The sequence below is a fragment of the Pseudomonas sp. LBUM1640 genome (assembly GCF_059716225.1).
This window is the reverse complement of sequence record NZ_CP166816.1, coordinates 5567239-5624909: the sequence shown is the minus strand read 5'-3', so window position 1 is coordinate 5624909 and position 57671 is coordinate 5567239. Positions and strand designations below refer to the sequence as shown.

The following is a 57671-nucleotide window of genomic DNA, read 5'->3' as shown; positions in this document are numbered from 1 at the left end:
CCTTGGCCTGATGCTTCACGATGATATCCACCAGCCGCTGTGCCAGCGCCGGGTAGTTTTCATCGAAGTGATGCCCGCCAGGCAGCTTCACAGCCTCGCCCACAGCGGTCTTGTCAGTGCAGCCGCTCTCGTCGACTTCTTCGGCACCGTAGATGCACACCACTTTGTCAGCCGGCAGCTTGGCCATTTCCGGGCCGGTCGCGGCTTCTTTGCCGGCGTTGCCCAGCCAACCTTCCACTTCGATCTCAAAGCTGCCGGTACGTGCGAACGCCAGCAAGATGATCGCGTCCACACGTTGCTGTTCGTTTTCCGGCATGCGGTTGTAGATCGCCGGCAGTACGTCAGCGCCGAATGAGTAGCCGGTCAGCACGAAGCGCTTGGTGCCCCATTTCTGCCGGTAGTGCTGCATCAGCTCGGTGAGGTCTTTGGCGCTCTGTTCCGGGGTCTTGTGCTGCCAGTAGTAGCGCAGGGTGTCGATGCCCACCACCGGGTAACCGATCTTGGCCATTTCACCGGCTACGTCGCGGTCCAGGTCGCGCCAGCCGCCGTCGCCGGAGAGGAACAGGGTGACGGTGTCCTTGGCCTGCCCGGCAGGCACTTCGACCACCGGGATCGCCAGGCCGCCATTGTCCGAACCCACCAGTTGCTTGCGCAGTTCATTGTTCAGCACTTGCGGGTAGTGAATGTCGTAGTCGCTGATGCTGGTAGTCGCGCGCGGTGTATCGCGTACGAAACTGGCACTTTCATCGTCAGGGTTGTCGTTCCACGCCACCAGCCAATTGCCGTGGGCGGCGGTTTTCGGCAGCGGGTCCTTGCAGCCTTCCTGCACCAGGGCGAAGCCGACGGAGATGGCGTTGGCTTTGTCATCGTTCTGTGTGGCCAGCCAGCGCCAGGCGAGGGCTGCGCCAGGGCCGATGCCGCTGACCAGGGTCGCCGGGCCTTTAAGCTGGCCCAATGCGCTTTGCAGGGCTTGTTCCTGCAACTTGCAGTCATCCTTTGGCAGGATCACTTGGACGATTTGCGCGGAGCCGCCCTGGCTCAAGGCAATCAATTGGCTGTCGGTCAGGGTTTCATCGGCCATTACGGCCACGGCCACTCGGGCTTTGGCCGAGCCGTTAGGCGTCACGCGGGTCATCACCGAACCGTCGGCCTGGGGCAGTTGTTCCAGGGTCGGTTGCGGGGCAGGGCGGTTCCAGTACCAAAAGCCACCCGCCGCGATCAGCGCGAGCAGCACTACAAAGGCCAATACATACCGCCAGGAGCGTCGAATCATCAGCGTTTCACCAATCCAGTCAAGCCGCCCGCAATCAGGGCGGCGGTATCGGCCAGTGCCACCAGCGGATCAAGTCCTGCGGGCACGGCCATATAACGGGGTTCCCAGTCAGGCTGGAACTTATCTTTGAAGCGGCGCAAACCTTGGAAGTTATACAGTTGCTCCCCACGGCGGAACACCATCGAGCCCAGGCGTTGGGTCAGCGGGGCGCCACGGCGTGGTTGCAAGCCCGACAATGGCACCATGCCGAGGCTGAAGCGGGCGTAGTCGTGGTTCTTATAATGTTGAATCAGGCCAACCATCATGAATTCCATGGTCAGCTTCGGCGCGTCCGGGTGCGCACGCATCAGGTCGAGACTGGCCAGGTCGTGGTTGTAAGTCTCGAGCAGGTTGGCGAAGGCCACCGGGCGCCCTTCGAAGCGAATGATTGCGATACGAAAGTGCTTGAGGTAGTCGTCGCTGAAACGGCCCAGGGAGAAGCCCTTTTCCCGTACGTTCTTGCCGGTCAGCCAGGCATCGGAGATGACTTTGAGTTCATCCATCGGCGCCTGGCCCGGGTCGAAGATCTCCAGGGACAGGCCGTCCCGGGTGCCACGGTTCCAGGTGTAGCGCAAATCCTTCATCTCTTTGCCCTTGGCTTCCAGGTCAAAGCGTTTCAGGTCGACGCGGGCTTCTTCGCCCAGCTTGATCGCGGTGAGGCCGATGTCCATGTAGTACGGCAGGTTCTCGGCGCGTACCTGGTAGAACACCGGCCGGGCGTGGTGGATGTCGCACAGGTCACGGAACTGCCAGATCATCTCGGCGCGCGGTTGGGTCGGGCCGATCGGGTCGTACAAGGCCACCAGGCTGCGACCGCGACGGGCGTACATCAAGAAGGCTTCATCGTTGGGGTGAAACAGCAGCGCCTTGTCGCCAGTCAGCGCCAGGCCGCCGTCGGGTTGGGACGAGGCCATCAGGATCTTGGTGGCACGTTCCAACTCATCCGGAGTCGGCAGGTGGATCACTGGCCGTGCAGTGCGCAGCAGCCAGGTCAGCGACACGATCACCAGCAGCACCGCTGCACCCAGCAACGAGCGCAAGCCGCGTGGGGCGTTGGCGTCCAGGGTGAACTGCCACCACAGTTGATGGCTGTAAGGCACGTCTTGATAGGCGAACAGCAGCAACCAGATGGAAGCCCCCAGCACGCAGACGCTGGCCACCAGGTACAGCGGCGAGAAGGGCAGCTCGGTCAGGCGGCTGGCACGGTAGAACGAGCGCCGGAAGATCGCCAGCAGCACCGCCGTCATAGTCATCAGGCTGGCTTCTTCCCAGTCGAAGCCTTTAAGCAGCGAGAGCAGGGCGCCGGTCAGCAACAACACCATGGTCAGCATCCAGGCCGCCGACAACCGCCGACGCAGGCCCTGGGCGAGCAACAGGCACAGCACGCCGATCAGGCTGGCACCAAAGTGCGAGGCATCAATCAGGCGGTGGGGAATCAGGAAGCCGATGTTTTCCAGGCGTGAGTCGATTTCCGGCGTTGCGCCGGAAAACAGCAGGACCACGCCGGACAAAAAAACCAGTACGGCCAACACCGGTGCGGCCAGGCCTGAGGCGACCCGCAGGCTTTGCTGGGTCTGGAACAGGCGCTGAGCTTCGTTGACCAGCAGGAACACGCAGGCGATCAACAGCGGCAGCACCACATAGATCATGCGGTACAGCAGCAGGGCGGCGGCCAATGGCGCGGCACCCAGCTTGTCGGCAAAGGCGGCGAGCAGAATCGCTTCGAATACACCCACACCGCCCGGTACATGGCTGAGTACACCGGCGGCCAGGGCCAGCAGGTACACCAGCAGGAAGGGGCCGAATGGCGGTGCTTCCGGCAGCAGCATATAAAGAACGGTGGCGGCAGCGGCGACGTCCAGCGCGGTGATGATCAGTTGCAGGAACGTCAGGCGTCGGCCCGGCAAGCGCAGGGTGCGACGCCCGGCTTTGACCAGCAGGTTGTCGGGGTAGGGTTGTTCCGGCAGGCGGCGCCGATAAATACCGATGCACAGCGCGACCGACAGCAGCAACACCGCACCCGCAATGCCGCCGAGCAAACCCTGTGATAGATGCAGATAGGTCGATGCGGCCGGCAAATTGCTCAATGTGGCCAGTGCGGCCAATGGCGGCAGCGCAGTGCCCAGGGCCAGGCTGGCGAACACGGTCATGTGCGCGACTTCTGAAGCCCCAATGCCATGGCGTGCATATAAACGGTAGCGCACCGAACCGCCGGAGAGCATCGACAGGCCAATGGCGTTGCCGATGGCAAAGGCGGTGAAGCCACCCAGGGCCAAGGTTTTGGCGGGCAGTTTCACCCCGGCATAGCGCGCGCCGGAGAATTCATAACCCAGCAGAATGATGAAACCGGCCACCGCCGCCGCAAACGCACCCAGCAGGGCGGGCTTGGGCACTTCCAGGATCGAGTCGTGGAGAGCGTACAGGTCCAGTTCCAACAGCAGGTGTCGGCAGGCGATCAGGGCGATTGCGAACAGCAACAGGGTAACGGCCAACCCGATGGGCTGACGGTATTTACTCAACAGGTCCAGCCAACGCAAACGGGTGGGTGTGATCGGTTGTGTCGCTGTGACGGTGTCTTGTGGTTCAGACGAGTTGGCGCGCATCAATCACCTCGTGGATTGTGCGCGACAGGATGGAGGTATCCAGCCAAGTTACCAATCCCTATGGACAAAATAATTACAAATATTAACGCGTATCGCCGGGTGCGGCGACAGCGGCCATTGGTCGTAGAGGGAAGCGCTTGAGCATTGAGCATAGCTTGCAAAGACATGGACTCTACAAACCGTATACGGTTTCATGAAAGATGCCATGCCATTGTTTCAGAAGAACTTTTTCACCGGATACAAAAAAGGCCACTCTTTCGAGTAGCCTTTTTTGATGTTTGGTTGCGGGAGCCGGATTTGAACCGACGACCTTCGGGTTATGAGCCCGACGAGCTACCAGACTGCTCCATCCCGCGTCTGTGGGCGGCATTCTACAGCGCAACGGCGAGGTGTCAACCGTTAATGGCCAGATGGGTCAAATAAGTGTGAATTAGCCGTTATGCGCCGACCTTGTTCGGTAAGTGCGCGATGGGTAAAGATTTTTTGTCTTACGATTTTCGTACAGAGGTAAAACAGACGCGCACAAAAAAGGCCACTCTTTCGAGTAGCCTTTTTTGATGTTTGGTTGCGGGAGCCGGATTTGAACCGACGACCTTCGGGTTATGAGCCCGACGAGCTACCAGACTGCTCCATCCCGCGTCTGTGTGTCGGCATTCTACAGAGGAACGCGAGTGTGTCAACCTGTGAATAGAAGAAAAGCGCTTGTGGTTCAATCGGTTAGGTCTCCAAGAAGGCTCTTGAAGGGGCTCGGGCCCAGTCGGGCCGAGGGTTTCGGCTCTATCGGCAGCCTGATTTCGATTGAGAAAATAAATTCATCTTGGAAATTTCCTACCACTGAAGCGGAAGAATCAAACTACTGGTGCTATATACAGGGGTGAGTGCGATACTGGCCACCCGTTGGATTACACCCTCTGTTTATATGACGCAGCGCAAAATCATCCACGTCGACTGTGATTGCTTCTACGCCGCCATCGAGATGCGCGACGACCCGAGCCTGGCACAAAAGCCTCTGGCCGTCGGTGGCTCGGCGGACAGAAGAGGGGTGATTGCCACCTGCAACTATGAGGCGCGGGCGTATGGGGTGCGTTCGGCCATGTCGTCACGCCACGCGTTGAAGCTGTGCCCGGACCTGACCATCGTCAAGCCACGGATGGATGCTTATAAGGAAGCGTCAAAGGAAATCCAGACGATCTTTCGCGATTACACCGACCTGATCGAGCCGCTGTCGTTGGATGAAGCCTACCTGGATGTCTCGGACAGCCCGCATTTTGGCGGCAGTGCCACGCGTATTGCCCAGGATATTCGTCGCCGGGTCTCCAACCAGTTGCATATCACCGTGTCCGCAGGCGTCGCGCCGAACAAGTTCCTGGCCAAGATCGCCAGCGACTGGAAAAAGCCCAACGGCCTGTTTGTAATTACCCCGGATCAGATCGAAGACTTCGTCTCGCAGTTGCCGGTTAATAAGTTGCACGGCGTAGGCAAGGTCACGGCCGATAAGCTGGCGCGCCTGGGCATTGAAGACTGCCTGCAGTTACGCGACTGGAACAAGCTGGCACTGGTGCGTGAATTCGGCAGTTTTGGCGAGCGTCTGTGGAGCCTGGCCCGTGGGATTGATGACCGCGTGGTGCAGAACGACAGCCGCCGACAGTCCATCAGCGTGGAAAATACCTACGACGTAGACCTGCCTGACCTCTCAAGTTGCTTGGCGAAACTGCCCGAACTGATGGAAACCCTGGCCGGGCGCATGGCGCGTATCGACAGCAGCTATCGTGCGGGCAAGCCGTTTGTGAAAGTGAAGTTTCATGACTTTACCCAGACGACCTTGGAGCAGGCTGGGGCAGGGCGGGACCTGGAGAGTTATCAACAGCTGTTGACCCAGGCGTTCAATCGTGGGGGGAAACCGGTGCGTTTGTTGGGGATTGGGGTGCGGTTGCTTGATCTTAGCAGCGGTAATGAGCAGCTAGAATTCTCTTGGTAAAAAACCGGGAGCCAACTGTGGGAGCGGGCTTGCTCGCGAAGGCGCCGTGTCAGTCGATACATTCATCACTGATACACCGCATTCGCGAGCAAGCCCGCTCCCACATTTAGATCTTTACCTGTCTTGAGGTCCTAGCGAGCCCCAGGGTCCGCCACCAATCGCCCGGCATCCTTGGTCAATGCCTGCAGAAATTCCTGCTGCAACTCGGGATCATTGCGGGTCAGTTCGATCAGGCTTTGTTCCAGTTCGCTGGCTTCTTCTTCAAGGCCCAACTCCGACAGGCGTTTGACCCGGTGCACCCACTGGTTGACTTCATCGTCTTCCAGATCGTCGTAGATCAGGCCATGGGCCTCCAGCAACTTGCCGCGCAGGGTGTTGCTGATTGCCAGGGTCGAGTCCGAATGCACGTCGTCCTGGCCATCTTCCACACTGATCTTCAAGGTGCTGATGCGGTTCAAGTCCTGCTCGGCGAATGGGCTGTCCAGCAGGTTCAGGCGCAGTACGCCATTGCGGTCAGTGGTCAGCTCATGGGTTTGCTTGCCGGCGGTGACCTGTACCGGGCGTTCGCTCCACGGCAGGCTCGAATACTCCGTGCGCTTGTCGCGCTGGACTTCATCGATACCCGCCAGGTTCTGTTGCGCGCGGCCATGGGATTGCACGTTCATGAACGGGTTGATGCCGTCCACGCCGTAGCTCAGCCAGTCACGCGTCATGCTGGTGGGCAGGTTGCCGAGGGCGAAAATATTCGCCACGTTGGCCCCCGCGCCCGCCACCAAAGCGACCGCGCCCAAGGGCATTTCGTAGAGTTTGCGCCAGGGTTGGTAAGGGGTGTAGCGATCGTAACGGCGGGTGACTTCGTATTCGGTGACCTCAAAGGTCTTCTGCTCGTGAATGCGAACCCGGCGTTGCGGCAGCTCCAGCACTTTAGGTTCGCCTACATCGATCTGCAGGCTGTGGTCGAGCAACTTTCGCTCGACCCGCTCCTCGTGCTCACTGCGTTGCGACATCTGGTTGGCGCAGCCGCTGACCAGCAGGGCGCCGCACAAGGCGGCGCCCCCCAGGGCTCTGGTGTTTCGCTTGAACATGACTTCTCTTGATCTGGTTTTCAGCGACGAATACGCGCCTGAAGGAAAGACAGCACGTCAGCCACCGGCAACGGTTGGGCTTCGGCTTCGGTCCGGCTTTTGTATTCCAGATTGCCATCGGCCAGGCCGCGGTCACTGACCACGATCCGGTGCGGGATGCCAATCAGTTCCATGTCGGCGAACTTGATGCCCGGGCTGGTTTTCTTGTCCCGGTCATCCAGCAGCACTTCAAAACCGGCCGCCGTGAGTTCGGCATACAGTTTGTCGGTGGCTTCGCGTACTTGCTCGGTTTCATAGCGCAGCGGCACCAGGGCAACCTGGAACGGCGCCAGGGCGTCACTCCAGATGATGCCTTTTTCGTCGTTGTTCTGCTCGATGGCAGCTGCCACCACGCGGGATACGCCAATGCCATAGCAGCCCATGTCCAGGGTGATCGGCTTGCCGTTCTCGCCCAGCACTTCGCACTTCATCGCCTTGCTGTACTTGTTGCCCAACTGGAAGATGTGCCCGACTTCGATGCCGCGCTTGATTTCCAGGGTGCCCTTGCCATCCGGGCTCGGGTCGCCGGCCACCACGTTGCGCAGGTCGGCCACGGTCGGAACCGGCAGGTCACGTTCCCAGTTCACGCCGAAGTAGTGCTTGTCGTCGATGTTCGCGCCGATACCGAAGTCGCTCATCAATTCAACCGAACGGTCGATGATGATCGGCAGCGGCAGGTTCAACGGGCCGAGCGAGCCGGCACCGGCGCCAATGGCGTCGCGCAGTTCGGCATCGGTGGCCATGACCAGCGGGCTGGCCACGCCAGGTTGCTGGGCGGCTTTGATTTCGTTGAGCTCGTGGTCGCCACGGATGACCAGGGCGATCAGCTTGCCTTCTTCTTCGGCGCGCACAATCAGGGTCTTGATGGTCTTTTCAATCGGCAGATTGAATTTTTCCACCAGCGCCGCGATGGTCTTGGTTTCTGGCGTATCCACCAGGCGCAGCTCCTCAGTCGGTGCTGGACGGGAGGTTTCCCGTGGCACGGCTTCGGCTTTCTCGATGTTCGCTGCGTAGTCGGAAGCGTTGCTGAACACGATATCGTCTTCGCCGGACTCGGCCAGCACGTGGAACTCGTGGGAGCCGGCGCCGCCGATGGAACCGTTGTCCGCTTCAACCGGGCGGAATTTCAGGCCCAGGCGCGTGAACACGTTGCAGTAGGCCTTGTGCATGCGGTCGTACGTGACCTGCAAGGAAGCTTGGTCGGCGTGGAACGAATACGCGTCCTTCATGATGAACTCGCGACCGCGCATCAAACCGAAGCGTGGGCGGATTTCATCACGGAATTTGGTCTGGATCTGATACAGGTTCAGCGGCAGCTGTTTGTAGCTGCTCAGCTCGTTGCGCATCAGGTCGGTGATCACTTCTTCATGGGTCGGGCCGGCGCAGAAATCGCGGCCATGACGGTCCTTGAAGCGCAGCAATTCAGGGCCGTATTCTTCCCAGCGCCCGGATTCCTGCCACAGCTCAGCCGGTTGGGTGCTCGGCATCAACACTTCCAGAGAGCCGGCGGCGTTCATTTCTTCACGAACGATGGCTTCGACCTTGCGCATCACCTTCAAGCCCATGGGCAGCCAGGTGTACAGGCCGGAAGCCAGTTTGCGGATCATGCCGGCGCGCAGCATCAACTGATGGCTGATCACTACCGCGTCGGAAGGCGTTTCTTTCTGTGTGGCGAGCAAATATTGACTGGTGCGCATGGTAGGCCGTTGTCGGTTGCTTGGACTTGAAATGACTTGGGATTGTACGGGCGGTTGCTACTGGAGTACAGGCATCAGAATGCAGAGCTGTCTGTGAGAGCGGGTTGTGTGGGAGCTGGCTTGCCCGCGATGCAGGCACCTCGGTGTATCAGGTAGACCGAGGTGCCTGCATCGCTGCATAGGTATCTACACATCTTTTTTACGAATTTAGTTTTGTGGTGGTGGCGGGGGCCGCTGAGGGGCATATCCGTTATTTGGGTGATGGCCGCTATTGGTTCCGCTCTTACAGCGGGTCACTTTTGAAAAGAGCCCAAAAGTAACCAAAAGGCTCTTGCCCCACCACTCGGCACCTCGCCTCCGGCTCGGTGTGCCCTCACACAGGCTTTGGAGCGGGGGCCGCCGCGATGGGCCATCCTTGGCCCAGCGCGGCTAAACCGGCGTCCTGCCGGTTTACCCCCGCTCCAAAGCCTGCGTTCGGCCAGCGTGGTTGACGGGGCGCCTAAGATCAAAATCAAGATCAAGATCAAGATCTACAGCACGGCGGCCTAGTAGCCGACCTGAGTGGTTGAATCAAAAGCAAAGCCAAGGCGACCTGACAGCCGACCTGCTCTTGGAAGCTGAACTGGGTTAAATGTGGGAGGGGCTTGCTCCCGATGGCGGTGTATCAGTCAGCTTATTTGTAACTGACCCACCGCATTCGCGAGCAAGCCCGCTCCCACATTTTGAGCTCAGTACATCAGGTAGGTGTGTGTTTACTCGGTCAATGTGGGAGCTGGCTTGCCTGCGAAGGCATCAACTGGGTTTGCCTGATGTACCGAGGTGTCTGCATCGCAGGCAAGCCAGCTCCCACAGAAAAGCAGCTCTACTTCTGATCTGTTTTTGCTGTGCTGTTGCCCTGCTTTTGCTTCAACCACTCAGGTCGGCTACTAGGCCGCCGTGCTCTGCTTTTGATCTGCTTTTGATTTTGATCTGACAGGCCCCGTTAACCACGATGGCCGAACGCAGGCTTGAATCCGTGGGTAACCCGGCAGGACGCCGGGTTAGCCGCGCTGGGCCAAGGATGGCCCATCGCGGCGGCCCACGGATTCAAGCCGGAGTGAGGGCATGCCGAGCCTTAGCGAGGCACCGAGTGGTGGGGCAAAGACCTTTTGGTTACTTTTGGGGCGTTTGCCAAAAGTGACTCGCTGTAAGAGCGAAACCCTAAGCGGCCGTTACCGCAGCAACGGATATGTACTCAATCGACCTAACCCCATCACAGGCTCAGCACCACACAAAGCGTTGCGTAGATACCTATGCCTATCACAGGCAAGCCAGCTCCCACAGGGTCAGTCTTCGGCGGGTGGGTTCAACCGAATCCGTCGATTTTCCTGAAACCAGTGCAAGGCAATCAGGAACAGCGTCGGCACACCCAGCAGGCAGGTGATCAGGAAGAAGTTGTGATACCCGAACTTTTCCACCATCACCCCCGAATAGCCGCCAATCAGGCGCGGCAGCAACAGCATGATCGAGCTGAGCAACGCGTACTGGGTTGCGGAGAACTTCAGGTTGGTCAGGCTCGACAGGTAGGCGACAAACGCCGACGTGGCCAGGCCCGAGCTGAAGTTATCCAGGGAGATGGTGAAGATCAGCATCTGCAGGTCAGGGCCCATGTCGGCGAGCATCACGAACAGCAGGTTGGTGCCGGCCGAGGCGATGCCGCCGATAAACAGGATCGGCAGGATCCCGAAGCGCACGATCAACAGGCCGCCCATGCCGGCGCCGAGCAGGGTCATGATCAGGCCGAAGATCTTGCTCACCCCGGCAATCTGGTCCTTGGTGAAGCCTTGGTCGATGTAGAACACGTTGGCCATCACGCCCATCACCGTGTCGGACATGCGATAGGTCGCAATCAACCCGAGCAACAGCAACGCCTGCCAGCGGTAGCGCAGGATAAAGTCGTTGACCGGCGTCAGTACCGGCGCCAGGCCGCGACGGCCCATGGCTGAGAGGCATAGCGTGGTGAGGATGATGTACAAAATGGCGCGCAGGAAGGCGCGGTCTTCCATCAACAGCTCCCACACGCTCACCCCATGGAACAGCACGCTGGCGAAATCGGTGTTGTACAACTGGGTGAACATCGCCGGGACCGACACCAGCAGCACAATCAGCACAAATACAGAAACCAGCTGATGCGCGAAGCTGTAGCGCCCGGCCTGCAACTGGGTGCGCAGTGGCACGTTGGGCTCGCGCATGAACAGGGTGGTGAGCAGGGCGGGGATCATCAGCACGCCGAACAGCACGTACGTGCCGGTCCACGCCGAGTGCTTATAGTTGAAGCCGGTCGAGCCGAAGCCTTCGGCAAAGAACAGTGCACCGGCCGTGGCCAGCAGGGCGGCGATGCGATAGCCGGACATGTAGCTGGCAGCCAGGGCCGCCTGGCGGCTGTCGTCGGCGATTTCCAGGCGATAGGCGTCCACCGCGATGTCTTGGGTAGCCGAAGCGAAGGCGACGATTACGGCAATGGCGATCAGCCAGGACAGGTGTTTTTGCGGGTCGCAAAAGCCCATGCCGATCAACCCGAGGATCACCAGCGTTTGGGCCAGCACCAGCCAGGAACGACGACGCCCGAGTTTGCCGAGCAGCGGCAAGCGCCATTGGTCGAGCAGCGGCGACCAGACCCATTTAAAGGCGTAGGCCAAGCCGATCAGGCTCGCATAGCCGATGGTCTCGCGGGCCACACCGGCCTCGCGCAACCACACTGAAAGCGTCGAGAACACCAACATGTAAGGCAAGCCGGCGGCGAAGCCGAGCAACAACAGTACTAACGTCGAGGGGCTGGCATAGGCGGCGAGCGCGGCGCGCCAGGTTTTACGGGGCATGGGCTGGAGTCTGCCTCAGATTTGCGGAAACAAAGCGCGCACTCTAACCGCTGTGCTCTACCGGGCGCCAGCCATGACGCTGAATATCAACGCGATTGTTCAGGATACTGACGCCTTCAGTGCGTAAACGCGCACGTTGCTCGTCGCCTGAGGCACTGCCCACCGGCAGACTTATCCGACCGCCGGCACCCAACACCCGGTGCCAGGGCAACCGAGTGTCCGCAGGCAACTGGCTCAGCGTGCGCCCGACCCAGCGGGCGGCGCGGCCCAACCCGGCCAAATGGGCCAGTTCGCCGTAACTCACCACGCAGCCTTCAGGCACTTGCGCCAAGGTCAGGTACAGCGCCGTGCGGCGCATTTCGGCCGGGGTTTGAGGTGCGTCGTCGAGTGGGGGCTTTGTGGGCATCGTCGGGGGCTTTGTCGGAAACGTCTGTAATCATATGGATGAGAAGTGAACTCAACATAAATACTTGAGTCAGTCCTAGCTATCTAACACGATAACGTCCCTTTTTCGCCAACTCTGAGCCCCAAATACGCTTATGTTGTCCAGAACCCTGCTGTGCCTCGCTGTCTTCAGCGCCTCCACGCCCCTGCTCGCCGACACCGTCTGGTTGAAGAACGGTGACCGCCTGACCGGCAAGATCAAGGTCTTCGACGGTGGCAAGTTGCTGATTCAGACCGCTTACGCAGGGGCGATCCCGGTGGACTGGAAGCAGGTTAAAACCCTGGAAAGCGACCAGGAGCTGTTGGTCAAACAGGACGCCTACACCGGCGAGAAAGCTAAATCCTTGAAGGCGGCGGAGGATGGCAAGGTGGTCCTGGCCAATGGCGAAGCCCCCAAGACCGTGGAGCTGGCCAGCATCCAGCAAATCCTCAAGCCCAAGCCTGTGATCGAAGACCTGGTGTGGAAGGGCAACGTCGACCTGGCGCTCGACTACAAGCGTGCCGACAAAGACACCAACGACTACGACATCGACTTCAAGACCACCGCCCGTCACGGCCAGTGGCGTCATACCGGCCAGGGCGAGTACAACCGCGAGTTCCAGGACGACGTCACCACCACCGATAACTGGGCGTTGGAGTATGACTTGGACCGCTTCCTCACCGAGCATTGGTTCTGGCAGGGTCGCCTGACCTACAAGCGCGACAAGGTGGAAGACTTGTCCCGCCAGCGCACCGTCGGTACAGGCCCGGGCTATCAGTTCTGGGACGATGAACTGGGCGCGTTCTCCCTCGGCTCGCTGGTCAACCGCACCGATTACGAATATGCCAATGGCGGCAATTCCAACTTCTACTCCTTGGCCATGAAGTGGAACTACAACCGCTATCTGGTGGGCAAGACCGTGGAATTCTTCACCAACGGTGAGGTGGGCAAGCCTGTTGATGGGCCTTCCGAGTACAACTTGGATGCGGAAATGGGCCTGCGCTACAAAGTCACCGAATGGGCTTCGCTCAACCTCAAGGCTGAACGCGACATCATCAGTGGCGAGTCGCAAAGCAGCTTGAGCAAAACCCGTTACACCGCAGGGTTTGGCGTGGCCTGGTAAAACCTGCACAGGGCACTCTGGCAACCTGCACCGATATTGATTACCTTGTGTTGAGATCCATTCCCATATGAAATGGGCGGCTGAATACCCGAGGAGTCATACAGTGAGCGCGCAGGTTGCCAAGAACGCCCGAGAGCTGTTGCTCAAGGAATACCGTGGGGCTCTCTCCACATTGTCCAAAGCCATGCCCGGGTTTCCCTTCGGCTCGGTCGTGCCGTATTGCCTCGACGAGCAGGGCCGCCCGCTGATACTGATCAGCCGTATCGCCCAACACACCCATAACCTGCAGAAAGACCCCAAGTGTTCGCTGCTGGTGGGTGAGCGTGAGGCCGATGATGTGCAGGCCGTGGGGCGCCTGACTTACCTGGCCGAAGCCGAGAAGCTGGAAGACGCCGCGGCCATTGAAGCGGCGGCCGAGCGTTACTACCGCTATTTTCCCGACTCAGCCAACTATCACAAGGCCCACGATTTTGACTTCTGGGTGCTCAAGCCGGTGCGTCACCGTTATATCGGCGGGTTCGGCGCCATTCACTGGGTCGACCAGTTGACCTTGGCCAACCCCTTTGCGGGCAAGGCCGAGCGCAGCATGATCGAGCACATGAACAGCGATCACGCCAAGGCCATCGCGCATTACGTCGACCTGGCCGGCTTGCCGACCTTTGAGCCCGCGCAATTGGCGGGCATCGACAGTGAAGGCATGCACCTGCGTATTGGCCAATCCTTGCATTGGCTGCCTTTCGCGGCGCTTTGCAACAATCCGACACAAGTACGCGAAGCCCTGGTTTCATTGGCTCACGCAGAGGTGTGGCCGAAAAAAGAGCCTGCCAACGCTTGAATTCACGAAATGGCGACGTCATCTAAGGTGGACTGGCAAGGCATTCTTGCGTTGAGGAACCATTTGATGCGCCCTTTTTTATTGCTCTTTCTGCTATTTCCGGTGTTGGAGCTGTTTGTATTCGTTCAAGTCAGCAGCGCGATCGGGTTTTTCCCGGCCCTGTTACTGATCATTCTCGGCTCGATGCTCGGCGTTCTGGTGCTGCGCGTCGCCGGCCTAGCCACGGCGTTGCGTGCCCGTGAAAGCTTGAACCGCGGCGAACTGCCGGCCCAGACCATGCTTGAAGGCCTGATGATGGCTTTGGCGGGCGGCCTGTTGATCCTGCCGGGCTTTATCAGCGATGTGGTCGGGCTGGTCATGCTGCTGCCGTTCACCCGCAAGCTGCTGGCCGGCAAGATGCGCCAGCGCGCCGAAGAAGCCGCGATTCGTCAACGTGCGTTCGCCGATGACCTGCAACCTCGTGGCGGCCCGGCTCCGCGCCAGCCGTTGGGGCGCGAAGGTGATGTGATCGAAGGCGAGTTCGAACACCGCGACAGCAAATAACCGCTTTATTGGCACGCCACCTTCGGGTGCCGTGTTGCTTTTGGTCGCCAGCAGACACAAAAAATTTCCGCTACGGCCCCTTGTAATAAGCTTATGCGCCCTTATGTAACGGTCACCGCAAGGTTTCTGGTGGCGACACCAGACAGACTTCCGCGTCTTGCTTGGCGAGGCGCGACCGGCACAGCCGGAATACAACTCGCCGGTATCGATACCGGCCGATGAAAAACACAATTAGGAGAGATCGACAATGAGCAAGCTTCGTCCTCTGCACGACCGCGTCGTTATCCGTCGCAGCGAAGAAGAAAAGAAAACCGCTGGCGGTATCGTTCTGCCAGGTTCGGCTGCTGAAAAAGCCAACCACGGTGTGATCGTCGCTGCAGGCCCAGGCAAGACTCTGGAAAACGGTGAAGTGCGTGCGCTGGCCGTTAAAGTCGGTGACAAGGTTGTATTCGGCCCTTACTCCGGCAGCAACACTGTGAAAGTTGACGGCGAAGACCTGCTGGTCATGGCTGAGAACGAGATTCTCGCTGTACTGGAAGGCTGATTTTCCCGCTCATTTTTCCGTTACTCCAAAGAATTTAAGGAATATCGATCATGGCTGCTAAAGAAGTTAAATTCGGCGATTCCGCCCGCAAGAAAATGCTCACCGGTGTCAACGTCCTGGCTGACGCAGTAAAAGCGACCCTGGGCCCTAAAGGCCGTAACGTGATCATCGAGAAGAGCTTCGGCGCTCCGACCATCACCAAGGACGGCGTTTCGGTAGCCAAAGAAATCGAACTGGAAGACCGTTTCGAGAACATGGGCGCGCAGCTGGTCAAAGACGTTGCCTCCCGTGCCAACGATGACGCAGGCGACGGCACCACCACCGCTACCGTTCTGGCTCAAGCTATCGTCAACGAAGGCTACAAAGCCGTCGCTGCCGGCATGAACCCGATGGACCTCAAGCGCGGCATCGACAAGGCGACCATCGCTGTTGTTGCCGAGCTGAAAAACCTGTCCAAGCCATGCGCTGACACCAAGGCTATCGCTCAGGTAGGCACCATCTCCGCCAACTCCGACAGCTCCATCGGCGACATCATTGCCGAAGCCATGGAAAAAGTCGGTAAAGAAGGCGTGATCACCGTTGAAGAAGGCACTGGCCTGGAAAACGAACTGTCGGTTGTAGAAGGCATGCAGTTCGACCGTGGCTACCTGTCCCCGTACTTCGTCAACAAGCCAGAGACCATGGTTGCCGAGCTGGACAGCCCGCTGATCCTGCTGGTCGACAAAAAGATCTCCAACATCCGCGAAATGCTGCCAGTACTGGAAGCCGTTGCCAAAGCCGGCCGCCCACTGCTGATCGTTTCCGAAGACGTTGAAGGCGAAGCCCTGGCGACACTGGTTGTGAACAACATGCGTGGCATCGTTAAAGTCGCAGCCGTCAAGGCTCCAGGCTTCGGCGACCGTCGCAAGGCCATGCTGCAGGACATCGCTGTTCTGACCGGCGGTACTGTTATCTCCGAAGAGATCGGCCTGAGCCTGGAAAGCGCCACCCTGGAAAACCTGGGTAGTGCCAAGCGCGTGACCATCTCCAAAGAGAACACCATCATCGTTGACGGTGCTGGCGTAGAGCAGGACATCCAGGCGCGCATCACTCAGATCCGTGCCCAGGTTGCTGAAACTTCCTCCGACTACGACCGTGAAAAACTGCAAGAGCGTCTGGCCAAGCTGTCCGGCGGCGTTGCAGTGATCAAGGTTGGCGCCGGTTCCGAAGTTGAAATGAAAGAGAAGAAAGCTCGCGTTGAAGACGCCCTGCACGCAACCCGTGCAGCCGTCGAAGAAGGCGTAGTACCTGGCGGTGGCGTTGCGCTGATCCGTGCTCTGGAAGCGCTGGTTGACCTCAAAGGCGACAACGCCGACCAGAACGTGGGTATCGCTGTACTGCGTCGCGCTGTTGAAGCACCGCTGCGCCAGATCGCTGCCAACTCCGGCGACGAGCCAAGCGTTGTGGTCAACGAAGTCAAGAACGGCAAAGGTAACTACGGTTACAACGCTGCGACTGGCGTCTACGGCGACATGATCGAAATGGGCATCCTGGACCCTACCAAGGTGACTCGTTCGGCGCTGCAAGCAGCTGCTTCCATCGGCGGTCTGATCCTGACCACCGAAGCTGCGATTGCTGATGCACCGAAGAAAGAAGGCTCGGCTGGCGGCGGTATGCCAGACATGGGCGGCATGGGTGGCATGGGCGGCATGATGTAAGCCAGCCTTACCCGGCTACTGAAAAACCCCGCCTGCAGCGATGCAGGCGGGGTTTTTTTATGGGCTTTTTTCAACTCATCAGCCGATGGAGCGTCGCCGCAACAGCTTCTTGAAGGTCATGCCACGGGCCAACATCAATTGGGCATGCGGCATAAGTGCCAGGGGTTGCGGTGCAACAGCTTCGTTGAGTGGGCGAGAGACAGGCAGGTGCGCGAGTTTTTTAGCGCGCGCCAGCCTGGGCCGCCTCCGGTGCTCAGCTACAACGACCTGACTCATCATGCTGGGGTAGCACGCGGCCTTCCGGGTGTAGTCGGTGACGTACTGATCCACCCGTTGTGGTGGTGGGTTCGTGACCACCATGGGCAAGGCCGACGCTGTGCCGGTGCCGATGCACAACGACAGCATCAGCGTGAACAAACGCTTTTTGGGGGGACGCATGTACGGGCTCTCCAACCTGGGGTTCAGGCGCCAGAGAGTGGGCGCAAGTGTTACGCCCTTGCCCTGTGGCAGGCAAGGGCTCGAGCGGGCCGGTCAGCGGAGGCTGATGACGGGAGCATCATCCTTGGGCGCTTTCCAGCTCAGCAACTGCTGTTTGAAATCATAACTGGCGGCCTGGTAGTAGGTGATTGCGCGCTGGATCAGCGGGTCATCACTGCCCACCCGCAACTCCTGGCTCTCGGCCAAGGCTTGGTCATGGCGACGCAGGCCCAGGCGTGGGCTGAGGATCGCCAGGTCCTTGCCGTCAAACAACCCCAGGTGCTGGTAGTTGCCAACCACCACGCGCGGCGGCAGTGGGTTGTCCTGCAACAGGTTGCGGCCGAAAAAGGTCGACTCGTAGCTCAGGTTGATCAGGCCCAGCAACGTCGGCGCAAGATCGACCTGGCTGGCCAGTTGCGCGGTTTCCCGGGCGTCGATCAGCTTGGGTGCATAGATAAACAGCGGGATTTGGTAGTTGGTGATGGGCAAGTCTTCCTTGCCCGCGCTGCCGGCAGTGTGGTCGGCGACGAACACAAAGATCGTGTTATCGAACCACGGCTTCTGGCGTGCCGCGTCAAGGAACTCGCCGATGGCGTGGTCGGTGTATTTCACCGCGCCGTCACGGCCGTTGCCGGATTTGATATCGATGCGCCCGTCCGGGTAGGTGTAGGGGCGATGGTTGGAGGTGGTCATCAGTTGCAGCAAGAAGGGCTGCTCCTTGGCGTAATCGGCGTCGGCCAGTTTCAGGGTTTGCCGGTAGAGGTCTTCATCGGCCATGCCCCAGGCGTTTTTGAACGAGATATCTGTTTCCGGCACGCTGCTCTGGTCGACCACCCGATAACCGTTGCCGCTGAAAAATGCGTTCATGTTGTCGAAATAACCGCGCCCGCCGTAGACAAACACGCTGTCGTAACCGATGGCACTGAGTTGCTGGCCGAGGCTGGCGAAACCGCTTTCACGGCCGATGCGCTTGACGATTGAACGCCCAGGCGCCGGTTACCAGCAGCAAAAAGCGCACAGGCGCTGTTTTGAGAAAACCCATGTCTATGTTCCTTATATCAATGGGCGGCGATCTTCGGCCTGACGCTGTAGTCAGCTTGTGAAGCTATAGTGAAAAACTTGTTGGTTTGTGTAATGGGTTGAAAACCTTTATCGACAGGCTTTCAAGGTCTATCCCTGAGCCACACTTGGCCTTAAGCTGCGCGAGCCAACACGGCCGTTACCGCGTACGGAGACACTGCCCATGCGAATTTTATTGGTTGAAGACAACCGCGATATTCTGGCCAACCTGGCCGATTACCTGGGGCTAAAAGGCTACACCGTAGACTGTGCGCAGGACGGTTTGTCAGGCCTGCACCTGGCCGCCACCGAGCATTACGACTTGATCGTGCTCGACATCATGCTGCCCGGCATCGATGGCTACACCTTGTGCAAACGCCTGCGTGAAGACGCGCGCCGCGATACGCCGGTGATCATGCTCACCGCCCGTGACCAGTTGGATGACCGGCTGCAGGGCTTCAAGTCCGGCGCCGATGATTACTTGCTCAAACCGTTTGCCTTGTCGGAATTGGCCGCGCGCATCGAAGCTGTGCTGCGCCGTGCCCAGGGCGGCGGCCGCCGTGCCTTGCAGGTGGGTGACTTGAGCTACGACCTCGACACCCTGGAAGTCACCCGCGAAGGGCGCCTGCTCAAACTCAACCCGGTGGGCTTGAAACTGCTCGCGGTGTTGATGCAGAAGAGCCCGCATGTATTGCGCCGCGAAATTCTCGAAGAAGCCCTGTGGGGCGATGACTGCCCCGACAGCGACAGCCTGCGCAGCCACGTTCACCAATTGCGCCAAGTGATCGATAAACCCTTCGCCAAGCCGCTGCTGCAAACGGTGCACGGTGTGGGTTATCGCCTGGCCGAGGGTCGTGATGGAGTTTAAGCAAAGCCTTGCCCAGCGGATCATCATTGCCTTTGCCTTGATGAGCGCGTTGGTGGCGGGGGCGTTCGCCATGGGCATCGTTGCGACCGTGCACCTGGTGGAAGAAAAACTGATCTCGGCAGGCCTGGGCGGTGACTTGCAACGGCTCTTGTTGATGGACAGCGTCGAGGACTGGAGCCATCGGCCAGAGCCCGACCAGTTGTTCTATTTCAGCGGCGGGCGCGGGGATTTCGAGCTGCCCAAGGATTTACGCCACCTGGAACCGGGCTTTCATGAGGTGTTCCGCGAGGCGCTGTCGTACCACGCCATGGTCGAAGTGGTCGATGGCCGACGGTATGTGCTGCTGCAAGACCAAAGCGATTTCGAAGAGCGCGAGCGCGTGCTGTTTGCCGTGGTGCTGGTGGGCTTCGTGCTCAGCCTGGCGCTGGCGGTATTCCTCGGTTGGGTGCTTGCGCGCAAGGTGATGGCGCCGGTGGTGCGGCTCGCCCGCCAGGTGCGTCATCGCGACCAGTTGCTGGGCTTGGCGCCGCCGCTGGCACCGGATTACGCAGCCGATGAAGTTGGCGAACTGGCCGTGGCTTTCGACGCCACCCTAGGCCGCTTGCGCCAGGCGTTGTCCCGCGAGCAGTTGTTTACCAGCGATGTCAGCCATGAATTGCGCACGCCCTTGATGGTACTGGCCAGTTCCTGCGAACTGCTGCTGGAAAACCCGGCCATCGACCAACGGGGTCGCAAGCAGGTGGAGCGAATCGCCCGCGCCTGCGAAGAAATGCGTGAGCTGGTGCAGACCTTCCTGATGCTGGCCCGCGCCGAACACGATGAAGCCGCGATGTCACCGCAGGTGACATTGCCGCAGGTCGCTGACGATTTGCTCGGCATCTGGCGCGATCCCATCGAGCGCAAAGGGTTGGAGTTGATTTACCAACCCGGCAATCCCTTGGACGCGCGCTACAACACCACCTTTCTGCACGCGGTCATGGGCAACTTGTTGCGCAATGCCCTGCATTACACCGAACACGGCTTTATCCGCTTGACCCTCGAACCCAGCGGTTTTGTGGTGGAGGACACCGGTGTAGGTATTCCCGAAGACAAGCGTGAAGCGATGTTCGAGCCTTTCGTGCGTGGCAGCGAGAAACGTGGCGAAGGCCTTGGCCTCGGTTTATCGCTGGTGCAGCGCATCTGTGAGAACCAGGGCTGGACCGTCAGCCTCAGCACGATGGAGCCCAACGGCTGCCGTTTTCATGTCCAGTTGAGTCAGGTCAAGCCCTGACGCCTGCCCCTGCCGTTATCCTGCCAGAAATCGCCGTAATTCGGCGAAGATGGCCCCATGCTATTGCTTGTATCTGTAAAGTCTTGAAATGTATGAGATTGGACAGGACAAGTTTTTCACAACGGGTTGACCTGTTGATCACAGTGCGGTGCTTAAGGTTGTAGGCATCAGCTACTGGAGATCCGTCGATGTCTACCCCGATCAAGCTCGATTTTTCCGAAAAGTACGACGATCAGCACGCGCAGAATTATTTGCTCAAGCATCAGGATAATTTGGCTCGCCGGTTGTCCCACAAACGCGACGAGCAATTGGCGCGCGGTGCGTTGGCCATGGCCGGCGAGCCAGGCTTGGTGCTGGACTTGCCCTGCGGGGCCGGGCGTTTCTGGCCGTTGCTGGCTGAAAAACCCAACCGTGTGATTATCGGGGCTGACAATTCCGAGTCGATGTTGAAGGTTGCGACTGTCGCTCAGCCGGCGGACGTGGTGAAACGGGTACGCCCTTTGCAGACATCTGCTTTTGATATCGACTTGCCTGATAACTCGGTCGACAGCATTTTCTGCATGCGCTTGATGCACCACATTGGTGACCCTGCGCATCGAATGACGATACTGCGGGAATTTCAGCGGGTTACCCGTGACAGCGTGATTATTTCGCTGTGGGTGGACGGCAATTTCAAGGCCTGGAAACGCAAGCGCGCCGAAGTGAAACGTCGTAATAAAGGTGAGCAAGAAGGTTACCAAAACCGGTTCGTGTTACCGGCTGCTACTGTTGAGGCAGAGTTTGAGCAAGCCGGTTTCCGTGTTCAGGAATCCCTGGACTTCATACCGCTTTACGCCATGTGGCGTGTGTATGTATTGCGCAAGAGGTAACAGGATGGCAGTTGAGTGCATAGCAGGCAGTCATGTAGCTCCCGAAGAACGTTTTGATTATTTCTGGCGCCAGCAGGGCGAGTGGGTTGAGGAACCCAATCGTCGACGCGGTGGTGAAAGCGGCGTGCAACGCGTGATCAGCCCTAACGGCCGCTTGCTCTACAGCAAGCGCCAGACCGGGCATATCTACCGCAGTTTGCTGCACCCGTTTGGGCGCCCGACCGTATTGCGTGAACGCGATGCGCTCAAGGGCCTGCGTTCCTTGGATGTACGGGTGCCGGAATTGGTGTTCTGCGAGGCGCGCCGCGACCCTGAGCACCAATGGAAAGCGCTGTTGGTGACCGCGTCGCTTGATGGTTTCGACGAGATCGAAAACTGGTACGCCGCTGGTGGCCGTGAACAGTACGGCGAGGTGGTGCATGAGCGCGTGCTGAAGGAAGTGGCGGGCACCCTGGCGCGTATGCACAAGGGCCGTTGGCAGCATGGTTGCCTGTACATCAAGCACATATTTGTACGGGTTGCGGGTGAAGGCGACTCGGCCATTGTGGAAGTGGCGCTGTTGGATTTTGAGAAATGCCGTCAGCGTTTGACCGCTTATCGGGCCGCCTCCCATGACATGCAGCAACTGCGGCGCCATTCGTCGTGGAGTGATACTGACTGGAAAAAACTCAGCTACTTTTATGAGACGGCGTTTGGCAGCGCTATCAAGGGTTTAACCAGATGAAGCTAGAAATAGCACGAGGTTTGTTCCTGGTCGGGGCGTTGGGCATTGCAGCCCTCGCGCTGGCTGCGTGGGAACAGCCTCGCACACAAGTACTCAGTGCGGTGCAAGGTAGCGGGCAATGCCTGTTGCCGCGCGTCGCCAAGGCGAGTGTGGCGGTCAAGCCTGATCATGAGTTGTTGTTGTTCATGTTTGGGATGTCTCAGGGCATGAGGCCGCAAAGTTGAAACGATTCAACCCCCCCCCCGAGAAAGGGCCTTGCGATGTGATGTGAGGCCCTTTTTTTTGCGCTGTGGTGAGGGGGGCAGGAGTACATATCCGTTATTTAGGTAACGGCGGCTTAGGGTTTCGCTCTTACAGCGAGTCACTTTTGGCAAACGCCCCAAAAGTAACCAAAAGGTCTTTGCCCCACCACTCGGTGCCTCGCCTAGGCTCGGCATGCCCGCACTCCGGCCCGGCTCCGCGGGTCGCCGCGATGGGCCATCCCTGGCCCAGCGCGGCTAAACCGGCATCCCTGCCGGTTTACCCGCTCCACCGTGCCTACTTGCGGCCATCGTGGTTAACGGGGCCTGTCAGATCAAAATCAAAAGCAGATCAAAAGCAGAGCACGGCGGCCTAGTAGCCGACCTGAGTGGTTGAAGCAAAAGCAGGGCAAAAACAGATCAGAAGCAGAGCTGCTTTTCTGTGGGAGCTGGCTTGTCGGACCGCCGAACCGCTGCGATTGCATCAACTGGTTATGCCTGATGTACAGAGGTGTCTGCATCGCAGGCAAGCCAGCTCCCACCGTTGACCGAGTACACACATCTACCTGGTGTACTGAGCTCAAAATGTGGGAGCGGGCTTGCTCGCGAATGCGGTGGGCCAGTTACAAATAAACTGACTGACACACCGCATTCGCGAGCAAGCCCGCTCCCACAATTAGACCGAGAACAGCTTCAGTAAACAGGTCGGCTGTCAGGCCGCCTCGCTTTCGCTTTTGATCTAACCACTCAGGTCGGCTACTAGGCCGCCGTGCTCTTGCTTTTGATCTTGATTTTGATCTTAGGCGCCCCGTCAACCACGCTGGCCGAACGCAGGCTTTGGAGCGGGGGTAAACCGGCAGGACGCCGGTTTAGCCGCGCTGGGCCAAGGATGGCCCATCGCGGCGGCCCCCGCTCCAAAGCCTGCGTGAGGGCACACCGAGCCGGAGGCGAGGTGCCGAGTGGTGGGGCAAGAGCACTTTGGTTACTTTGGTGCTTTTCCAAAGTGACCCGCCGTAAGGGCGGAACCCATTGCAGCCGTTACCGCAGCAACGGATATGCCCCCAACCCCAACCCCAACCCCAACCCCAACCACCCTCAAACCAAATGCAGATGGTTATCCCAAAACCCCGAAGGCAACTCCAACGGCTTAGCAACCAACGGAACCCGACGGCAATCATAAAACCGACAACGCCCCTGACCCGAAGTAACCACAAACCCATCCGCTACCGCGCCAACCCCCGCGCAGTCGGGCAAAGGCCCATCCAGCCTCAGCTCCCCGCTGTCCATGTCCCAGATAAAAAACCGATTCCCCCGTGGCGCAGTCAGCGCCACCAACCGCAACTCACTGTGCACCGCGACACTGGCGGTGTAATGCCCCATCGCCTGCAACTGCTCATCCGCCACCGGGAACGCCACAAACGGCTGCCCCGGCCGCTTGATCGCCAGCAACTCAGAGCGCTCCTGAGACGCCCCCATAAACTGCTGCCCGGTGAGAATGGTGCCATCGCTGGCGATCCCCATATGACGCACGCTGTTCATCTGCTGCCCCAGCGTTTCCTTGCTGATCAGGCTGCCATCGCGATGCATCAGCACCAGGCTCGGCTCCATGGCGTTGAGGTTCATCTCCACCCGGCTTTCGGCCTCGGTGCGAATCCCGCCGTTGGCCACCACCAGGGTTTCGCCATCAGGCATCCACGACACCTGATGCGGCCCAATACCGTGGGTGGAAATCTCCCCACTGTGCACCAGCCGCTCACCTTCGAACCGGTATACGCCCAGTAACCCACGGCCCGGGTCGGTCGTGTCGTTCTCGGTCGCATACAGCCAGTCGCCGCTCTTGTGAATCACCGCATGCCCATAAAAGTGGCGATTGGCATTCGAGGTGAGGGTCTGCAGCAACGCGCCATCACGCAGGTTGATCAAGTAACTCTCAGTGCCCGGGCGACGGGCGACGAACAGCGCAATCGGCAGCGTCGGGTGGTTGATGATGTCGTGGCAACGCTGGCCGACCTGGGTGGCAAACACCTGCTTGCCGTCCAAGTGATAACCCACGGCGTAGTGTTTGCCATCCACATCATCGCGCGCCGACAGCAGCAGCGGGCTGTTTAAGCCCTTTTGCTTGAACAGCGTCCAACCGCCCAACGTGAGTGCGCTGAGCAGCACGCTGCCCACCGCCAAAGCCTGTCGCCTGAGCATCATCAGTCACCGTCGTTGGCGTTAAAGCCCAGTTGGATGCCCAACGCCTTGGCCAGCTCGCCTTCATGCAGGCGGTGGACCACGTTGAGGCTGTCGTAAATGTCGTTGAGCTGCTGGCGCCCGGCGTCGTCAGCCAGCAATTCATTCAGCGTGCGCTGGTTGCTGGTGAACAGTTTCAGTGAGGCGGCATAGGCGGCGTCGATCTTGTCGGCCAAGGGCTTCTGGTCCGACGGCAACAAGCCGCGCAGGCCTTTGTTGTCGACGCCGGCCCAGACGGTCTGGGCGGCGGCAAGGCTGGCTTGCAGGCTTTGCAGGGACGACTGGCTGCGCCACGCATCGGCCTGGAACGGTTGCGGGATGCCCTTGGTCTGGCGGCCCATCGGCGTGCCGAGTTTTTTCTTCAGCGTATCCAATGCGGTCACTTGCACGCGCAGCAGGTCGGCAATGGCTTCGTGGGAATCGGCGTAGCGCTGGTTCGGGAACTTGGTCATCTGCGCGAGCATGCCGTCGGTGCTGTTCCAGCTGGCCAGAATCTCTTCGGCCAGGGCTTTCTGGCGCTCGCCAATGGCCACCAGCAGCGGGCAGTAACGGGCTTTCTGAGCTTCGTCGGCGACGTCGGTCTTGGCGTCGTAGAGGATGTATTCGTAGGCCGAGAGGCCTTGTACCACGACGCTGGATTTGGCCAGTGCGGCGCCGTCGATCTGCGGCTGGGCGGTGACCAGTTGTTCGACTTGGCGGCCGACCAGGTTTTTCTTGTCTGGCCAGAACTGCACTTGCCACGAACGGTTGCCCTCGGCCAGTGGGCCGATCAGCAGCGGTTGCAGTTCGGCCCAGGCTTTTTGCGCGTGCAGGAAGTCGGCGCGGGCAGTGTCCAGGTTTTCCTTGCCCTGGCAGTAGGCGAGGGCGCTGACGGCCAGTTGGCGGTCGGCTTCAACCCAGCGGCTGTAGGTCGGCAGGATCACTTGCTTGGCGATGGCCGCCGAGGTCACGGCTTGCGGGTCCTGCGGCGAGCAGGCGCCGAGGGCGAGGGCGGCAAGGCTGGTGAACAACAACTTGGGACGAAACATGTCGAGCTCCCTTCTGTAATTGGGGCAAAGCTTATAAAGAATTCAGGAACGCCAGCAACGCGGCACGCTGCTCGGCATTAAAGGACAGCACATGCTGCTGCGCCGTTTGCGCTTCACCGCCATGCCACAGCACGGCTTCAAGCAGATTGCGGGCGCGACCATCATGCAAAAACTGAGTGTGACCACTGACGGCCTGCGTCAGGCCAATGCCCCACAACGGCGGGGTGCGCCAGTCGCGGCCACCGGCCTTGAATTCGCTGCGGTTGTCGGCAAGGCCATCGCCCATGTCGTGCAACAGCAGGTCGCTGTAAGGGCGAATCACCTGGTTGGCCAGTTCGGGTTCGGCGGCGTTGGCGGCCGTGGTGAACGTGGGTTTGTGGCAGCCCTGGCAACCGGCCTGGTAGAACAGGTTTTTGCCGGCCAGCACCTGCGGCGTGTTGACGCCACGGCGCACCGGCACGGCCAGGTTGCGCGTATAGAACAGCACCAGGCGCAGGATGTTATCGCTGACTTCCGGCTCGCCATCCGGGCCATTGCCGTCAGGGGCCTGTTTGCAGGCGACTTGGGCGTCGGTGCAGTCATCGAAAGGTCTCAGGGACGTGGTGAGGCCCATATCACCAGAAAACGCGTGAACATTTTGTTGATTGAGGTTGGGTTGCCCGGCTTTCCAGCCGAAACGCCCGAGCACGGTTTTGTGCTGGGCGTCGTCCCAGACCCAATTGGCGCGGCCGACCAGGGCTTCTTTGTCGGCGGTTTTCGGGTCGGTGTTGCGCAAGACATCGGCGTCGCTGATGGCTTCGAGCAGGCCCAGGCCGATCATCGGCGGGGCAATGCGCGCCGAGAAACGTGTATCCGGGTGCATCGGGCCGTAGCCGAGCTGGGTGATTTGCAGGGCCGGCTTGCGCAGTTCGACCACGGTGCCGTCCTTGAACGTCACGTTAACCGGTGTGTAGTCGACGCGCACTTTGCCTTCAGGCGCCACGCCCGGCACCGCCATGTCTTGCAGTTGCCCGCCGTAGACAGGCTCGGGCACCACGCCGACCTGCTCGATAAGCTTGGCGAGGGCGGGTGTATCCGGGATGGAGAGGCGCACCAGCATCGACACCGCATTAGGCGCGTCGGGCAGCGGCGGATGGCCTCGGCCGTCCTTGATGTGGCAGTTCTGGCAGGCGTTGGTGTTGAACAGCGGGCCCAGGCCATCACGCGCGGTGGTGGTGGACGGCGCGATCACCCACGGGCTGCGAAAGAAGCTGTTGCCGACACTGAAGTCCAGGCGGCGGGTGGGCGCAAGGTTGGCCGAGGGCAAGGAAAAGGCGTTCTGGTCGCGCTTGTTCACCGTCGTCGCGCCGCCGGCTCGCGCTTCACCAGGCTCAGCCTTGGTGAAACGTGGGGCGTCATCGCAAGCCGTCAGGCACAAGGCCATCAATGCTGCGGACAGGCGAAATAGCGAACGGAACATCGAAATTCCTGAAGCGATAGCCAAAATTAGGCCGCAAAGTCTAACAGGGCAGGGCGGATTGAATAAGAGCAATTATCGTTTGGTCGAATCCGATTCATTCCCGCTAGAATGACCGCACATTTTTCTCTGGAGGTGGCCAATGCAGGCTCTCGACGCTTTGCTCAACCGTGTTTCCGTGCCGCGTTTGCTGGAGCCGGCACCGACCCAGGAGCAGCGCGATGTGCTGTTCGCCGCCGCCATGCGCGCGCCGGACCACGGCCAGCTGCGCCCATGGCGTTTCCTCACCGTGGAAGGTGCTGCCCGTGAGCATATGGGCACGCTGTTGGCCGAAGCCGCGCGTCTGCAGGACGCCGACGCCCCGCAAGCCGCCATCGACAAGGCCCAGAACGGCCCATTGCGCGCGCCGCTGGTGGTGGTGGTGATTGCCCGCCTGCAAGAGCATTTCAAGGTGCCGAAATCCGAGCAACTGCTGGCGGCTGCCTGCGCGGCTCACGGTATTTTGCTGGCGGCCTACGCCCAGGGGATTGGTGCGGTGTGGCGCACTGGGGAACTGTCCTACTCGGCTCACGTGGCTAAAGGCTTGGGGCTGACGGCGGATGAGGAAGTGATTGGTTTCCTCTATTTGGGTACGCCGCAGAACCCGCCGCGTACTGCGCCAAAAGAGGATGTGGCGGCGTTTGTTCAGGCTTGGCCTGTAGACCAACAGTGATCTAAATGTTGGAGCGGGCTTGCTCGCGAAAGCGGTGTGGCAGTCGCCAGATGTACGGACTGACACACCGCATTCGCGAGCAAGCCCGCTCCCACAGGAGATCTCCCTTGTTTCGACGTCAGGTTTACACCTTGAACTGATCCATCAGCTTCATCTGTTGGCTGGCCAGCGCATTCAGTTGGCTGCTGATCGCCGCCGACTCGGTGGCCTGGCCGGTGAGGGTTTCGGTCACGGTGCGGATCGCCGAGACGTTGCGGTTGACCTCTTCAGCCACGGCGCTCTGTTGTTCGGCGGCGCTGGCGATTTGCAGGTTCATGTCGCTGATCACCGTCACCGCATCGCTGATCTTGCCGAGCGCTTGCACCGCTTGATGGATCTGCCCGGCATTGCTCTGGGCCTGGTGCTGGCTGGAATGCATGGTCGCCACCACGCCACGGGTGCCGCTCTGGATACGCTCGATCACCAGGCGAATTTCTTCCACCGAATCCTGGGTGCGTTTGGCCAGGTTGCGCACTTCGTCGGCAACTACCGCAAACCCACGCCCGCTTTCCCCGGCGCGCGCCGCTTCGATGGCCGCGTTGAGTGCCAGCAGGTTGGTCTGCTCGGCAATGCTGCGGATCACTTCCAGCACAGAGCCGATCTGTTCGCTGTTCACCGCCAGGGCTTCAACTTCGCTCACCGCTTTGCTGACTTCTTCGGCGAGGGTGGTGATGTCGCGGGTGCTCTGTTCAATGATCGACATGCCTTCGCGCGCCGATTGGTCCGCGCCGCGTGCTGCGCTGGCGGCGTTGGAGGCGCTGTTGGCAACGTCATGGGCGGTGGCGCTCATTTCATTGGAGGCGGTGGCAACCTGGTCGATTTCGCGGAACTGCACCTGCATGCCCTCACTGGTCTGGCGTGCAATGGCGGATGACTGATCAGCCGTGCCACGCGCCTCGGTGATGCTTTGCTTGATCTGCGCGATGGTCGGTTGCAGCTTGTCGAGGAAGCGGTTGAACCAGTTCACCAACTCGCCCAATTCGTCCTTCTTGGCGTAGGTCAGGCGCTGGGTGAGATCGCCTTCGCCGCTGGCGATGTTCTTGAGCATCGCGGCCACGGTATTGATCGGGCGGGTCACGCCGGTGGCGGTCAGCCAGATCAGCAGCAAGCCCAGCAGGGCCGCGGCGGCGCCGACCAGCAAGGCCTTGAGCGTGCCGGTTGCCTGGGCTTCGTCGAGTACGCCTTGCAGTTTCAGCGTATCGGCCAGCATCACGGCTTTCGGCAGTTTGACCACGATGCCCCAGGACTTGGCGTCGGCAATCGGCTTGACCGGGTACACAGCGCGAATTGTGTCGTTTTGCTCGAGGATCGTGCGCGTATCGTTGGCCAACAGCTGCACGATCTCCTTGCCCTCGGCACCGAGGGTGTCGATCAGGTTTTTGCCGACTCGGGCCGGCTCTCCGCTGTAGGCCGCGATCAAGCCGGTGCTGGACAGAATTTCCAGGCGCGCCGCACCGTCGAACAGCTCTTTTTGTGCCGCGTCCGTCGTGGCTTGCAGGGTGTTGAGGGCGATATCGATGCCGATCACACCGATGACCTTGCCGTCGACGATCAACGGCACAGAGATGGTGGTCATCAGCACCTGCTTGCCGGCCACTTCATCGGAGTACGGGTCGAGCAGGCAAACGTTGCGCGTGTCCCGTGGGCAGGTGTACCAAATGTTGTAGGGCGTACCGCTGAGGTTGGGCGTGGTCTTGGTCAGGTCTTCCTCGACCATCACCGTGTTCAGGCCTTCACCCGCGGCGCGGCTCCAGTAGCTGGAGAAGCGGCCTTTTTCGTTGGAGACGCGGGCTTTGTCGTCGACGAACTCGCTGTCCTTGCCATCCAGGGCGTTGGGTTCGAACGACATCCAGATACCCAGCACCTTGCTGTTGCGCTCGAACGCGGTTTTAAGGCTTTGGTTGAGTTCCTCACGCAGGGCGCCAGGCTCCAGCGAACGTTTGCTGGCGAGGGCGCGCAGGCCCTTGACCTGATCGGCGAGTGCTGTGACCACCACCAGATTTTCGCCAAAGGTTTTCTGCAGTTGCACCGCTTGCTCGGCGGCTTTGGCTTGCAACAGGTGTTGCACGCTTTGGGTGAGCATTCGCGAGCTTGAATCGCTGATCAGTTGATCATTTTGGTTGGTTTCGTACAGGTTGATGCTGATGATCAGCGCAATCACCCCCACCAGGCAAAGGCCAGACAGCAGCACGATTTTCAAGCGGATGGAGAGGGTGTCGAACATAGGTTCACTCGCGAATGGTCTTGTTGGTATGCAAGCAGGGCGAGCCAATTCCATTCGGCGCTATGTCCGAAACATCGGCGCATCAAGATGTTTCATGAGGGAAAGGTGATGAGCGGTAGGGAAAACACTAAACGCCGCGTTATACGGGCGTTGCAAGCCGTTCAGGGCGCGACCAGATCCACAGGTTGCCCAGGCTCATGCCGGCGATCGCCAGGTAGATTGGCCAGCCGTGATCGAGCATTACCAGCATCAAACCGGCGCACAGCAGCATGCTCACGGTGGCGCTGACTTTGGCGCGGCGCGCGATGATCTTGCCGTTGCGCCAATTGAACAGGATAGGGCCGAACAGTCGGTGGTTTTCCAGCCAGGCACTCAGACGCGGCGAGCTTTTGGTGGCGGCCCAGGCGGCGAGCAGTATGAATTCGGTGGTGGGCAAACCCGGTATGACAATCGCCACCAACCCAATGCCCAGGCTGACGTAGGCCAGCAGCCCGAAGAGGAGCTGCGCGATCTTTGAGGTGGATTGGGTTTTGCCGGGCATAGGTTGGGTGATCACAGAAAATCAGTTTGAAATGAGATCCAAATGTGGGAGCGGGCTTGCTCGCGAAGGCGGTGGTTCAGCCATGCATATGTCGACTGACACACCGCTTTCGCGAGCAAGCCCGCTCCCACATTTTTAATCGCATTCCAGCAGTCAGGCCAATTCAGGGGCGCTAGCGTACGCCTGTTCCAGCAGCACGGTGAAGCGCACAAACGCGTCGATAGCACCTTTTTCTACCGCGGCCTCTTCTTCGGCGCTGAATGCCAGGCCGTCGAGGGTGCGGGTGAAACCTTTCCAGCCTTCAGCGCGACCACCGGCCGGCTCGCCAAGGTGGCGGGCGCCGAAGGTTTCGCTCAGGCCCAGGCCCACGGCACGCTTGATCAGGAATGCAGCGCCCAGCTTGGAGCCTTCCGACACGAACAGCCAACCCAGGGCTTCGGCCTTGCTGGGGTTCTTCACGGCGCCGGCAACCGGTGCAGGCACTTCGGTGTCCAGGTCGCCCAGGTCCAGCTTGGCAGCTTCGGCGCGGCAGCGCTCGGCCAGGTCGGGGACGATCTTGTTCAGCTCAGGGTCGTTGTACAGGGCCACCAGCTCCGATTGGAACAGGTACTGCGCAACCACGAAGCGGGCGAAGTTGGCTTGGGTTTCAAACGGGGCGTGGGCTTTGACCAGCGCGTCGAGCTTGGTGTGTGGCGCGTTGGTGATCTGGTTCAGGCGCTGGGAGCGCAGGCTTGGGCGTTCTGCGGTAGGGGAAGCGGTCATCGAAAAAAGTCCTTGAGAAGAGTAGCGCCTGGGTGCCCTAAAGAGAGCTGTTATCAACTAGACGAACAAGAAGACGCGGCACAGTAAAAAATCCTCACCTCGCCAGTGAAATTCCGGCGAGGTGAGGGGGGCTGCATTTGGCTGAAGTGCTATCAGATGTCCCAGATCAGGTTGATCGCGAAGTTGCGACCGGGTTGGGTCAGGCGGTCGAGGTTGGCGGGCGCGGTCACGCCGGCTTCGCCGACGCCGTCGTAGCTGCGCACGTCGTCCCAGTTCCAGTATTTTTTGTCGGTGAGGTTGTAGAGGCCGCCGTTGATGGTCACGTCGTTGGTGACTTTGTAGTAGCCGGTCAGGTCGACGATGCCAAAGCCTGGTGTTTTGAACGGGGCACTGGTGCTGCCGTCAGGCGCGTGGAAGGTCTTGCTGTCGACGCGGTTCTGTTTTTTGACCAGCGTCCAGCTGACCAACGCGCCGTACTGCTCTTGCTCGTAGCCCAGGCCGAATACACCTTTAAGCGGGTTGACGCTGTTGAGCGGCTCGCCGTTGTCGTCGTTGCGGCCATAGGTGTAGCCGACCGAACCCTGGGTGTAGAGGCCTTGCGGTGCGCCGAACGCGTTGAGGTTCAGGCGACCTTTGGCTTCAATCCCCTTGATGGTGGCGTGCTTGATGTTGTTGGCTTCGAAGGTTTGTATATCGCCGCCTGCAACCGAGGCGTCTTCGTCGATAAAGTCACGGTACTTGTTATAGAACACCGCGATATCGAAGGAGCCCTCGTCGAAATTGCCGCGAATCCCGGTCTCGATGCCCTTGCTGGTTTCCGGCTTGAGGTTCGGGTTGGGCTCGACGGTGTAGCCCTGGTCGAGGTTTTCAAAGCGACCATACAGCGCCTTGGCCGATGGGGTACGGAAGCCCTCGGCGTATTGACCGAACCAGGTGTATTGATCGGTCAGCGCATAGGTCAGGCCGAACTTGGGCGTCACACGGTGCCAGATTTTTTCCTTGTCGCTGACCGGGTAGGCGCCGGTCGGGTTCACGGTGTTGAGGAATTCCTGGGTCAGCTTGGGTTTGAGTTGGGTGTAGTCGTAGCGCACGGCGGGCAGGAAGGTCCATTTGTTCCAGGTGATCTGGTCCTGGGCGAACAGCGAGTAGGTGTTGATGGTCGGGTCCGGGAAGTCGCTGGATTTTTTCACGCTGTCGCCGGCAGAAGGGCTGGGCGCGCCGATAGCCGTGCAACCACCGCCGACCGCCAGGCACGTCGCCGCGCCTTCCCGGGAGCCGGTGACTTTCTGCTGTTTCAGGGTGGTGCCGTAGGTCACCAGGTGGTCGGTCTCGCCGAGGCTGAAGGCCTTGTCCAACTGCGCGTCGAACACCCACTGTTTTTCTTCGTACAGGGTTTCGCGCGTGCGCAATACGCGGCGCGACGGTTGGTAGATTTCGGCAGTGGTCTGGTCGGTCTTGGCGATCTGGTAATTCAGGCTGGTCTTGATGCGATCGGCAATCGGCGAGTCGAGCGCGAAGCGGTTTTCGATGCCGAAGCGCTCACGGGTGATGGTGTCGTTGCCCGAACGGGCGCGGTAGAAGTTGAAGCCTCGTCCACCGGTGAAAGGGCCACCCACGGCGTTTTTCAGGTCGACGTCGCGATCATCCTTGAACTTCTCGTAGGTCAGGCCCAGCCGGTTGTCATCGCCATAATTCCAGCCCAGCTTGGCGAGGATATTGGTGGTGCGCGCGTCCTCCGGGTTGGCGCCGGTACGGGCCAGGCCAGTGGCATTGTTGCCGTCGTAAGATTCCATTTCATGGCCGTTGCGCTGGCTCAGGTGCAGCAAACCGTCAAAGTCCTGCACGCGGCCGGCGACGGTGCCGGAGGTCAGCCAGCTGTCGTCGGCGGAGCTGTAGCCGGTTTTCAGACGGGCGCCGAAATCCTCGCCGGGCTTGATGATGTCCTCCGGGTCGAGGGTGAAGTAACTCACCGCGCCGCCAATCGCGCTGCTGCCGTACAAGGCTGAGGCCGGGCCACGCAGGATTTCCACGCGCTTGACGATTTCCGGGTCGACGTAGTTGCGGCGCGTTTTGGCGTAGGGGCCGTTGAAGAAGTTGTCGGGCACCTCGACGCCGTCGACCTGCGTGAGGATGCGGTCGCCGTCGATGCCGCGAATGTTGTAGCCCGCGTTGCTGGCGCGGGTGCCTGCGCCGCCGACCGACACGTTGGGCTCGTAGCGCACCAGTTCGCGGATGGTGTTGACGTTCTGGCGGTCCAGCTCCTGGCGATCATGCACGGTGACGGTGCTCGGCACACTGTTGACGGCTTGCTCGTTACGCGTGGCGCTGATGGTCACCTGTTGCAGGTTGAGCACGCTGCCGGCCGCGCGCTTTTCCAGCACGATGTTGTTATTGCTCAGTTTGCGGTAGCTCAGGTTGGTCCCCACCAACAGCCGGTCCAGGGCCTTTTCCGGCGACAGCGGGCCGCGCACGCCAGGGGACGACACACCCTGGCCCAGCTCTGCCGGCAGGCCGACTTGCCAGCCGGTCACCGCAGTAAACGCGTTCAGTGCCGAGACCAGTGGCTGCTGCTCAATGCTGAAGGTGTAGTTGCCGTGGCTGCGGGCGACCGGCTCGGCGGCCGTGGCGGCCATGGCCGGCGCGCTGGCCAGCAGGAGGGCGGCGGTCAGCAAGGACAGGACGGGCGAAGAAGACCGGCGGTTGAAACGAGAGGACATCGAGAGCGCTCCGGAGGTACGAATCTTATAGTTGCGAACCGAATCAAATAGGAATCAGTTGCATTGGCTATAACGAGACGTACCGCCGGTTAACATCGAGTAAAAATAATTCTCATTTAGTTCAGGATGACCAGCGCCGGGTATTCCGAGAGCTTGGCCGAGGTGATGTGCGCCAGCGAGCGCACCACGTCCAGCGGCTGGTCGAGGCGGTAGTTGCCGGTGACGGCGGTGCTTGCCAGCTTGTCGTTGGTGTTGACGATCCAGCCTGGGTAATAGCGGCGCAGCTCGGCCAGCACTTCGCTCATTGGGCAATTTTCGAACACCAGGCGGCCCTGGACCCAGGCCAGGTCCTTGCTCACATCCAGCTTGGCGGGTTGGCCGAAGCCTTTGGGGCCGATGCGGATACTCTCGCCGGCGCGCAGGCGCACGCGGGCATCGTCGAAGGTGTTGCTCAGGTCGACGTCACCACGCTGCACCTGCACTTGGGCCTCGCCGTTGAGGTAGCGCACGGCGAAGTCGGTGTCGCGCACGCTGGCACGCACCGGGCCGGCGTTGATCTCCAGCGGCAGGCCGCGGTTGGGCGCAACTTCGAAAAATGCCTCGCCTTGGTACAGGCGGGCGATGCGCTGGTGGTCCTTGATGCTGCTGGAAAACGCCGAGTTGGTGTTCAGCAGCACTTTGGAGCCGTCGTCCAACTGCAGGCGCTGGCGCTCGCCGACCACGGTGAGATGGTCGGCTTGCAGGCGCACGGGCAGGTTGCTGAAACTGAACAGGCCGATCAGCAGCACGGCGGCAGTGGCCAACGGTTTCCAATGCGGTTTGATCCGGCGCCAGGCGTTCGGTTTACGCGGCGCCGCCAGGGCGACGGCGGCGCTGTGCACTGGCGCACCGCCCCAGGCGGCCTGGGCCTTGTTGAAGGCGTGCAGGTGCGCCGGGTCGCTGGCCAGCCAGGCATCGAACTCCGCCTGTTGCCCGGGTTGCGGGCACTGCAAGGCGATCAGCCAGTCGAGAGCCTGATCCATAGCCGTGTCTTGCAACACCTCATGAGCCAGCTCATGGGCGCGCAGTTTATTCGGGTCCGTCACGGTGTTCCTCGGGTCTTCGCCACGTTCTATTCATCTTTCCTACGGCCAGGATCGACACATCTGTCGGGTGAAGCTTAAGGCTGATCCAACCGTTCGGCCACACCTACACAGATGGCCATGATCAATTTCAGTTCCTTTTGCACGGTGCTCAAGGACACTTGCAACTGATCGGCAATCTCCTGATAGCTGCAACCGTGCAGGCGGCTGAGGATGAAAATCTGCTGCTGGCGGGCGCTCAACTGGCCGAGGCTGACGCTCAGGTGTTCGAGCAATTGCTCGGCCTGTGTCGCGTCTTCGGGCGTGCTGATCGGGGCTGCGACGCTTTGCAGTACGTTCAGTGGGACATCTTCCTGCAGCGTGCGCGCTTGAATTCGGCGCGAGCGCAGGTGGTCCAGCGCCAGGTTGCGCGCCGTCTGGTAGACGAAGGGTTCGAGGTGATCAATCGGCCGCTCGCTGAGGGCCCGGGTGACGCGCAGGTAGGTTTCCTGCAACAGGTCCTCGGCGGTGCTGTGGTTATTCACCATCCGCTGCAAGGTGCGTAGCAGAATCACCCGTTGGGTGAGAAAGACTTGGTTGAAGCGAGATTGGCTCACAGTGATACCAGACCGATATGCAGTTAATGATAATGCTTATCATCAACTGAAATGGCAAGTGGCTATTTCTGTGAGCCTACACGGGGGCTGGGTAGTGCACAAAACCCATGTGGGAGCGGGCTTGCTCGCGAATGCGGTGTGTCAGTCAATGGATCGGGCGACTGATTCACCGTATTCGCGAGCAAGCCCGCTCCCACACAAGCCCGTTCCAACAGATAACTCCGTTGCCTGCTTACTCGGCGTTGCAAAGCGCCAGGCAGTTATCCAGCATCCGGTTGGAGAAGCCCCACTCGTTGTCGTACCAGGCCAGCACTTTCAGCAATTTGCCGCTGACTTTGGTGTGATTGGCATCGAAGATCGACGACAGCGGGTTATGGTTGAAGTCACTGGAAACCAGCGGCAGGGTGTTGTAGCCGAGGATTTTCGAGTGCTGGCTGGCTTCCTTGAGCAGTGCATTGACTTGCTCGGCCGTGGCTTCTTTTTTCAGCTGCACGGTGAGGTCGACCAGCGACACGTTGATCACCGGTACACGCACCGCCATGCCGGTCAGCTTGCCCGCCAGTTCCGGCAGTACCAGGCCGACTGCTTCAGCGGCGCCGGTCTTGCTCGGGATCATGTTCTGGGTGGCCGAGCGCGCGCGGTACGGGTCGGTGTGGTAGACGTCAGTCAGGTTCTGGTCGTTGGTGTAGGCGTGAATGGTGGTCATCAGGCCGCTTTCGATGCCCAGCTCGCGGTGCAGCACCTGGGCAACCGGTGCCAGGCAGTTGGTGGTGCAGGACGCGTTGGAGATGATCTGGTGGGATTGACGCAAAATGTCATGGTTCACACCGTAAACCACGGTGGCGTCGGCGCCCTTGGCCGGGGCCGAGATGATCACCTTGCGCGCGCCGGCGGTAATATGCGCGGCAGCCTTGTCACGGTCGGTGAACAGACCGGTGCATTCAAATACTACGTCGATCTTGTGTGCAGCCCACGGCAGGTCGGCCGGGTTGCGAATGGCACTCACGGCGATCCGGTCACCATTGACGGTCAGGCTTTCCTGATCGTGGGCAACCTCTGCTTCGAAAGTACCGTGTACGGTGTCGTATTTGAGCAGGTGGGCATTGATCGAGCTGTCGCCCAGGTCATTGATGGCGACGATCTGCAAATCCTGGCGGTAGCCTTGGGTATACAGTGCGCGCAGGACATTACGGCCGATACGGCCAAAACCGTTGATTGCGATACGAAGAGTCATTGGAAAGTGCCTGTCGTCGATTTGTTGTAAGAATTACAAGATTATTCGCATAAAAATAGAAAACAAGCCTTTTTAGTGGCAATATTTTGTTCAATCTACAACGAGTGACCTGAATCAACTGGTCCGATGATCCAAACGACACCCTGCCATCCCATGCGCTGCGGGCGTTTGATCAACCCAGGAACGAGGGTCGCCACATCCGTTAGCCTGGAGTTCTACACATGCATCCCCGCGTTATTGAGGTCACCGAACGGCTTATCGCCCGCAGTCGTGCAACCCGCGAGGCTTACCTTGCGCTCATTCGCGGCGCCGCCAGCGACGGCCCGATGCGCGGTAAGCTGCAATGTGCCAACTTCGCCCACGGCGTGGCCGGGTGCGGCACTGAAGATAAAAATAGCCTGCGAATGATGAATGCCGCCAACGTGGCAATTGTTTCGTCATATAACGACATGCTCTCGGCGCACCAGCCGTACGAACATTTCCCTGAACAGATCAAGACCGCCCTGCGCGAAGTCGGCTCGGTTGGCCAGTTTGCCGGCGGCACGCCTGCCATGTGCGACGGCGTGACCCAAGGCGAGCCTGGCATGGAGCTGAGCCTGCTCAGCCGTGAAGTCATCGCCATGTCCACGGCGGTAGCGCTGTCCCACAACATGTTCGACGCGGCGCTGATGCTGGGCATCTGCGACAAGATCGTCCCTGGCCTGATGATGGGCGCGCTGCGCTACGGCCACCTGCCGATGATCTTCGTGCCGGGCGGGCCAATGCCGTCGGGCATCTCCAACAAGCAGAAGGCCGACGTGCGCCAGCGTTACGCCGAAGGCAAGGCCACCCGCGAGGAGCTGTTGGAATCGGAGATGAAGTCCTACCACAGCCCCGGCACCTGCACCTTCTACGGCACTGCCAACACCAACCAGTTGCTGATGGAAGTGATGGGCCTGCACTTGCCGGGCGCCTCGTTCGTCAACCCTTACACGCCACTGCGTGATGCGCTTACGCGCGAAGCCGCACACCAAGTCACGCGACTGACCAAGGCCAACGGCAACTTCACGCCGATTGGTGAAATTGTCGACGAAAAATCCATCGTCAACTCCATCGTTGCGCTCAACGCCACTGGCGGTTCCACCAACCACACCCTGCACATGCCGGCGATCGCCATGTCGGCGGGCATCATCCTCACCTGGCAGGACATGGCCGACCTCTCCGAGGTGGTGCCGACCCTGTCCCACGTTTACCCGAACGGCAAGGCCGACATCAACCACTTCCAGGCCGCGGGCGGCATGTCGTTCCTGATCCGCGAACTGCTCGAAGCCGGCCTGCTCCACGAAGACGTCAACACCGTGGCCGGCAAAGGCCTGAGCCGTTACACCCAGGAGCCGTTCCTGGTCGACGGCGAGCTGGTCTGGCGCGACGGCCCAATTGAAAGCCTCGACGAAACCATCCTGCGCCCCGTGGCCCGTGCGTTCTCCCCGGAAGGCGGCTTGCGCGTGATGGAAGGCAACCTCGGTCGTGGCGTGATGAAAGTCTCCGCCGTGGCGCCAGAGCACCAGATCGTTGAAGCACCGGCCGTGGTGTTCCAGGATCAGCAGGACCTGGCCGATGCGTTCAAGGCCGGCCAGTTGGAAAAAGACTTTGTCGCCGTAATGCGTTTCCAGGGCCCGCGCTCCAATGGCATGCCGGAACTGCACAAAATGACCCCGTTCCTCGGCGTGTTGCAGGACCGTGGCTTCAAAGTGGCGTTGGTGACAGACGGGCGTATGTCCGGCGCGTCGGGTAAGATTCCCGCCGCGATTCACGTCAACCCCGAAGCGCAGAGCGGCGGGCCGCTGGCGCGGGTCAAAGATGGCGATATCATTCGTGTGGATGGCGTCAAAGGCACCTTGGAGCTTAAGGTGGACGCCGAAGAATTTGCAGCGCGCACGCCTGCCACGGGCCTGTTGGGCAATAACGTGGGGGCCGGTCGCGAGCTGTTTGCATTTATGCGCTTGGCCGCAAGCTCCGCAGAGCAGGGCGCCAGCGCCTTTACCTCTGCCTTGGAGACGCTTAAGTGAAGCTTGCGCTGGTCGGTGATATTGGTGGTACCAACGCCCGTTTTGCGTTGTGGCGGGATCAGGAGCTGCACTCGATCCGCGTGCATGCCACGGCGGATCACGCGAGCCCTGAGGAGGCCATCAAGGTCTACCTCAAGGAAGAAGGCCTGGAAAGCGGGGACATCGGTGCGGTATGCCTGTCGGTCGCCGGGCCGGTGAGTGGCGATGAATTTAAATTCACCAACAATCACTGGCGTCTGAGCAAAACTGCCTTCTGCAAAACGTTGCACGTGGATGAGCTGCTGCTGGTCAACGACTTCACGGCCATGGCCCTGGGGATGACGCGCCTCAAACCCGACGAATTCCGTGTGGTCTGCGAAGGCACGCCGGAGCCGTTGCGCCCCGCCGTGGTAATCGGCCCGGGCACCGGCCTGGGCGTCGGCACCTTGCTGGACTTGGGGGGCGGCCGCTTCGCAGCGCTGCCGGGCGAGGGTGGGCATGTCGACCTGCCGCTGAGCAGCCCGCGTGAAACCCAGCTGTGGCAGCACATCTACACTGAAATCGGCCACGTCAGCGCCGAAACCGCTTTGAGCGGTGGCGGCCTGCCACGTGTGTACCGTGCGATTTGTGCGGTCGACGGGCATACACCGGTGCTGGACACGCCCGAAGCCATTACGGCGGCGGGCTTGGCGGGCGACCCGGTAGCGATGGAAGTATTGAACCAGTTCAGCATCTGGCTGGGCCGTGTTGCGGGCAACAACGTACTGACGACCGGTGGACGCGGTGGCGTGTATATCGTGGGTGGGGTGATTCCGCGGTTTGCCGACTTTTTTATCAACAGCGGTTTTGCCAAGAGTTTTGGCGACAAAGGCTGCATGAGCGACTACTTCAAAGGCATTCCGGTGTGGTTGGTGACCGCGCCGTATTCCGGGTTGACCGGGGCTGGAGTCGCACTGGAGCAGGCTTTTGCGTAGGCAGTGATGGCCTCTTCGCGAGCAAGCCCGCTCCCACATTTAAACTCATTCCAACGGGATGAATGCGGTTGAATATGGGAGCGGGCTTGCTCGCGAAGGGGTCCTTGAGAGCAACACATGACTCAGGTTTGGCCATAACAACAAGGAGGACCCCGTGAGCGTAATCAGTAAATCGATTCTCCTCGTCGACGACGACCAGGAAATCCGCGAATTGCTGCAAACCTACCTCAGTCGTGCCGGCTTCCAGGTGCGTGGCGTGCCGGATGGCGCGGGGTTCCGCCAGGCGATGAACGAGGCGCCGTGCGACCTGGTCATCCTCGATGTGATGCTGCCTGACGAAGATGGTTTCAGCCTCTGCCGCTGGATTCGCCAGCACCCGCGCCAGGCGCAGGTGCCGATCATCATGCTCACCGCCAGTTCCGACGAAACCGACCGCGTGATCGGCCTGGAGCTGGGCGCTGACGACTACATCGGCAAACCTTTCAGCCCCCGCGAGCTGCAAGCACGGATCAAAGCCCTGTTGCGCCGTGCCCAGTTCGGCCAGGAGCGCAGCAGCGCTGGCGATGTGTGGGTGTTCGATGAATGGCGCCTGGACATGATCAGTCACCGCCTGTTTCACATCGACGGTGAAGAGGTGATCCTCTCTGGCGCCGACTTTGCCCTGCTCAAATTGTTTCTCGACCACCCCCAACAAATTCTCGACCGCGACACTATCGGCAACGCCACCCGTGGCCGCGACCTGATGCCGCTGGACCGTATCGTCGACATGGCCGTCAGCCGCCTGCGTCAACGCCTGCGCGATACCGAAAAACCTCCACGGCTGATCCGCACCGTGCGTGGCAGCGGCTATCAACTGGCAGCCAGCGTGGTTGCCGGCAATGCCCACTGAGCATTTGACCGAACGCCGCCGCCGCTTTCCGGTGCCGCGCTCACTGCTGGGGCGCATGCTGCTGCTGACGTTACTGGCGGTGCTGTTCGCCCAGGCGCTGTCCAGCGTGATCTGGGTTTCGCAATTGCGCGCCACCCAGCTCGAAGGGCTGGTCACCAGCGCGCGCAGCCTGGCGCACTCGATGACGGCCAGCGTGAGTTATTTTCGTTCGCTGCCCGTTGCCTATCGCCCGTTAGTGCTCGACCAACTGCGCAGCATGGGCGGCACGCGTTTTGTCGTGACCCTCAACGACCGACCTTTGGATATGCAGATATTGCCGCAGACCCCGCGCAAGCAAGCGGTGCTGCAGGCAGTGGATGAAGTGCTGCGCCAGACGTTGGGCGGCGACGTGCATATCTCGGTGGAGTTCGTCAGTGCCGAGGACCTGCGTATTTTCAACGCCGGTTTAAAACTCGATGAACTGCCGCGCTCCTGGGCGCATTACGCGCTGACCCTGGAACCGGTGAACCCGCCGGTGCTGGTCACGCAGATCCAGCTGGCGCCGGGCGAATGGCTGTACATCGCCTCGTTGTTGCCCGAGCCTTACACCAGCCTTGAAGAACAAGGCCTGCCGTCGCAACAGGTATGGTTTATCGTGCTGACCAGCGGCTTCCTGCTGCTGTTTATCGGCCTGTTGGTGCACTGGCAGAGCCGGCCGCTCAAGCGCCTGGCGCGGGCGGCGCGGGACATGTCCCTGGGCGCGGACGTAGAGCCGGTGGCCGAAGGCGGCGGCAGTGAAGTGGTGGAAGTGGGCCGTGCGTTCAATGCCATGCGCGAACGCATCAGCCGTTACCTGACCGAGCGCAGCCAATTGTTCAGCGCGATTTCCCATGATTTGCGCACGCCGATCACCCGTCTGCGCCTGCGCGTCGAACTGCTCGAAGACGAAAACCTGCAAACCAAATTCGGCCGCGACCTGGATGAGTTGGAGTTGTTGGTGAAAGGCGCGTTGCAATGCGTGAAAGACACTGACATCCATGAAAACATCGAGCCGGTCGACCTCAATCATGTGCTCGATTGCCTGGTGGAGCCGTACTTGGCGCCCAACGGCAATGGCCGGATTACTCAGGAAGGCCGCGCCCTGGCGCCCTATGCGGGCAAGCCGCTGGCGCTTAAGCGCTGCATCGGCAACTTGATCGACAACGCGTTGAAGTATGGGCAGAACGCGCATTTGCACATCGAAGACGATGGCGCTGAATTCATCCTGCATGTGGATGACGAAGGGCCTGGCGTGCCGGAGCAGCGGCTGGAGCAAGTCTTTGAGCCGCACTTTCGGTTGGCCGGGCAGCAGCAAGGTTATGGGTTAGGGTTGGGCATTGCGCGCAACATCGCCCACAGCCATGGTGGTGAGGTGAGTTTGCAGAACCTGCGTGAGGGTGGTTTGCGAGTGACACTGCAGTTGCCCCGGACCCTGGACTAAAGAGCCCCGAGGATCAAATGTGGGAGCCGGCAAGCCAGCTCCCACAATGAAGTTGCGCTGGGTCAAATGCTTTGGCGCAGTCTGGCCAAATCCCGCAACGGCGGCGCCCCAAACAGCCGGCTGTATTCCCGGCTGAACTGCGACGGGCTTTCATACCCTACCCGATACCCCGCCGCCGAGGCTTCCAGCCCTTCGGCAATCATCAACCGCCGCGCCTCCTGCAAGCGCAGCTGCTTCTGGTATTGCAGCGGGCTCATGGCGGTAATCGCCTTGAAGCGGTGGTGTAAGGTCGAGACGCTGAGGTTCACTTCCTTGGCCAGGTCATCAATGCGCAGCGGCTGTTCGTAATTGCCGTTCAACCACTTGATCGCCTGGCTCACGCGATGGCTCTGACTGTTGGCCACGGCGATTTCGTACAGCCGGTAGCCCTGCGGGCCACGTAATAACCGATAAAGGATCTCGCGATTGATCAACGGCGCCAGCATGCCGATGTCTTTGGGGCTGTCCAGCAGGCGCGCCAGGCGCAACACAGCATCAAGCAGCTGGGTGTCGATACGGTCGACGTACATGCCGCGCGATGTCGGGCGTGAAGGCACGCCCATCGGGCCTGCTTCGGCGATCAGCGCAGTCAGCTGCGCCGGGTCGATATTGATGCGCACCGACAGGTTGGGGTCTTGCGGCGTGGCTTCGATGATCCGTCCGGCCACCGGCATCGCGACCGAAAACACCAAATAGTTGAGCGGGTCGTAGGCAAAGATTTCGTCCGCCAGGCGCACTTCTTTGCTACCACTGGCGAGGATGCACAGCGCGGGCTCGACCAGCACCGGCACGAAGTCACGGGGCGTGTTGTGACGGTTCAGGAACAGCGAGGTGATCGCGGTGCCGTAAGAGCCATCTTCCCAGGTATGCCGGTGCACAATACTCGCCAGTTCGGCGCGTTGTTTTTCCATCTCGGCATCGAGGGGAATGGACTTGGGTTCCGGCGACGGCATGGGGCGTCCTCTACAAGCTACTTTGATGGGCCAAGCTTAGCGGCGGCTTTTGAAAAAGTGTTACGTCGATTCTGCACAATCCTTGCCTGATCCTGCGACAGGTTGCGAATCAGGCAAGTACGCGGCCTGTCATCGCCTTGAAACACTGAGCATGCGCCTGGAATAAACCACGGCGGCCAAACGTCTTATCTACGCTTCTCGCAGGATTGTGCAATAAGCCTGCAGGAATTGACTAACCGCGCCCACACCCGCGCCGTTATCTTTGATCCTGTGGCAACACGCCCTCACAGTGCTTGCCGAGCATCACTTCTCAACGGGAGAGTCGAACATGTCCACCCCCATTCCCGCGAGCCATATGGCCTTTATCCGTGCCCGTACCGGGTGCAGCACCGAACTCGGTGCACGCTTGAGCAGTTTGATCGAACCGGGCCGTCAGGCTCAGGGCTGCCTGCAATTCTCGTTGCAGCATTCCCAGGTCGACCCCGATGTATGGCTGGTCTCGGGCTTCTGGAGCAGCGAGCAGGCGATGAGCGCCTACTTCAGTTCGCCAGCCCTGATGATCTTTACCGAGCTGTTGAACGACATGGTGGTGCGCAGCATGGACTTCCAGACCTTCACCGATGCATCCGCTGCGCATGCTTACGGCGAGTACCTGCAACTGGCCGGTTAACGGTTAGAATGGCCGACTTTCCCATTGGCCAGGACTTGCAACATGGCACGTAAAGAGTTTGCCCAACACGAAGCTGTTTCCGCCTTGGTGCGTGAAGAAGAGGGTGGCTACAGCGCTGCCATCGCCGTCAAGGCACTGGATGGCATGGGCGCACCTAAGTTTCACAAGATCCTTGATGGACGCACGTTCAAGACTGCTTCCGACGCCGACGATGCAGCGACGCTGCAATTAGAGCACTTGGTCGATGTGGACGAAGAAGGTCAACTGACTTGGGCAACAGCCGCTAACTAAACAACACCACCGATCAAATGTGGGAGCGGGCTTGCTCGCGAATGCGGTCTATCAGTCACTTATGTATTGACTGATGCACCGCATTCGCGAGCAAGCCCGCTCCCACATTTTTATTGCATTCCAATCAGCGCGGCGTGGCGCCTGGGCGATACATCTTGAACAGCGCCTGCGGCCCCAGCTGGAAGTAATCCGCCGGCCCACCGCCGCGCAAGATCGGCTCGGCAGCGGCCGTGTCGTAGATTCCATCCTTGAGCAGCCACTTGGCAATGTGCACCGCGACCACCTCGCCCAACACCAGCCAGCTCGGCACCAACTCTTTGTCGGCACGCTGCAGCTGAATGATCTGCGTCACCTTGCATTCGAACGACACCGGGCTTTCGCCCACGCGCGGCACGCCGACGATTTTCGAGGCCAACGGCGTCAGGCCGGACAGCTCGAACTCATTCACATCGGGCGATACCGCCGCGCAACTCTGATTCATCTGTTCGGCCAATGGGCGGGTGGCCAGGTTCCACACAAACTCGCCGGTTTGTTCGATGTTGTTCAGGCTGTCTTTGCGCCCGACGCTGGAAAACCCAATGATCGGCGGAATGTAGTTGAACGCATTGAAGAAACTGTAGGGCGCCAGGTTCAGGCGGCCATCGCGGTCATGAGAGGAAATCCAGCCAATCGGCCGTGGGCCGACGATGGCATTGAACGGGTCGTGGGGCAGGCCGTGGCCGTTGGCGGGTTCGTAGAAATGGATATCGTCTGGCATGGGCCGGGGTTCCTGCTGCGGGGTTCTGGGAGGTAGCCATAGTGCAAGCCATAACCGCGAAATTCCATCGGCCGCTGGAATTTTTATTGATTGCCCACCTGGTGTTTGCCGGCGTGTCGTATGCGCAGCGGCGGTATGGCCACGCCGCATTAGCGAAAGTGTCCTGATTCAAAATGTGGGAGCGGGCTTGCTCGCGAAGGCGGTCTGTCAGTCACTGATGTATTGACTGACACTGCGCTTTCGCGGGCAAGCCCGCTCCCACATTTTTTACTGCACCAAACCTTTAGTCCGTGGTAATCCGCGAATGCTTGCGGGTGTCCTTCATGGTCACATAGACCACCAGCGACACTGCAATACATGCCGTCACATACCAGTAATAACCGGTTTCCATGCCAATGTTCTTGAACCACAGCGCGATGACTTCAGCGGTGCCGCCGAAGATCGACACGGTCAGCGCATACGGCAGGCCCACGCCCAGGGCGCGAATTTCGGTCGGGAACAGCTCAGCTTTCACCACCGCGTTGATCGAGGTGTAGCCGCTGACAATGATCAGCGCCGCCATGATCAGGAAGAACGCGCCCCACCAGCTTTGGATGGTGTGCAGGGTGGTGAGGATCGGTACGGTGAACAGCGTGCCGAGGATGCCGAAGGCGATCAGGATCGGCCGACGGCCGACTTTGTCGGAGAGCCCGCCGACCAAGGGTTGCAGGCACATAAACAGAAACAGCGTGGCAGCCGAAATGGTGGTGGAGTCGGAGATGCTCATGCCGACGGTGTTCACCAGGTATTTCTGCATGTAGGTGGTATAGGTGTAGAACGCCAGGGTGCCGCCCATGGTCAGGCCGACCACGGTCATCACTTCCTTGGGGTGGCGCATCAAGGTGCGCATGGCGCTTTCCTTGGCTTTTTCCTTTTTGGTGAACGACTCGGTTTCTTCCATGCCGCGACGCAGGAACAGCGCGACCACTGCGCACAGGGCGCCGATGGCGAACGGGATGCGCCAGCCCCAAGCGTACAACTGCTCGGTGGTCAGCACTTGCTGCAGCACGATCAATACCGCCAGGGCGATGAGCTGGCCAGAGATCAGGGTCACGTATTGGAAGCTGGAGAAGAAACCGCGACGTTCCTTGGTCGCCATCTCACTGAGGTAAGTGGCCGAAGTGCCGTACTCGCCACCCACCGACAGGCCTTGCAGCAAGCGTGCGAACACCAGCAGGATCGGCGCGCCGATGCCGATGGTGTCGTAACCCGGGGTCAACGCGATTAGCAGCGAGCCGAAGCACATCAGCAATACCGAGGCCATCAGCGCGGCCTTGCGGCCCTTGTAGTCAGCGTACAGGCCCATCAGCCAGCCACCGATCGGGCGCATGATGAAGCCCACGGCGAAGATGGCGGCGGTGTTCATTAACTGGGCAGTGGAGGAACCGGCGGGGAAGAAGGCTTTGGCGAAGTACAGCGAGAAGGCGGCGTAGACGTACCAGTCATACCACTCGACCATGTTGCCGACGGAGCCGCTGAAGATCGATTTGATCCGGCTGGAGGTCGTGCGTTCTTTTGCCGGCGCAGCTGCCGACCCCAAAGGCAAGGTGTTGGAGTTATCCATTGAAGGATCCTTCATCTAATTGTTTTTGTGGAGCGGCGCGAACGCTGCCTGGTTCGGGCTATAGCAGGAGCTGTGCCAAGTAGATGAAGGCCCGGTTTAGAAGGGTTTCAGAATGTTTTTGAGCGGAAAGTTGCTGATGGTTTGAGGGGGATGAGCGGAAATCCGCTTATGGCGGCCGACCTCTTCGCGAGCAAGCCCGCTCCCACATTCGATCCCATTCCAACTGGATGGATGCGGTCGAATGTGGGAGCGGGCTTGCTCGCGAAGGCGTCCTGCCAAGCCATACAAAAGTCGGCCTACAGAAAGGTATCGCGCACCAACCCATGCCGCTGCATCTTTTCATTCAAGGTGCGACGCGGCAGTTGCAGCTCCGCCAGCACTGCCTTGATATCACCCTTGTGCCGAAGCAGCGCCGCTTTCAGGCAATGCGCTTCAAAAGCCTCCTGCTGCGCCGCCAACGATTGCCCGGCCTCTATGCCTTCCGGCTCCGGTTCACCCAAGCCCAGCACCTGGCGTTCGGCGACGTTGGCCAGCTCGCGTACATTGCCCGGCCAATCATGGCTGAGCAGCCGGCCCAGTTGCGCGCCACTCAAGGGTTCGGCGCTGCGGCCCAAACGCTCGGCGGCGCTTTGCGCAAAATGGTCGAACAACAGCGGAATATCTTCGCGGCGCTCGCGCAGAGGCGGCAGGCGCAGTTGCGCGACGTTCAGGCGATAAGCCAAATCTTCACGAAACCGCCCGGCGCGGGCCTCTTCCAGCAGGTCTGGCTTGGTCGCGGCGATAATGCGCAGATCCACGTGAATACTTTGGTTGGAACCCAGGCGCTCCAGCTTTTGCTCTTGCAACACCCGCAGCAGCTTGACCTGTTGGGCCAGCGGCATGCTTTCGATTTCATCCAGGAACAGCGTGCCGCCGTGGGCGTATTCCAGCTTGCCGATGCGTTTGCCCTGGGCGCCGGTGAAGGCGCCGCTTTCGTGGCCGAACAGTTCGGCTTCAAACAGCTGCTCAGGGATGGCGGCGCAGTTGAGCGCTACAAACGGCTTTTTCGCGCGCGGGCCGAAATCATGCAGGCAGCGGGCGACCAATTCTTTACCGCTGCCGGTCTCGCCACGGATCAACACATTGACCGGCAAGCTCGCCAAGTCGAGTACCTGGCGCCGCAGGTTCTGCAAGCCTCGGGATACGCCCAAAAGACTCGATTCCAGCTGCGCCCGATGGTCGGCCTGTTGATGCAGGCGACGGTTCTCCAAAATCAGCCCGCGTTTGTCCAAGGCGCGGCGCAGGCTGTTGAGCAAGGCGTCCGGGCTGAAGGGCTTTTCCAGAAAGTCGTAGGCCCCATCGCGCATGGCTTCCACCGCCATCGGCACATCGCCGTGGCCAGTGAGCAATATCACCGGCAAGTCGGCATCGCGGCGCTGCACTTCGGCGAGCAGCTCCAGGCCGCTGAGGCCGGGCATGCGCACGTCGCTCAAGATCACCCCTGGGAAATCCTTGGGCAGTTGCGCCAAACATTCCTCGGCGCGGCTGAACAGCTGCACGGCAAACCCCGACAGGCTCAACCATTGTTCGACGGCCGTGCGAATACTGGCTTCGTCATCGACCACAATCACGGCGTTCAACATAGGTCGGGCGTCTCCAGCGCAATCGGTAATGTCAGGGTAAATACCGCGCCGTCGCCACGGTTGCCGGCGAGCAAGCGCCCGCCCAGTTCGTGCACGATAGCGTAGGACACCGCCAGCCCAAGGCCGAGGCCGTCGCCCACCGGTTTTGTAGTAAAGAATGGGTCGAACACGCTGTTCAAGTGTTCGTCGGCTATTCCGCCGCCGCTGTCGCTGACCGTCAGTTGCCAAAGCTGCTGGTCGGCGTGCAGGCGGATTTCCAGGCGTTTGCGCGGCTTGTCGGCCATCGCGTCGAGGGCGTTACGCAGCAGGTTGATCAGCACCTGTTCCAGGCGGATCGCATCGCCGCGTACCCAAGCGGGGCGCGTCAGGTCCAATACTACGCCGATGGCTTCGTCGCGCAGGCGTGCGTCGAGCAAGTGCAGGGATTGGTCGACCACCGTGGCCAGGTCGAGCTTTTCGCGCAGGCCGCTCGGGCTTTTGCGCGCGAAAGTCTTGAGGTGGCCGGTGAGGGCGGCCATGCGCGTGAGCATGTCGTCCAGCGGGGTGAGCGCCTGATAGGCATCGTCCACACGGCCATGGTCCAGCAGCAGGCGCAAGGTGGCCAACTGCATGCGTTGGGCGGTCAGTGGCTGGTTGATTTCGTGGGCAAGGGCAGCCGACATCTGGCCCAATGCTGCTAATTTGGCCGATTGCACCAGACCATCCTGGGCCGTGCGCAGCGCCTGGGTGCGCTCCTCGACAAGTTGTTCGAGCTCTTCGCGACTGCGTTGGCGCAAGCGGGCCAGGCGCCAGCGTTGGCTCAGGAACAGCACCAGAAACACCAGTGCCAACCAGGAACCGGCGGCGGCGAGGCCGGCGTTACGTTGGTCTTCAAAGGCAAACTGCGGCTTGCGCAGCAGGTGCAGGGTCCAGCCTTCGGCCTTCAGTGGCAGGGATTCCCAGATGTAATTGGCGTTGCCGTCGGGGCCGTTGACGCGCATCAGGTGGCTGTTTTCATCGAAGCGTTGCAGGGTGTTGGTTTCCAACGGCTGCAGTTGTTTTTTATCGTATTGCCGTGTGGCCTTGAGTTCGGCGAGGTCACTGGCCGACAGCGGTCGCAGGTTGCGGTAACGCCAGCCCGGCTGATTGGCGATAAACACAATGCCGCGCGCGTCGCTGACCAGCAGCAGGTCATTGCCTTGGGCCCACTCGCGTTCAAGTTCGGGGAATTCCAGCTTCACCACCATGGCGCCGAGGAATTGATCGTGTTCATCGACCACTGCACTGGAGAGGAAATAACCGGGGACTCCAGTGGTCACGCCCACCGCATAAAAACGCCCGGTGCCCTGGCTCAGGGTCTGGCTGAAATAGGGGCGAAACGCGTAGTTGTGCCCCACATAACTGCTCGGCAGGTTCCAGTTACTGGCGGCCACGGCCAGGCCGGTGCGGTCCATCAGCTCAAGCGTGGAAGACTGCGCGGCACCGTTGATGCGCTCCAGCTTGCGGTTAAGCTCGTCCTGAGTCGCGGCATCCACCGGGCTTTTCAAGGCGCTGATCATTTCCGAGTCCAGCGCCAATACAGCGGGCAGGGCGCGGTAGCGTTCGATCAGCGTGTGCAGGGAGTTGCCATAGAGCGTGAGCTGTTGATTGGCGCGAGCGGCGTCATCCACCAAGGCTTGGCGTTCGGCATGGCGGGTGGCCAAGGCAGCGGCCAGCACCGCACCGGCGATGATCAACAGGGAGTAGAAGGTCAGGCGCAAGGGGCGTGGGATCGCGATCATACGGTGATGAACAGGCACGGTTAGGGGCGAGCACCATAGCATGCACGACGTTAATGTTGTGGCGAGCGGGCTTATGTGGGAGCTGGCTTGCCTGCGATGCAGGCACCTCGGTTTTTCAGTGATCCTGAGGTGATGCCCTCGCAGGCAAGCCAGCTCCCATATGACCGAGGTCGTCATTACAAATTGCCAGGCATAGAGTAGGAGGCGGATTCACATCCGCCGTCCTCTCACACCACCGTACGTACGGTTCCGTATACGGCGGTTCAGGTTATGCGGTTAAGCCGGTTTATCGTGTCCAGTATTGAGACCAGCCCGAGTCTGTCCCACAGTTTCTTCGGCAACGCCTGATTCATGTGTGACGCTCCCGAGTTCCACCATGGGCCTCGACCGTTAAAGGCAGATTTACAGGCGCGATCTTCAGTGAGCCCCAAGCGTATTAGGTTACGCGCCCTCGTGGAGGGCCGTTTCCATTGGCGCCACAAGACACACCGAAGTTTATGCCGCACCCAGCCGTCCAACTTTTCGAGGGCCTTTTTGCCCTGACTCAGCTTGAAGTAGCCCGCCCAACCGCGCAAAACAGGGTTTATTCGCTCGATAGTCCTGACCATCTTGCAACCCCGCGCTCCGCGCAGAAGAACTCTGAGTCGATCACGCAAGCGGCCCAGGCTCATCGTTGCCACTCTTAGCCTCGGCTGTTGATGCCAGCTCATCCCATAACCCAAATAATCACAGACCCACGGCCGTGCCACGCGGCTCTTTTCCCGATTCAACGTCAGCTTCAGACGCTGATTCAAGAAACGCTCAACTCCTGCCAGCACTCGCTCGCCAGCACGGAGACTACGTACATAAATGTTCGCATCGTCGGCATAACGAACGAAGCGATGGCCCCGCCGCTCCAACTCCCGGTCGAGTTCGTTGAGCAGGATGTTCGACAGCAACGGCGAGAGCGGGCCGCCTTGCGGCGTCCCTTCCTGCCGTCGGCTGGCGATCCCGCCCGACATAACTCCCGCTTCAAGGTAACGGCGGATCAGTCTGAGTACGCGTTTGTCTTCGACATGACGCTCAACTTTGGCCATCAACACGTCGTGATTCACTCGATCAAAGAACTTCTCAAGATCAAGTTCCACGCACCAGCGGTAACCCGCCGCCACATGGCCGCGAGCGGTTTCGATGGCTTGATGGGCGCTTCTGCCCGGACGAAAACCGTAGCTGTAGTCCGAGAACAGAGGGTCGAAGATCGGCGAGAGCTGTTGCAGCAGCGCCTGCTGGATCAGGCGATCCACGACATTGGGAATGCCCAATTGGCGTGTTCCACCCTTGGGTTTGGGGATTTCGACAGCGCGTACACCTTGCGGGTGATACTCGCCGACCAGCAACCGAGCCTTGAGGATCGGCCAATACTGTTTCACATAGCCCGCCAACTGGTCGACCGTCATGCCATCGGCACCCGGTGCGCCCTTGTTGCTGACCACGCGTTGATACGCACGCTTTAGGTTGGCGGGTGCGAGCACCCGCTCCATCAGCGTGTTCGGCTCCGCGTTCGTCCACGTCACAGACGCCGCCGATGTCTGCGCACTGTCAGCCGCAAGCCTCGGATTCCGTCCGGGACTTGGGGTTACAGCCCTCTTATGGAGAGATTCCTGCTTTATCGACATTCAGCGAGACTCTGACGCCTACTGGCGGCATAACCTGTTCGGCCCTTGGTGGCGTGGTTTTTTTTTCGCCACTTACTACGGCCTCGGCTGACTTCTGCATGTTCATCCCGTCGCCTCTCGACGCTCGGTAGCACAGTGGCAAACCTGCAGATCTCCCAGGGTAATTCGCGCGACCTTCCTGCTTATGCCTGTCGGATATACGTCACAGCGTTCCGTGCAAGTATTGGGCTTTGACGATTATGGCCGCCTTACCCCGCTGTGCCGCCTCATCCGCTTCCTGTTCGTCAGGCCAGCATTTTGCCTCGGGCTTCCTTCAGATTCGCAGTCACCCGCGACACCCTTGCCTCTGGCTAACACTTCCCCTTGCCGGGTGTGTAGAGGACTTGCACCTCCAAGTCACCAGCGAGGCCACCACAGCCAAGCTGGTTGCGCTTCGCGCAACGCGCCATGCCTGGCGCACATAAAAAAGGCGACTGGGCCATGGGCCGCAGTCGCCTTTATCCTTGCAGCGAGGTGCTTACTGCACTTCTACCGCCAGGCTTTCACTGATCTTTTTCTGCCAGATGGCAGGACCGGTGATGTGCACGGATTCGCCCTTGCTGTCCACCGCAACGGTGACCGGCATGTCTTTCACGTCGAACTCGTAGATCGCTTCCATGCCCAGTTCGGCGAACGCGACAACGCGCGACTTCTTGATGGCTTGCGCCACCAGGTAAGCAGCGCCGCCCACGGCCATCAGGTATACGGCTTTGTGGTCCTTGATCGCTTCGATCGCAGTCGGGCCGCGCTCGGATTTGCCGATCATGCCCAGCAGGCCGGTTTGCTCGAGGATCTGACGGGTGAACTTGTCCATCCGCGTTGCGGTAGTCGGGCCAGCCGGGCCAACCACTTCTTCGCGCACCGGATCAACCGGGCCGACGTAGTAGATGAAACGACCTTTCAGGTCTACCGGCAGGGTTTCGCCCTTGTTCAGCATCTCGACCATGCGCTTGTGTGCAGCATCGCGGCCGGTGAGCATCTTGCCGTTGAGCAACACGGTTTCGCCCGGCTTCCAGCTCTGCACGTCTTCCGGGGTCAGGGTGTCGAGGTTGACGCGACGGGCTGACGGGCCCGCTTCCCAGACGATTTCCGGGTAGGCGTCCAACGGTGGCGCTTCCAGCGACGCCGGGCCCGAACCGTCGAGCACGAAGTGCGCGTGACGGGTGGCGGCGCAGTTGGGGATCATGCACACCGGCAGCGAGGCGGCGTGGGTCGGGTAGTCCATGATTTTCACGTCGAGCACGGTGGTCAGGCCACCCAGGCCCTGGGCGCCGATGCCCAGTTGGTTGACCTTCTCGAACAGCTCCAGGCGCATCTCTTCGATACGATTCTGCGGGCCGCGCTTTTTCAGCTCATGGATGTCGATGGATTCCATCAACACTTCCTTGGCCATCACCGCGGCTTTCTCGGCGGTGCCGCCGATGCCGATGCCGAGCATGCCCGGTGGGCACCAGCCGGCGCCCATGGTCGGAACGGTCTTGAGCACCCAGTCGACGATCGAGTCGGACGGGTTGAGCATGGCCATTTTCGACTTGTTCTCGGAACCGCCGCCCTTGGCTGCCACGTCCACTTCCACGGTGTTACCCGGGACGATGGAGTAGTGGATCACGGCCGGGGTGTTGTCCTTGGTGTTTTTGCGTGCGCCTGCCGGGTCGGCGAGGATGGAGGCACGCAGGACGTTTTCCGGCAGGTTGTAGGCCTGGCGCACGCCCTGGTTGATCATGTCGTCCAGGCTCATGGTGGCGCCGTCCCAGCGCACATCCATGCCTACACGTACAAATACGGTGACGATGCCGGTGTCCTGGCAGATCGGGCGGTGGCCGGTGGCGCACATGCGCGAGTTGATCAAGATTTGAGCGATGGAGTCACGGGCCGCTGGCGATTCTTCGCGCAGGTAGGCTTCGTGCATGGCCTGGATGAAGTCAACGGGGTGGTAGTAGGAAATGAATTGCAGGGCGTCGGCAACGCTCTGAATCAGGTCGTCTTGCTTGATCACGGTCATGAGTCGCGCTCCTCTATAAGACGGGAACATTCAATAAAGGTGGCTTCAGTGTTGCATCGGTCGGCTGAAGCCACCTTTCCAAGGCACGCCAAAGTGGTGCAAGGCGCGACGCTAAAAAGGCGCGGCAGTATAACCCGGCGCGGTGGCCGATACACCCGACTATGGTCAAACTCTGTGGGGCATGATTCCCTGTACACAGCCCTTCTGATTGAGACCTTATATGCCTGAACTGCACGTCGGCGAACGCCACTGGTCGGTAGCCACCGGCAGCAACCTGCTGGATGCCCTGAATCTGGCAGGTGTGGCCGTGCCTTACAGTTGCCGGGCGGGCAGTTGCCATGCCTGCCTCGTGCGCTGCCAGGGTGAGGTCGAGGACAAGCAACCCGACGCCCTGAGCCCGGCGCAACGCCAGGACGGTTGGCGTTTGGCGTGCCAGTGCCAGGTCCGCGGGGATCTGCAGGTGGAAACATTTGACCCGCTGCGTGACGGTTTACCCGCCAAGGTGGTGGGCGCCGACTGGTTGAATGGGAATGTGCTGCGCCTGCGTCTGCAGCCTGAACGTGGCCTGCGTTATCGGGCCGGGCAGCATCTGGTGCTGTGGGCGGGGCCGGTGGCGCGGCCGTATTCGTTGGCCAGCTTGCCCGAGGAAGATCCGTTCCTGGAGTTTCACCTCGATTGCCGTCAGCCCGGTGAATTCAGCGATATTGCCCGTCAGTTGCAAGTGGGCGACGGCCTGCGCCTGGGCGAATTGCGAGGCGGAGCGCTGCACTACGACCCCGACTGGCAAGCGCGGCCGCTATGGCTGCTGGCTTCCGGGACTGGCCTTGGGCCTTTGTGGGGTGTGTTGCGCGAGGCGTTGCGCCAGGATCACCAGGGCGCCATCCGCGTGATTCACCTGGCCCATGATGCCGAGGCGCATTACCTCGCCGAGCCCTTGGCGCAGCTGGCTGCACAGCACCCAAACCTGACCGTGGAGCTGTGGACCGCGGCTGAGTTGACCCAGGCATTGGCGCAACTGCGGCTTGTTTCGCGCCAAACTCTGGCCTTACTCTGCGGGCACCCTGTCAGCGTCGAGGCGTTTTCCAAACGCTTGTTCCTGGCGGGACTGCCGCGTAATCAACTGCTGGCCGATGTGTTCCTGCCCCGGGGTTGAGCGCTGAATTCTACAGCCGCGAGATTCACCATGACCGACGCCATTCTTCAACAACGCGAACGTGGGCTGCTGATTCTGCAGCTCAATCGGCCCGACAAGAAAAACGCCCTGACCCGGACCATGTACACGCAACTGGCCGAGGCGTTGGAGCAGGCTGATGCGGATGTAGATATCCGTGCCGTGCTGATCCAAGGCAGCAGTGAGTGTTTTACCGCCGGCAATGACATCGGCGATTTTCTCGAACAGCCGCCCAGCGACCTCGACAGCCCACCGTTTCACTTTATGAAAAGCCTGCTCAACTGCCGCAAACCGGTGATCGCCGCTGTGGCCGGTGCGGCCGTGGGTATCGGCACGACCCTGCTGCTGCATTGCGACCTGGTCTATATCAGCCGCGATGCGCGTTTGCGTATGCCGTTCGTCAACTTGGGGCTGTGTCCGGAATTTGGTTCCAGCCTGATCCTGCCGCGGCTGCTGGGGCATGCGAAAGCGGCTGAACTGTTGCTGTTGGGAGAAGGTTTCACCGGCGAGCAGGCCGCGGCGTGGGGGATTGCCACTGAGGCGCTGGGCAGTGGTGAGGCAGCCTTAGCCAAGGCGCGGGAAGTGGCCGAGCGCTTTGAAACGCTGGCGCCGGGGGCGGTGCAGGTGACCAAGCAACTGATGAAGAGTGTTGACCGCGAGCAGTTGCGGCAGGTGATTGAGGAGGAGGGGGCGTTGTTTACCCAGCGGTTGAAATCACCGGAGGCGATTGCGGCGTTGTCGGGATTTATCACCCGGCGATAGATGTTTGTTGATTGTTCGGACGTCTTCGCGAGCAAGCCCGCTCCCACATTCGACCGGGTTTCCTCAGGATGTACGCGGTCAAATGTGGGAGCGGGCTTGCTCGCGAAGAGGCCATTAATGCCAACACACCCGTCAGCATTAAAATGCAAAAAGCCCCGCCATTCACATGGCGGGGCTTTTGTTTTTCAGCGTGTCACTCAGACCATTGGGTCGCCAACGTGCAGGATCTTCATGCCGTTGGTGCCACCGATGGTGTGGTAGCTGTCGCCCTTGGTCAGGATGACCCAGTCGCCTTTCTCCACAACGCCGCGCTTGATCAGCTCGTCGATGGCAGCCTGGCTGACTTCATGCGGTGGCAACGAAGCCGGGTCGAACGGTACGGTGTACACGCCACGGAACATGGCCGCGCGGGCCTGGGTTTCGCGGTGTGGGGAGAACGCGTAGATCGGCACGGAGGAGCGGATGCGCGACATGATCAACGGCGTATAGCCACTTTCGGTCAAGGCGATGATCGCCTTCACACCCGGGAAGTGGTTGGCGGTGTACATGGCGGCCAGGGCGATGCTCTGGTCGCAGCTTTCGAACTCTTTGCCGATGCGGTGGCTGGAGGTCTTGCTGGTCGGGTGCTTTTCGGCACCGAGGCAAATACGCGCCATGGCCTGAACGGCTTCCAGCGGGTAAGGGCCGGCAGCACTTTCAGCCGAGAGCATCACGGCGTCGGTGTAGTCGAGCACGGCGTTGGCCACGTCGGACACTTCGGCACGGGTCGGCATCGGGTTCTGGATCATCGACTCCATCATCTGAGTCGCTACGATGACCGCTTTGTTGTGGCGGCGTGCGTGCAGGATGATCTTCTTCTGGATACCGATCAGCTCGGCGTCACCGATTTCCACGCCCAAGTCGCCACGGGCAACCATCACCGCGTCGGACGCCTTGATCAGGCCGTCGAGGGTTTCGTCATCGGCCACGGCTTCGGCGCGTTCGATCTTCGCCACCAGCCAGGCAGTGCCGCCGGCTTCGTCGCGCAGTTTACGGGCGTACTCCATGTCGGCAGCGTCGCGGGGGAAGGACACGGCGAGGTAGTCCACTTCCATTTCGGCGGCGAGCTTGATGTCTGCCTTGTCTTTTTCAGTCAGGGCAGGTGCGGTCAGGCCACCGCCGCGACGGTTGATGCCTTTGTGGTCGGACAGCGGGCCGCCGATGATCACGGTGCAGTGCAGCTCGGTCGGCGTGGCGGTGTCGACGCGCATCACGACGCGGCCGTCGTCCAGCAGCAGTTCGTCACCGACGCCGCAATCCTTGACCAGGTCCGGGTAGTCGATACCCACCACTTCCTGGTTGCCGTCGGTCAGCGGATGGCTGGTGGAGAAGGTGAATTTGTCACCGATCTTCAGCTCGATACGCTTGTTGGTGAATTTGGCGATACGGATTTTCGGGCCTTGCAGGTCACCCAGCAATGCGACGAAGCGGCCATGTTTGGCGGCCAGGTCACGCACCAGCTTGGCGCGAGCCTTGTGCTCGTCCGGGGTGCCGTGGGAGAAGTTCAGACGGGCAACGTCCAAACCAGCCAGAATCAGCTGTTCGAGGACTTCCGGCGAGTTGCTGGCCGGGCCAAGGGTGGCGACGATTTTGGTGCGACGGACGGACATGCACAGACTCCTGAGTTCAAGCGCTGGAGAAGGCTACTATGCTCTTTCGTTGTAGTCATTGTTCGTTTGCACTACTTATCGACGATTGGCTTGTTTTTGCTGCGGCTGAATAGACGAACATCCTTGAAGATTTTCGACGAGGGGTCGATACACTGCTCAAGACAGGAGAACCCCCATGCGAATTTTGCTCGTTGCTGCCCTGGCCGTCAGTGTTGTCGGCTGTACCCGTTGGTCGATGGACCACCATTTGAACAATGCTTACCGCGCCTATGGGGTGGGTGATTGCGAGCGCGTCACTCTGGAATTGTCCCAGGTCGACCGCGAGAGCCGTACCCGTCGCTATGTGCAACCCGAAGTCTCGATGCTGCGCGGGCAATGCCTGGAACGGCAGAAATTGTTCGTGGATGCCGTGCAAACCTATCAATTCATCATCAGTCAGTACCCGACGAGTGAGTACGCTTTCCGAGCCCGCGCCAGGC

At 60.3% G+C, this 57671-nt stretch carries 44 protein-coding genes, 2 tRNA genes and 4 pseudogenes (2 of these 50 only partly in view); 21 read left to right on the top strand and 29 right to left on the bottom strand.

Going from position 1 to position 57671, the window contains the following annotated elements:
- The 4 genes from ACA065_RS24895 to ACA065_RS24880 all read right to left on the bottom strand — a co-directional run.
- Nucleotides 1–1273, bottom strand: the 5' portion of a protein-coding gene (locus tag ACA065_RS24895) for a virulence factor family protein (protein ID WP_497691942.1). The gene continues 14 nt to the left of window position 1, outside the view; only the first 1273 of its 1287 coding nucleotides appear in the window; the start codon lies at nt 1271–1273; its stop codon lies beyond the left edge, outside the window.
- Nucleotides 1273–3915 (bottom strand): bifunctional lysylphosphatidylglycerol flippase/synthetase MprF, encoded by a 2643-nt coding sequence (gene mprF, locus ACA065_RS24890; RefSeq protein ID WP_497691941.1) that lies wholly within the window; start codon nt 3913–3915, stop codon nt 1273–1275. The genes ACA065_RS24895 and mprF overlap by 1 nt, the downstream gene beginning before the upstream one ends.
- A gap of 279 nt (nt 3916–4194) precedes the next feature.
- Nucleotides 4195–4271: transfer RNA gene (locus ACA065_RS24885), tRNA-Met, on the bottom strand.
- A gap of 206 nt (nt 4272–4477) precedes the next feature.
- Nucleotides 4478–4554, bottom strand: a tRNA-Met gene (locus ACA065_RS24880).
- Nucleotides 4555–4834: 280 nt separating this feature from the next.
- Here ACA065_RS24880 and dinB point away from each other — a divergent pair.
- Nucleotides 4835–5893 (top strand): DNA polymerase IV, encoded by a 1059-nt coding sequence (gene dinB / locus ACA065_RS24875; RefSeq protein ID WP_497691940.1) that lies wholly within the window; start codon nt 4835–4837, stop codon nt 5891–5893.
- 131 nt (nt 5894–6024) lie between these two features.
- On the opposite strand, the gene ACA065_RS24870 is transcribed toward dinB, so the two are convergent.
- From ACA065_RS24870 to ACA065_RS24855, 4 genes are all read right to left on the bottom strand, one after another.
- On the bottom strand, nt 6025–6978 hold the full coding sequence (locus ACA065_RS24870) for a hypothetical protein (protein ID WP_497691939.1): 954 nt from the start codon (nt 6976–6978) through the stop codon (nt 6025–6027).
- 20 nt (nt 6979–6998) lie between these two features.
- Entirely contained in the window at nt 6999–8714 is a 1716-nt protein-coding gene (locus ACA065_RS24865) for a proline--tRNA ligase (protein ID WP_497691938.1), read from the bottom strand.
- A gap of 1325 nt (nt 8715–10039) precedes the next feature.
- Nucleotides 10040–11572, bottom strand: a complete 1533-nt coding sequence (locus ACA065_RS24860; protein ID WP_497691937.1) for an AmpG family muropeptide MFS transporter — start codon at nt 11570–11572, stop codon at nt 10040–10042.
- Between the two features lie 43 nt (nt 11573–11615).
- Nucleotides 11616–11978: an MGMT family protein gene (locus ACA065_RS24855; RefSeq protein ID WP_497691936.1), complete on the bottom strand. Its 363-nt coding sequence runs from the start codon at nt 11976–11978 to the stop codon at nt 11616–11618.
- A 133-nt stretch (nt 11979–12111) separates the two neighbouring features.
- On the opposite strand from ACA065_RS24855, the gene ACA065_RS24850 reads away from it, so the two are divergent.
- The 5 genes from ACA065_RS24850 to groL all read left to right on the top strand — a co-directional run bounded on the left by ACA065_RS24850 (nt 12112) and on the right by groL (nt 16738).
- Complete coding sequence (locus ACA065_RS24850; RefSeq protein ID WP_497691935.1) at nt 12112–13119, top strand: DUF481 domain-containing protein; 1008 nt, start codon at nt 12112–12114, stop codon at nt 13117–13119.
- A gap of 103 nt (nt 13120–13222) precedes the next feature.
- The gene (locus ACA065_RS24845; protein WP_497691934.1) at nt 13223–13954 is read left to right on the top strand and encodes a HugZ family pyridoxamine 5'-phosphate oxidase; all 732 of its coding nucleotides are present in this window, start codon (nt 13223–13225) and stop codon (nt 13952–13954) included.
- A 66-nt stretch (nt 13955–14020) separates the two neighbouring features.
- Nucleotides 14021–14497 carry an FxsA family protein gene (locus ACA065_RS24840; RefSeq protein ID WP_016975517.1) on the top strand — a complete coding sequence of 159 codons (477 nt, stop codon included), beginning with the start codon at nt 14021–14023 and terminating at the stop codon, nt 14495–14497.
- Between the two features lie 247 nt (nt 14498–14744).
- On the top strand, nt 14745–15041 hold the full coding sequence (locus ACA065_RS24835) for a co-chaperone GroES (protein ID WP_017846112.1): 297 nt from the start codon (nt 14745–14747) through the stop codon (nt 15039–15041).
- Between the two features lie 50 nt (nt 15042–15091).
- Nucleotides 15092–16738: a chaperonin GroEL gene (gene groL, locus ACA065_RS24830; protein WP_064453985.1), complete on the top strand. Its 1647-nt coding sequence runs from the start codon at nt 15092–15094 to the stop codon at nt 16736–16738.
- A 78-nt stretch (nt 16739–16816) separates the two neighbouring features.
- Here groL and ACA065_RS24825 read toward each other — a convergent pair whose 3' ends face one another.
- Both ACA065_RS24825 and ACA065_RS24820 read right to left on the bottom strand, forming a co-directional pair.
- Nucleotides 16817–17176 (bottom strand): hypothetical protein, encoded by a 360-nt coding sequence (locus tag ACA065_RS24825; protein ID WP_497691933.1) that lies wholly within the window; start codon nt 17174–17176, stop codon nt 16817–16819.
- A gap of 93 nt (nt 17177–17269) precedes the next feature.
- Nucleotides 17270–18211, bottom strand: a pseudogene (locus ACA065_RS24820) (LTA synthase family protein); the annotation flags it as partial.
- Nucleotides 18212–18458: 247 nt separating this feature from the next.
- Here ACA065_RS24820 and colR point away from each other — a divergent pair.
- The 5 genes from colR to ACA065_RS24795 all read left to right on the top strand — a co-directional run bounded on the left by colR (nt 18459) and on the right by ACA065_RS24795 (nt 22229).
- The gene (gene colR / locus ACA065_RS24815) at nt 18459–19142 is read left to right on the top strand and encodes a two-component system response regulator ColR (RefSeq protein ID WP_003175870.1); all 684 of its coding nucleotides are present in this window, start codon (nt 18459–18461) and stop codon (nt 19140–19142) included.
- Entirely contained in the window at nt 19132–20412 is a 1281-nt protein-coding gene (locus ACA065_RS24810; RefSeq protein ID WP_497691932.1) for a sensor histidine kinase, read from the top strand. The genes colR and ACA065_RS24810 overlap by 11 nt, the downstream gene beginning before the upstream one ends.
- 188 nt (nt 20413–20600) lie before the next feature.
- Entirely contained in the window at nt 20601–21281 is a 681-nt protein-coding gene (locus tag ACA065_RS24805; RefSeq protein ID WP_497691931.1) for a class I SAM-dependent methyltransferase, read from the top strand.
- 4 nt (nt 21282–21285) lie between these two features.
- Nucleotides 21286–22005, top strand: a complete 720-nt coding sequence (locus tag ACA065_RS24800; protein ID WP_497691930.1) for a lipopolysaccharide kinase InaA family protein — start codon at nt 21286–21288, stop codon at nt 22003–22005.
- The gene (locus ACA065_RS24795) at nt 22002–22229 is read left to right on the top strand and encodes a hypothetical protein (protein WP_497691929.1); all 228 of its coding nucleotides are present in this window, start codon (nt 22002–22004) and stop codon (nt 22227–22229) included. Before ACA065_RS24800 ends, ACA065_RS24795 begins: the two co-directional genes overlap by 4 nt.
- A gap of 1110 nt (nt 22230–23339) precedes the next feature.
- Here ACA065_RS24795 and ACA065_RS24790 read toward each other — a convergent pair.
- From ACA065_RS24790 to ACA065_RS24780, 3 genes are read right to left on the bottom strand one after another with little or no spacing between them, the layout of a single operon-like run.
- Entirely contained in the window at nt 23340–24440 is a 1101-nt protein-coding gene (locus tag ACA065_RS24790) for a DUF1513 domain-containing protein (RefSeq protein ID WP_497695418.1), read from the bottom strand.
- Between the two features lie 2 nt (nt 24441–24442).
- On the bottom strand, nt 24443–25507 hold the full coding sequence (locus ACA065_RS24785) for an imelysin family protein (protein ID WP_497691928.1): 1065 nt from the start codon (nt 25505–25507) through the stop codon (nt 24443–24445).
- A gap of 31 nt (nt 25508–25538) precedes the next feature.
- Nucleotides 25539–26966 carry a di-heme oxidoreductase family protein gene (locus ACA065_RS24780; protein WP_497691927.1) on the bottom strand — a complete coding sequence of 476 codons (1428 nt, stop codon included), beginning with the start codon at nt 26964–26966 and terminating at the stop codon, nt 25539–25541.
- Between the two features lie 139 nt (nt 26967–27105).
- Between ACA065_RS24780 and ACA065_RS24775 the strand changes: the two genes are divergently transcribed.
- Nucleotides 27106–27675: an NAD(P)H nitroreductase gene (locus ACA065_RS24775; protein WP_497691926.1), complete on the top strand. Its 570-nt coding sequence runs from the start codon at nt 27106–27108 to the stop codon at nt 27673–27675.
- Between the two features lie 124 nt (nt 27676–27799).
- Here the strand turns inward: ACA065_RS24775 and ACA065_RS24770 are convergent.
- The 8 genes and pseudogenes from ACA065_RS24770 to gap form a co-directional block, all read right to left on the bottom strand.
- Nucleotides 27800–28330, bottom strand: a pseudogene (locus ACA065_RS24770) (methyl-accepting chemotaxis protein); the annotation flags it as partial.
- A gap of 375 nt (nt 28331–28705) precedes the next feature.
- A pseudogene (locus ACA065_RS24765) lies at nt 28706–29563 on the bottom strand (methyl-accepting chemotaxis protein); the annotation flags it as partial.
- A 514-nt stretch (nt 29564–30077) separates the two neighbouring features.
- Nucleotides 30078–30479 carry a YbaN family protein gene (locus ACA065_RS24760; protein WP_197626887.1) on the bottom strand — a complete coding sequence of 134 codons (402 nt, stop codon included), beginning with the start codon at nt 30477–30479 and terminating at the stop codon, nt 30078–30080.
- 153 nt (nt 30480–30632) lie between these two features.
- Nucleotides 30633–31241, bottom strand: coding sequence for a biliverdin-producing heme oxygenase (locus ACA065_RS24755; RefSeq protein WP_497691925.1), 609 nt, complete (start codon nt 31239–31241; stop codon nt 30633–30635).
- A gap of 152 nt (nt 31242–31393) precedes the next feature.
- On the bottom strand, nt 31394–33958 hold the full coding sequence (locus tag ACA065_RS24750) for a TonB-dependent receptor (protein WP_497691924.1): 2565 nt from the start codon (nt 33956–33958) through the stop codon (nt 31394–31396).
- 116 nt (nt 33959–34074) lie between these two features.
- Nucleotides 34075–35043, bottom strand: a complete 969-nt coding sequence (locus ACA065_RS24745; RefSeq protein ID WP_497691923.1) for a FecR family protein — start codon at nt 35041–35043, stop codon at nt 34075–34077.
- Between the two features lie 74 nt (nt 35044–35117).
- Nucleotides 35118–35636, bottom strand: coding sequence for an RNA polymerase sigma factor (locus tag ACA065_RS24740; RefSeq protein WP_497691922.1), 519 nt, complete (start codon nt 35634–35636; stop codon nt 35118–35120).
- A gap of 232 nt (nt 35637–35868) precedes the next feature.
- Entirely contained in the window at nt 35869–36870 is a 1002-nt protein-coding gene (gap, locus tag ACA065_RS24735) for a type I glyceraldehyde-3-phosphate dehydrogenase (RefSeq protein ID WP_049711713.1), read from the bottom strand.
- A 221-nt stretch (nt 36871–37091) separates the two neighbouring features.
- Here gap and edd point away from each other — a divergent pair, with 221 nt between their 5' ends.
- The 4 genes from edd to ACA065_RS24715 all read left to right on the top strand — a co-directional run bounded on the left by edd (nt 37092) and on the right by ACA065_RS24715 (nt 42219).
- The gene (edd, locus tag ACA065_RS24730; protein WP_497691921.1) at nt 37092–38918 is read left to right on the top strand and encodes a phosphogluconate dehydratase; all 1827 of its coding nucleotides are present in this window, start codon (nt 37092–37094) and stop codon (nt 38916–38918) included.
- A complete protein-coding gene (locus ACA065_RS24725; protein WP_497691920.1) occupies nt 38915–39871 on the top strand; it encodes a glucokinase in 957 nt (318 codons plus the stop codon). Before edd ends, ACA065_RS24725 begins: the two co-directional genes overlap by 4 nt.
- A 154-nt stretch (nt 39872–40025) precedes the next feature.
- Nucleotides 40026–40760 (top strand): response regulator, encoded by a 735-nt coding sequence (locus ACA065_RS24720; protein WP_497691919.1) that lies wholly within the window; start codon nt 40026–40028, stop codon nt 40758–40760.
- A gap of 31 nt (nt 40761–40791) precedes the next feature.
- Nucleotides 40792–42219 carry an ATP-binding protein gene (locus ACA065_RS24715; protein ID WP_497695417.1) on the top strand — a complete coding sequence of 476 codons (1428 nt, stop codon included), beginning with the start codon at nt 40792–40794 and terminating at the stop codon, nt 42217–42219.
- Between the two features lie 62 nt (nt 42220–42281).
- On the opposite strand, the gene ACA065_RS24710 is transcribed toward ACA065_RS24715, so the two are convergent.
- Complete coding sequence (locus ACA065_RS24710; protein WP_497691918.1) at nt 42282–43211, bottom strand: AraC family transcriptional regulator; 930 nt, start codon at nt 43209–43211, stop codon at nt 42282–42284.
- Nucleotides 43212–43539: 328 nt separating this feature from the next.
- On the opposite strand from ACA065_RS24710, the gene ACA065_RS24705 reads away from it, so the two are divergent.
- Nucleotides 43540–43881, top strand: coding sequence for an antibiotic biosynthesis monooxygenase family protein (locus tag ACA065_RS24705; protein ID WP_065930419.1), 342 nt, complete (start codon nt 43540–43542; stop codon nt 43879–43881).
- A gap of 42 nt (nt 43882–43923) precedes the next feature.
- Nucleotides 43924–44172 (top strand): hypothetical protein, encoded by a 249-nt coding sequence (locus ACA065_RS24700; RefSeq protein ID WP_497691917.1) that lies wholly within the window; start codon nt 43924–43926, stop codon nt 44170–44172.
- A gap of 124 nt (nt 44173–44296) precedes the next feature.
- Here the strand turns inward: ACA065_RS24700 and ACA065_RS24695 are convergent, their stop codons facing one another.
- The 6 genes and pseudogenes from ACA065_RS24695 to ACA065_RS24670 form a co-directional block, all read right to left on the bottom strand.
- Nucleotides 44297–44929: a flavin reductase family protein gene (locus ACA065_RS24695; RefSeq protein WP_497691916.1), complete on the bottom strand. Its 633-nt coding sequence runs from the start codon at nt 44927–44929 to the stop codon at nt 44297–44299.
- 283 nt (nt 44930–45212) lie between these two features.
- Nucleotides 45213–46532 carry an MFS transporter gene (locus tag ACA065_RS24690; protein ID WP_497691915.1) on the bottom strand — a complete coding sequence of 440 codons (1320 nt, stop codon included), beginning with the start codon at nt 46530–46532 and terminating at the stop codon, nt 45213–45215.
- Between the two features lie 296 nt (nt 46533–46828).
- Nucleotides 46829–48154 carry a sigma-54-dependent transcriptional regulator gene (locus tag ACA065_RS24685; RefSeq protein WP_497691914.1) on the bottom strand — a complete coding sequence of 442 codons (1326 nt, stop codon included), beginning with the start codon at nt 48152–48154 and terminating at the stop codon, nt 46829–46831.
- Nucleotides 48148–49914 carry a sensor histidine kinase gene (locus tag ACA065_RS24680; RefSeq protein ID WP_497691913.1) on the bottom strand — a complete coding sequence of 589 codons (1767 nt, stop codon included), beginning with the start codon at nt 49912–49914 and terminating at the stop codon, nt 48148–48150. Before ACA065_RS24680 ends, ACA065_RS24685 begins: the two co-directional genes overlap by 7 nt.
- A gap of 263 nt (nt 49915–50177) precedes the next feature.
- Nucleotides 50178–51600: pseudogene (gene ltrA / locus ACA065_RS24675) on the bottom strand (group II intron reverse transcriptase/maturase).
- Between the two features lie 486 nt (nt 51601–52086).
- Nucleotides 52087–53610 (bottom strand): fumarate hydratase, encoded by a 1524-nt coding sequence (locus ACA065_RS24670; protein WP_064453954.1) that lies wholly within the window; start codon nt 53608–53610, stop codon nt 52087–52089.
- 220 nt (nt 53611–53830) lie between these two features.
- On the opposite strand from ACA065_RS24670, the gene ACA065_RS24665 reads away from it, so the two are divergent.
- Together ACA065_RS24665 and ACA065_RS24660 are read left to right on the top strand one after the other, a co-directional pair.
- Complete coding sequence (locus ACA065_RS24665) at nt 53831–54763, top strand: iron-sulfur-binding ferredoxin reductase (protein WP_497691912.1); 933 nt, start codon at nt 53831–53833, stop codon at nt 54761–54763.
- Between the two features lie 30 nt (nt 54764–54793).
- Nucleotides 54794–55543 (top strand): enoyl-CoA hydratase-related protein, encoded by a 750-nt coding sequence (locus ACA065_RS24660; protein WP_497691911.1) that lies wholly within the window; start codon nt 54794–54796, stop codon nt 55541–55543.
- A 197-nt stretch (nt 55544–55740) separates the two neighbouring features.
- Here the strand turns inward: ACA065_RS24660 and pyk are convergent, their stop codons facing one another.
- Nucleotides 55741–57192: a pyruvate kinase gene (pyk, locus tag ACA065_RS24655; protein ID WP_426134419.1), complete on the bottom strand. Its 1452-nt coding sequence runs from the start codon at nt 57190–57192 to the stop codon at nt 55741–55743.
- A 175-nt stretch (nt 57193–57367) separates the two neighbouring features.
- On the opposite strand from pyk, the gene ACA065_RS24650 reads away from it, so the two are divergent.
- Nucleotides 57368–57671, top strand: the 5' portion of a protein-coding gene (locus ACA065_RS24650) for a tetratricopeptide repeat protein (protein ID WP_497691910.1). It continues 71 nt past the right edge of the window; the window shows 304 of its 375 coding nt (coding positions 1–304); the start codon lies at nt 57368–57370; its stop codon lies beyond the right edge, outside the window.

Bases quoted from the DNA above. Each gene is read 5' to 3' on its own strand.
- ACA065_RS24805 (WP_497691931.1), top strand. From the start codon at position 20,601: ATGTCTACCCCGATCAAGCTCGATTTTTCCGAAAAGTACGACGATCAG.
- dinB (WP_497691940.1), top strand. From the start codon at position 4,835: ATGACGCAGCGCAAAATCATCCACGTCGACTGTGATTGCTTCTACGCC.
- pyk (WP_426134419.1), bottom strand. From the start codon at position 57,192: ATGTCCGTCCGTCGCACCAAAATCGTCGCCACCCTTGGCCCGGCCAGC.
- colR (WP_003175870.1), top strand. From the start codon at position 18,459: ATGCGAATTTTATTGGTTGAAGACAACCGCGATATTCTGGCCAACCTG.
- ACA065_RS24760 (WP_197626887.1), bottom strand. From the start codon at position 30,479: ATGCCCGGCAAAACCCAATCCACCTCAAAGATCGCGCAGCTCCTCTTC.
- ACA065_RS24685 (WP_497691914.1), bottom strand. From the start codon at position 48,154: ATGTTGAACGCCGTGATTGTGGTCGATGACGAAGCCAGTATTCGCACG.
- ACA065_RS24855 (WP_497691936.1), bottom strand. From the start codon at position 11,978: ATGCCCACAAAGCCCCCACTCGACGACGCACCTCAAACCCCGGCCGAA.
- gap (WP_049711713.1), bottom strand. From the start codon at position 36,870: ATGACTCTTCGTATCGCAATCAACGGTTTTGGCCGTATCGGCCGTAAT.
- ACA065_RS24785 (WP_497691928.1), bottom strand. From the start codon at position 25,507: ATGTTTCGTCCCAAGTTGTTGTTCACCAGCCTTGCCGCCCTCGCCCTC.
- ACA065_RS24750 (WP_497691924.1), bottom strand. From the start codon at position 33,958: ATGTCCTCTCGTTTCAACCGCCGGTCTTCTTCGCCCGTCCTGTCCTTG.
- ACA065_RS24680 (WP_497691913.1), bottom strand. From the start codon at position 49,914: ATGATCGCGATCCCACGCCCCTTGCGCCTGACCTTCTACTCCCTGTTG.
- ACA065_RS24790 (WP_497695418.1), bottom strand. From the start codon at position 24,440: ATGCTCAGGCGACAGGCTTTGGCGGTGGGCAGCGTGCTGCTCAGCGCA.
- ACA065_RS24695 (WP_497691916.1), bottom strand. From the start codon at position 44,929: ATGCCAGACGATATCCATTTCTACGAACCCGCCAACGGCCACGGCCTG.
- ACA065_RS24800 (WP_497691930.1), top strand. From the start codon at position 21,286: ATGGCAGTTGAGTGCATAGCAGGCAGTCATGTAGCTCCCGAAGAACGT.
- ACA065_RS24865 (WP_497691938.1), bottom strand. From the start codon at position 8,714: ATGCGCACCAGTCAATATTTGCTCGCCACACAGAAAGAAACGCCTTCC.
- ACA065_RS24870 (WP_497691939.1), bottom strand. From the start codon at position 6,978: ATGTTCAAGCGAAACACCAGAGCCCTGGGGGGCGCCGCCTTGTGCGGC.
- ACA065_RS24780 (WP_497691927.1), bottom strand. From the start codon at position 26,966: ATGTTCCGTTCGCTATTTCGCCTGTCCGCAGCATTGATGGCCTTGTGC.
- ACA065_RS24710 (WP_497691918.1), bottom strand. From the start codon at position 43,211: ATGCCGTCGCCGGAACCCAAGTCCATTCCCCTCGATGCCGAGATGGAA.
- ACA065_RS24825 (WP_497691933.1), bottom strand. From the start codon at position 17,176: ATGCGTCCCCCCAAAAAGCGTTTGTTCACGCTGATGCTGTCGTTGTGC.
- ACA065_RS24840 (WP_016975517.1), top strand. From the start codon at position 14,021: ATGCGCCCTTTTTTATTGCTCTTTCTGCTATTTCCGGTGTTGGAGCTG.
- ACA065_RS24810 (WP_497691932.1), top strand. From the start codon at position 19,132: ATGGAGTTTAAGCAAAGCCTTGCCCAGCGGATCATCATTGCCTTTGCC.
- ACA065_RS24860 (WP_497691937.1), bottom strand. From the start codon at position 11,572: ATGCCCCGTAAAACCTGGCGCGCCGCGCTCGCCGCCTATGCCAGCCCC.
- ACA065_RS24690 (WP_497691915.1), bottom strand. From the start codon at position 46,532: ATGGATAACTCCAACACCTTGCCTTTGGGGTCGGCAGCTGCGCCGGCA.
- edd (WP_497691921.1), top strand. From the start codon at position 37,092: ATGCATCCCCGCGTTATTGAGGTCACCGAACGGCTTATCGCCCGCAGT.
- ACA065_RS24850 (WP_497691935.1), top strand. From the start codon at position 12,112: ATGTTGTCCAGAACCCTGCTGTGCCTCGCTGTCTTCAGCGCCTCCACG.
- ACA065_RS24665 (WP_497691912.1), top strand. From the start codon at position 53,831: ATGCCTGAACTGCACGTCGGCGAACGCCACTGGTCGGTAGCCACCGGC.
- ACA065_RS24705 (WP_065930419.1), top strand. From the start codon at position 43,540: ATGTCCACCCCCATTCCCGCGAGCCATATGGCCTTTATCCGTGCCCGT.
- ACA065_RS24660 (WP_497691911.1), top strand. From the start codon at position 54,794: ATGACCGACGCCATTCTTCAACAACGCGAACGTGGGCTGCTGATTCTG.
- ACA065_RS24795 (WP_497691929.1), top strand. From the start codon at position 22,002: ATGAAGCTAGAAATAGCACGAGGTTTGTTCCTGGTCGGGGCGTTGGGC.
- ACA065_RS24670 (WP_064453954.1), bottom strand. From the start codon at position 53,610: ATGACCGTGATCAAGCAAGACGACCTGATTCAGAGCGTTGCCGACGCC.
- ACA065_RS24775 (WP_497691926.1), top strand. From the start codon at position 27,106: ATGCAGGCTCTCGACGCTTTGCTCAACCGTGTTTCCGTGCCGCGTTTG.
- groL (WP_064453985.1), top strand. From the start codon at position 15,092: ATGGCTGCTAAAGAAGTTAAATTCGGCGATTCCGCCCGCAAGAAAATG.
- ACA065_RS24835 (WP_017846112.1), top strand. From the start codon at position 14,745: ATGAGCAAGCTTCGTCCTCTGCACGACCGCGTCGTTATCCGTCGCAGC.
- ACA065_RS24700 (WP_497691917.1), top strand. From the start codon at position 43,924: ATGGCACGTAAAGAGTTTGCCCAACACGAAGCTGTTTCCGCCTTGGTG.
- ACA065_RS24755 (WP_497691925.1), bottom strand. From the start codon at position 31,241: ATGACCGCTTCCCCTACCGCAGAACGCCCAAGCCTGCGCTCCCAGCGC.
- mprF (WP_497691941.1), bottom strand. From the start codon at position 3,915: ATGCGCGCCAACTCGTCTGAACCACAAGACACCGTCACAGCGACACAA.